The 57,671-nt window shown below is 63.6% G+C and carries 45 protein-coding genes (2 of these 45 cut by a window edge); 26 read left to right on the forward strand and 19 right to left on the reverse strand.

Annotation, left to right across the window (positions count from 1 at the left end; translation table 11 throughout):
• From QQL28_RS17485 to QQL28_RS17500, 4 genes are all read left to right on the forward strand, one after another.
• On the forward strand, window positions 1–1,308 hold the 3' portion of the coding sequence (locus tag QQL28_RS17485; protein WP_284267298.1) for a B12-binding domain-containing radical SAM protein. It extends 279 nt beyond the left edge of the window; only the last 1,308 of its 1,587 coding nucleotides appear in the window; its start codon lies off the left edge, out of view; the stop codon is at window positions 1,306–1,308.
• Window positions 1,309–1,314: 6 nt separating this feature from the next.
• Entirely contained in the window at window positions 1,315–2,097 is a 783-nt protein-coding gene (eutC, locus tag QQL28_RS17490; protein WP_284267299.1) for an ethanolamine ammonia-lyase subunit EutC, read from the forward strand.
• A gap of 205 nt (window positions 2,098–2,302) precedes the next feature.
• Complete coding sequence (locus QQL28_RS17495) at window positions 2,303–4,669, forward strand: efflux RND transporter permease subunit (protein ID WP_284267300.1); 2,367 nt, start codon at window positions 2,303–2,305, stop codon at window positions 4,667–4,669.
• Between the two features lie 73 nt (window positions 4,670–4,742).
• Window positions 4,743–5,534, forward strand: coding sequence for a class I SAM-dependent methyltransferase (locus QQL28_RS17500; protein WP_284267301.1), 792 nt, complete (start codon window positions 4,743–4,745; stop codon window positions 5,532–5,534).
• 16 nt (window positions 5,535–5,550) lie between these two features.
• On the opposite strand, the gene QQL28_RS17505 is transcribed toward QQL28_RS17500, so the two are convergent.
• Together QQL28_RS17505 and QQL28_RS17510 are read right to left on the reverse strand one after the other, a co-directional pair.
• Entirely contained in the window at window positions 5,551–6,297 is a 747-nt protein-coding gene (locus tag QQL28_RS17505; RefSeq protein WP_348522503.1) for a hypothetical protein, read from the reverse strand.
• Between the two features lie 157 nt (window positions 6,298–6,454).
• Window positions 6,455–6,952, reverse strand: coding sequence for a hypothetical protein (locus QQL28_RS17510; protein WP_284267303.1), 498 nt, complete (start codon window positions 6,950–6,952; stop codon window positions 6,455–6,457).
• Window positions 6,953–7,411: 459 nt separating this feature from the next.
• Between QQL28_RS17510 and QQL28_RS17515 the strand changes: the two genes are divergently transcribed.
• The 6 genes from QQL28_RS17515 to QQL28_RS17540 all read left to right on the forward strand — a co-directional run bounded on the left by QQL28_RS17515 (window position 7,412) and on the right by QQL28_RS17540 (window position 13,562).
• Window positions 7,412–7,654, forward strand: coding sequence for a hypothetical protein (locus QQL28_RS17515; protein ID WP_284267304.1), 243 nt, complete (start codon window positions 7,412–7,414; stop codon window positions 7,652–7,654).
• A gap of 183 nt (window positions 7,655–7,837) precedes the next feature.
• Window positions 7,838–8,722: a squalene synthase HpnC gene (gene hpnC, locus QQL28_RS17520; RefSeq protein ID WP_284267305.1), complete on the forward strand. Its 885-nt coding sequence runs from the start codon at window positions 7,838–7,840 to the stop codon at window positions 8,720–8,722.
• A complete protein-coding gene (gene hpnD / locus QQL28_RS17525; RefSeq protein ID WP_284267306.1) occupies window positions 8,712–9,551 on the forward strand; it encodes a presqualene diphosphate synthase HpnD in 840 nt (279 codons plus the stop codon). The genes hpnC and hpnD overlap by 11 nt, the downstream gene beginning before the upstream one ends.
• Complete coding sequence (gene hpnE / locus QQL28_RS17530) at window positions 9,551–10,819, forward strand: hydroxysqualene dehydroxylase HpnE (protein WP_284267307.1); 1,269 nt, start codon at window positions 9,551–9,553, stop codon at window positions 10,817–10,819. The genes hpnD and hpnE overlap by 1 nt, the downstream gene beginning before the upstream one ends.
• A gap of 53 nt (window positions 10,820–10,872) precedes the next feature.
• Window positions 10,873–12,831: a squalene--hopene cyclase gene (gene shc, locus QQL28_RS17535; protein ID WP_284267308.1), complete on the forward strand. Its 1,959-nt coding sequence runs from the start codon at window positions 10,873–10,875 to the stop codon at window positions 12,829–12,831.
• The gene (locus tag QQL28_RS17540; RefSeq protein WP_284267309.1) at window positions 12,828–13,562 is read left to right on the forward strand and encodes a phosphorylase; all 735 of its coding nucleotides are present in this window, start codon (window positions 12,828–12,830) and stop codon (window positions 13,560–13,562) included. The genes shc and QQL28_RS17540 overlap by 4 nt, the downstream gene beginning before the upstream one ends.
• Before the next feature lie 660 nt (window positions 13,563–14,222).
• On the opposite strand, the gene hpnH is transcribed toward QQL28_RS17540, so the two are convergent.
• The gene (hpnH, locus tag QQL28_RS17545) at window positions 14,223–15,371 is read right to left on the reverse strand and encodes an adenosyl-hopene transferase HpnH (protein ID WP_284267310.1); all 1,149 of its coding nucleotides are present in this window, start codon (window positions 15,369–15,371) and stop codon (window positions 14,223–14,225) included.
• Between the two features lie 36 nt (window positions 15,372–15,407).
• Window positions 15,408–16,334 (reverse strand): 4-hydroxy-3-methylbut-2-enyl diphosphate reductase, encoded by a 927-nt coding sequence (gene ispH, locus QQL28_RS17550; protein ID WP_284267370.1) that lies wholly within the window; start codon window positions 16,332–16,334, stop codon window positions 15,408–15,410.
• Between the two features lie 439 nt (window positions 16,335–16,773).
• On the opposite strand from ispH, the gene hpnN reads away from it, so the two are divergent.
• Window positions 16,774–19,362, forward strand: coding sequence for a hopanoid transporter HpnN (gene hpnN / locus QQL28_RS17555; protein WP_284267311.1), 2,589 nt, complete (start codon window positions 16,774–16,776; stop codon window positions 19,360–19,362).
• Here hpnN and QQL28_RS17560 read toward each other — a convergent pair.
• Complete coding sequence (locus tag QQL28_RS17560; protein ID WP_284267312.1) at window positions 19,330–19,944, reverse strand: DUF2147 domain-containing protein; 615 nt, start codon at window positions 19,942–19,944, stop codon at window positions 19,330–19,332. The two genes, hpnN and QQL28_RS17560, sit on opposite strands and share 33 nt — an antisense overlap.
• 124 nt (window positions 19,945–20,068) lie before the next feature.
• Here QQL28_RS17560 and hpnO point away from each other — a divergent pair, with 124 nt between their 5' ends.
• The gene (hpnO, locus tag QQL28_RS17565) at window positions 20,069–21,460 is read left to right on the forward strand and encodes an aminobacteriohopanetriol synthase HpnO (protein ID WP_284267313.1); all 1,392 of its coding nucleotides are present in this window, start codon (window positions 20,069–20,071) and stop codon (window positions 21,458–21,460) included.
• A 234-nt stretch (window positions 21,461–21,694) separates the two neighbouring features.
• On the opposite strand, the gene QQL28_RS17570 is transcribed toward hpnO, so the two are convergent.
• The 6 genes from QQL28_RS17570 to QQL28_RS17595 form a co-directional block, all read right to left on the reverse strand.
• A complete protein-coding gene (locus QQL28_RS17570) occupies window positions 21,695–22,456 on the reverse strand; it encodes an anti-sigma factor family protein (RefSeq protein WP_284267314.1) in 762 nt (253 codons plus the stop codon).
• Window positions 22,453–23,004, reverse strand: coding sequence for a sigma-70 family RNA polymerase sigma factor (locus tag QQL28_RS17575; RefSeq protein ID WP_284267315.1), 552 nt, complete (start codon window positions 23,002–23,004; stop codon window positions 22,453–22,455). The genes QQL28_RS17570 and QQL28_RS17575 overlap by 4 nt, the downstream gene beginning before the upstream one ends.
• 103 nt (window positions 23,005–23,107) lie before the next feature.
• Window positions 23,108–23,431 carry a cupredoxin domain-containing protein gene (locus tag QQL28_RS17580; protein ID WP_284267316.1) on the reverse strand — a complete coding sequence of 108 codons (324 nt, stop codon included), beginning with the start codon at window positions 23,429–23,431 and terminating at the stop codon, window positions 23,108–23,110.
• A gap of 13 nt (window positions 23,432–23,444) precedes the next feature.
• Window positions 23,445–24,383 (reverse strand): metallophosphoesterase family protein, encoded by a 939-nt coding sequence (locus tag QQL28_RS17585; RefSeq protein WP_284267317.1) that lies wholly within the window; start codon window positions 24,381–24,383, stop codon window positions 23,445–23,447.
• Window positions 24,384–24,495: 112 nt separating this feature from the next.
• The gene (locus tag QQL28_RS17590; protein WP_284267318.1) at window positions 24,496–25,182 is read right to left on the reverse strand and encodes a DUF4336 domain-containing protein; all 687 of its coding nucleotides are present in this window, start codon (window positions 25,180–25,182) and stop codon (window positions 24,496–24,498) included.
• A 2-nt stretch (window positions 25,183–25,184) separates the two neighbouring features.
• Window positions 25,185–26,804, reverse strand: coding sequence for a GMC family oxidoreductase (locus QQL28_RS17595; protein ID WP_284267319.1), 1,620 nt, complete (start codon window positions 26,802–26,804; stop codon window positions 25,185–25,187).
• A 175-nt stretch (window positions 26,805–26,979) separates the two neighbouring features.
• Here QQL28_RS17595 and QQL28_RS17600 point away from each other — a divergent pair, with 175 nt between their 5' ends.
• Window positions 26,980–28,152, forward strand: coding sequence for a M20 aminoacylase family protein (locus QQL28_RS17600; RefSeq protein ID WP_284267320.1), 1,173 nt, complete (start codon window positions 26,980–26,982; stop codon window positions 28,150–28,152).
• Between the two features lie 73 nt (window positions 28,153–28,225).
• Here the strand turns inward: QQL28_RS17600 and QQL28_RS17605 are convergent, their stop codons facing one another.
• Both QQL28_RS17605 and QQL28_RS17610 read right to left on the reverse strand, forming a co-directional pair.
• Window positions 28,226–29,848, reverse strand: coding sequence for an inorganic phosphate transporter (locus QQL28_RS17605; protein ID WP_284267321.1), 1,623 nt, complete (start codon window positions 29,846–29,848; stop codon window positions 28,226–28,228).
• Window positions 29,849–29,956: 108 nt separating this feature from the next.
• Window positions 29,957–31,354, reverse strand: a complete 1,398-nt coding sequence (locus tag QQL28_RS17610) for a UdgX family uracil-DNA binding protein (protein WP_284267322.1) — start codon at window positions 31,352–31,354, stop codon at window positions 29,957–29,959.
• 167 nt (window positions 31,355–31,521) lie between these two features.
• On the opposite strand from QQL28_RS17610, the gene QQL28_RS17615 reads away from it, so the two are divergent.
• From QQL28_RS17615 to QQL28_RS17625, 3 genes are read left to right on the forward strand one after another with little or no spacing between them, the layout of a single operon-like run.
• Window positions 31,522–32,334 (forward strand): ImuA family protein, encoded by an 813-nt coding sequence (locus QQL28_RS17615; protein ID WP_284267323.1) that lies wholly within the window; start codon window positions 31,522–31,524, stop codon window positions 32,332–32,334.
• Window positions 32,225–33,820: a Y-family DNA polymerase gene (locus QQL28_RS17620; RefSeq protein WP_284267324.1), complete on the forward strand. Its 1,596-nt coding sequence runs from the start codon at window positions 32,225–32,227 to the stop codon at window positions 33,818–33,820. The genes QQL28_RS17615 and QQL28_RS17620 overlap by 110 nt, the downstream gene beginning before the upstream one ends.
• Window positions 33,817–37,191: an error-prone DNA polymerase gene (locus tag QQL28_RS17625; protein ID WP_284267325.1), complete on the forward strand. Its 3,375-nt coding sequence runs from the start codon at window positions 33,817–33,819 to the stop codon at window positions 37,189–37,191. The genes QQL28_RS17620 and QQL28_RS17625 overlap by 4 nt, the downstream gene beginning before the upstream one ends.
• 190 nt (window positions 37,192–37,381) lie before the next feature.
• Here the strand turns inward: QQL28_RS17625 and QQL28_RS17630 are convergent, their stop codons facing one another.
• Window positions 37,382–37,669 (reverse strand): hypothetical protein, encoded by a 288-nt coding sequence (locus QQL28_RS17630; RefSeq protein ID WP_284267326.1) that lies wholly within the window; start codon window positions 37,667–37,669, stop codon window positions 37,382–37,384.
• A gap of 161 nt (window positions 37,670–37,830) precedes the next feature.
• Here QQL28_RS17630 and QQL28_RS17635 point away from each other — a divergent pair, with 161 nt between their 5' ends.
• The 5 genes from QQL28_RS17635 to QQL28_RS17655 all read left to right on the forward strand — a co-directional run bounded on the left by QQL28_RS17635 (window position 37,831) and on the right by QQL28_RS17655 (window position 46,201).
• Complete coding sequence (locus tag QQL28_RS17635) at window positions 37,831–39,231, forward strand: CoA transferase (protein WP_284267327.1); 1,401 nt, start codon at window positions 37,831–37,833, stop codon at window positions 39,229–39,231.
• A gap of 155 nt (window positions 39,232–39,386) precedes the next feature.
• Window positions 39,387–40,631, forward strand: a complete 1,245-nt coding sequence (locus QQL28_RS17640; RefSeq protein WP_284267328.1) for an efflux RND transporter periplasmic adaptor subunit — start codon at window positions 39,387–39,389, stop codon at window positions 40,629–40,631.
• 32 nt (window positions 40,632–40,663) lie between these two features.
• On the forward strand, window positions 40,664–43,780 hold the full coding sequence (locus tag QQL28_RS17645; RefSeq protein ID WP_284267329.1) for an efflux RND transporter permease subunit: 3,117 nt from the start codon (window positions 40,664–40,666) through the stop codon (window positions 43,778–43,780).
• Between the two features lie 107 nt (window positions 43,781–43,887).
• Window positions 43,888–45,300 (forward strand): hypothetical protein, encoded by a 1,413-nt coding sequence (locus tag QQL28_RS17650; RefSeq protein ID WP_284267330.1) that lies wholly within the window; start codon window positions 43,888–43,890, stop codon window positions 45,298–45,300.
• 16 nt (window positions 45,301–45,316) lie between these two features.
• Entirely contained in the window at window positions 45,317–46,201 is an 885-nt protein-coding gene (locus tag QQL28_RS17655; protein ID WP_284267331.1) for a methylenetetrahydrofolate reductase, read from the forward strand.
• Here QQL28_RS17655 and QQL28_RS17660 read toward each other — a convergent pair.
• Complete coding sequence (locus QQL28_RS17660; RefSeq protein WP_284267332.1) at window positions 46,189–47,100, reverse strand: amidohydrolase family protein; 912 nt, start codon at window positions 47,098–47,100, stop codon at window positions 46,189–46,191. The two genes, QQL28_RS17655 and QQL28_RS17660, sit on opposite strands and share 13 nt — an antisense overlap.
• 179 nt (window positions 47,101–47,279) lie before the next feature.
• On the opposite strand from QQL28_RS17660, the gene QQL28_RS17665 reads away from it, so the two are divergent.
• Window positions 47,280–48,890, forward strand: coding sequence for an FAD-binding oxidoreductase (locus QQL28_RS17665; protein WP_284267333.1), 1,611 nt, complete (start codon window positions 47,280–47,282; stop codon window positions 48,888–48,890).
• Between the two features lie 63 nt (window positions 48,891–48,953).
• On the opposite strand, the gene QQL28_RS17670 is transcribed toward QQL28_RS17665, so the two are convergent.
• Window positions 48,954–49,439: a cache domain-containing protein gene (locus QQL28_RS17670; protein WP_284267334.1), complete on the reverse strand. Its 486-nt coding sequence runs from the start codon at window positions 49,437–49,439 to the stop codon at window positions 48,954–48,956.
• Between the two features lie 778 nt (window positions 49,440–50,217).
• Between QQL28_RS17670 and QQL28_RS17675 the strand changes: the two genes are divergently transcribed.
• From QQL28_RS17675 to QQL28_RS17685, 3 genes are all read left to right on the forward strand, one after another.
• Window positions 50,218–50,670: an ester cyclase gene (locus tag QQL28_RS17675; RefSeq protein WP_284267335.1), complete on the forward strand. Its 453-nt coding sequence runs from the start codon at window positions 50,218–50,220 to the stop codon at window positions 50,668–50,670.
• Window positions 50,671–50,893: 223 nt separating this feature from the next.
• Window positions 50,894–51,979 carry a bifunctional DNA-binding transcriptional regulator/O6-methylguanine-DNA methyltransferase Ada gene (gene ada / locus QQL28_RS17680; RefSeq protein ID WP_284267336.1) on the forward strand — a complete coding sequence of 362 codons (1,086 nt, stop codon included), beginning with the start codon at window positions 50,894–50,896 and terminating at the stop codon, window positions 51,977–51,979.
• Window positions 51,976–52,458, forward strand: a complete 483-nt coding sequence (locus QQL28_RS17685) for a hypothetical protein (RefSeq protein ID WP_284267337.1) — start codon at window positions 51,976–51,978, stop codon at window positions 52,456–52,458. The genes ada and QQL28_RS17685 overlap by 4 nt, the downstream gene beginning before the upstream one ends.
• Window positions 52,459–52,688: 230 nt before the next feature.
• On the opposite strand, the gene pstS is transcribed toward QQL28_RS17685, so the two are convergent.
• Complete coding sequence (pstS, locus tag QQL28_RS17690; RefSeq protein ID WP_284267338.1) at window positions 52,689–53,741, reverse strand: phosphate ABC transporter substrate-binding protein PstS; 1,053 nt, start codon at window positions 53,739–53,741, stop codon at window positions 52,689–52,691.
• Between the two features lie 751 nt (window positions 53,742–54,492).
• Between pstS and QQL28_RS17695 the strand changes: the two genes are divergently transcribed.
• Window positions 54,493–56,421 (forward strand): AI-2E family transporter, encoded by a 1,929-nt coding sequence (locus QQL28_RS17695; protein ID WP_284267339.1) that lies wholly within the window; start codon window positions 54,493–54,495, stop codon window positions 56,419–56,421.
• Window positions 56,422–56,544: 123 nt separating this feature from the next.
• Here the strand turns inward: QQL28_RS17695 and QQL28_RS17700 are convergent, their stop codons facing one another.
• On the reverse strand, window positions 56,545–56,853 hold the full coding sequence (locus tag QQL28_RS17700) for a hypothetical protein (protein ID WP_284267340.1): 309 nt from the start codon (window positions 56,851–56,853) through the stop codon (window positions 56,545–56,547).
• Window positions 56,854–56,860: 7 nt separating this feature from the next.
• Window positions 56,861–57,671, reverse strand: partial view of a hypothetical protein gene (locus tag QQL28_RS17705; protein WP_284267341.1) — the 3' portion only. The gene runs 290 nt beyond the window's last position; only the last 811 of its 1,101 coding nucleotides appear in the window; its start codon lies off the right edge, out of view; its stop codon occupies window positions 56,861–56,863.

Genomic DNA, 57,671 nt, shown 5'->3' on the forward strand with positions numbered 1-57,671 from the left:
ATCTGCCGCCGCGCCCATGAGTACGATCTGCCGGTCGCGCTCGGCGGCCCCTCTGTCAGCGCCTGCCCGGATTACTATCCGTCCTTCGACTATCTCCATGTCGGCGAGCTCGGCGATGCCACCAATGAGCTGATCGCGATCCTGTCGCGCGACACCGCGCGCCCGGCGCAGCAGGTGGTGCTGACGACCAACGACCGCGTCCCGATGACGGAGTTTCCGATTCCCGCCTACGAGCTTGCGGAGGTGAAGAAATATTTCCTCGGCAGCATCCAGTATTCCAGCGGCTGTCCCTATCAGTGCGAGTTCTGCGACATCCCCGGTCTCTACGGCCGCAATCCGCGCATCAAGACGCCGCAGCAGATCATCGCCGAGCTCGACCGCCTGCGCGAATGCGGCATGACCGACACGGTGTATTTCGTCGACGACAATTTCATCGGCAACCGCAAGGCGGCGATGGACTTGTTGCCGCACCTGATCGAGTGGCAGAAGAAGACCGGCTATGTGGTGCGCCTCGCCTGCGAGGCGACGCTCAACATCGCCAAGCGCCCAGAGATCCTCGAGAAGATGCGCGAGGCCTATTTCATCACCATCTTCTGCGGCATCGAGACGCCGGATCCCGACGCGCTGCACGCGATGCAGAAGGACCACAACATGATGGTCCCGATCCTGGAGGGCGTGCGCACCATCAACTCCTACGGCATGGAGGTGGTGTCCGGCATCATCATGGGGCTCGACACCGACAAGCCGAACACGTCGGATGCGCTGCTTTCCTTCGTCGAGGAATCCCGCATCCCGCTGCTGACCATCAACCTGCTTCAGGCGCTGCCCAAGACGCCGCTGTGGGACCGGCTCGAACGCGAGGGCCGGTTGATCAACGACGAGGGCCGCGATTCCAACGTCAACTTCCTCTTGCCTTATGACGATGTGGTGGCGTCCTGGAAGTTCTGCATGGAGCGGGCCTATGCGCCCGAGAAGGTCTATGCGCGCTATCAGCACCAGTGCGACTACACCTATGCCAACCGCCTCAAGGTGCCGGTGCCTGCGGAGATGAAGACCTGGCCCAACATCCGGCGCGGTCTCGTCATGCTGCGCAACATCTTCTGGAAGGTCGGTGTGCTCGGCGACTACAGACGCGTGTTCTGGAAGTTCGCGCTGGGCCGGATCAGGCGCGGCGATCTCGAAGGCCTGATCGGCTGCACCATGATCGCGCATCATCTCATCACCTTCGCGCGCGCGGCATCCAGCGGTCAGCAGAACGCATCGAATTACTCGCTGCGGCTGCGCGAGGCATCCGTTCCCGCCGAATGATGCGACATGTCTAGCCCATCCGTTCCGAACCGCCCGACGCTGGACCTGCGGGCGCTAACGCCCGCGCGCGTCGCGCTCGGGCGCAGCGGGGCGAGCCTGCCGACCAGGCCGCTGCTCGACTTCACGCTCGACCACGCGCGCGCCCGCGACGCGGTGCATGCCGCCTTCGATGCCGAGCGCATGATCGCCGAGCTCGCCGGGTTCGGCGTTCCCATCCTTGCGACGAGGAGCCGCGCCGCCGATCGTGGCGACTATCTGCGGCGGCCGGACCTCGGGCGGCAGCTCGAGCCGACCTGCGCCGAGCATCTCGCGGCGTGCGCCGCGGATGCCGGTCGGCTTGCGATCGTGATCGGCGACGGATTGTCGCCGACGGCGGTGCATGCGCATGCGGTCGGACTGTTGCGTGCGCTGCTGCCGATGCTCGCTGAAGCTGCGCCTGTCGCAATTGGCCACATCATTGTCGCCTCAGGCTCCCGCGTCGCGCTGGGCGACGAGATCGGCGCCATTCTGGGATCGTGCATGGTCGTGATGCTGATCGGCGAGCGGCCGGGATTGTCGGCCCCCGACAGCCTTGGGGCCTATTTGACCTTTGCGCCCAGGCCCGGCCGCACCGATGCCGAGCGCAATTGCGTCTCCAACATCCATCGGGCCGGGCTCAGCTATGGAGAGGCGGCCTTCAAGATCGCCTGGCTGGTCCGCGCGGGCCTATCGCGGGGCGTGACCGGCGTGGCGCTGAAGGACGAGAGCGGCGATCTCCCGGCGCGAATCGGCACAGCGCTGCCGGAATGAGCCATCAAGGGCCGAAATTGCCGCATGTTCGTCCAATTTGTTCCCTTGCGCGCGCTTGCGAGGGGGCGTTTGGACCTGCTAAACCCCTCGCGGCAATTTCCCGCGCATTTTCAAAGGGCAAGCCTCCCATCTGTATGGCGTTTTCAAGCCGATATGCGGGGCGCATAAGCTCACCAACCGAGCCGATTTAGGAACTGGACAAGGCATGCTCGAAAAGCACAGCGAGAGTGAGGTTCATGTCGACAAGGTCGAGCAGGGACCTTCGTCCTCCATCGCTTTTGGACTCGAACGCATCGGACTGATCGCCGTCCGTGCGCCGGTCCTGTCCTGCCTGATCCTGATCGCGCTGATCGTCGGCGCCGTCTTCGGCATCGAGCGGATCAAGATCGACGATTCGCTGTCGCAGCTGTTCCGCTCCAACACGCGCGAATTCCGCCAGTACGAGGAAGTTACCAAGAAGTTCCCGGCCGAGGAATTCGACGTCCTCGTCGTGGTCGAGGGCAAGACCCTGCTGGCGCGCGACAATCTGATGAAGCTGCGCGACTTCATCACCGACATGCAGCTCGTCGAAGGCACGCGCGGCCTCGTCTCACTGTTCTCCGCCCGCCAGGCGCCGGCGCCGGGCAAGCTGCCGGCCGCGCTGTTCCCGGCCGAGCTGCCCGAGGGCGCCGCCTACGACAAGTTCATCGAGACCGTCAAAAGCAACGAGATCATCCGCGGCAAGCTGTTGTCGGAAGACGGCACGCTCGCGCTGGTCGTGCTCTCGCTCGATCCGGAAGTCGTCGCCTCGAGCAGGCTCGGCAAGACCGTCGGCGACATCAGGGCGCTGATGAAGGAGGATCTCGGCGACACCGGGCTCAGCGTCCAGCTCTCCGGCGTGCCGGTGATGCAGCTCGAGATCCGCAACGCGGTCGAGCGCGACGGCTTGACCTACAACATTCTCGGCATCCTCGCCGGCTGCGTCATCGCCATCGTCTTCTTCCGAAAAATCTCCTTCATGGTGGTGGCAGCGTTCCCGCCGATGATCGCGATCCTCCTGGCGCTCGGCGCGCTCGGCTGGGCCAACTTCAATCTCAACATGTTCCTGAACGTGATGACCCCGCTCATCATGGTCATCAGCTTCTCGGACTCGATGCAGCTCACCTTCGCCGCGCGCGACCGGCTGATCGCAGGCCAGGACAAGTTCACCGCGTTCAAGAACGCGGTGCTGGTGGTGGGTCCCGCTTGCGTGCTGACGCACGGCACCGCCGGCATTTCCTTCATCGCGCTGCAATTCTCCAACTCCGACCTGATCCGCAAATTCGGCGAGGCGGGCCTCGCCGCCACCATCATCGCGCTGGTCGCGGTGCTGTCGCTGGTGCCGGTGTTCGGCGTGCTGTTCGTGCGCAACGAGAAGGTATTTGCGGTGAAGTTCCAGAGCGCGGATGCCGGCGTCCAGGCGCTGCGCAATTTCTGCTACTGGATCGCGGTGCGCATGGTGGGGCGGCCCGGCCTGTTCAGCCTGATCGCGGTGCTGTTCGTGGCGAGCCTCGGTGTCATCTACGCCAACCTCGAGCCGCGCTACCGCCTTGCCGACCAGGTGCCGGACAAGCGCCAGGCGGTCGCCGCCAGCAACCGGCTTGATGCCAAGCTGACCGGCGCCAATCCGGTCAACGTCCTGATCCAGTTCCCCAAGGGGGAGACGCTCTATTCGCCGGAGACCTTGCAGACGATCGCCGACGTGCACGCGACGGTGGAGAAGGCCGCCGGTGTCGGCAACGTCTGGTCGGTCGAAACGCTGCGTCGCTGGCTGGCCGAAAAAGCGGGTAGCTCGGATGTCGCAACGCTGAAGGAATATGTGAACGTCATCCCCGAGCATCTGGTGCGACGCTTCATCGACGCCGAGCAGGACGCGGTCGTGGTCGCGGGCCGCGTGCCGGACAAGGATTCCAGTCAGCTCCTTCCGATCGTCGACAAGCTCGACCAGGAGCTCGACGCCGTTCGCCAGAAACATCCCGGCTACGAGGTCGCGGTGACAGGTCTTGCCGCCATTGCCGCGCGCAACTCGGCCGGCATGATCGAGAAGCTCAACCGCGGGCTCACCGTCGAATTCGCGCTGGTCGCCATCTTCATCGGCCTTGCCTTCCGTTCCTGGGTCGTGATGTTCGCCTGCATCCTGCCGGGCATCTTCCCGGTGGTGATGTCGGGAACGGTGCTATGGGCGATGGGCGAGGGGTTGCAATTCGCCAGCGTCGTGGCGCTCACCGTCTCGTTCGGCCTGGGCCTCTCCGCGACCATCCACTTCCTCAACCGCCTCAGGCTGGAGAGCAAGCCGGGTGTCGGTTCGGCGCTTGCCGTCGAGCGCGCCACCGTGCTGGTCGGCCCCGCGCTGATCCTGACCACGGTTGTGCTCGCCAGCGGCCTCGTCGTGACCGTGTTCTCCGACCTGCCGTCGCTCAGGCTGTTCGGCTGGCTCAGCGCCTTCTCGATGGTCGCGGCGCTGGTCGCCGACCTCTTCATCCTGCGCCCGACGGCGATGTGGCTGATCAACCTGCACGAGAAGCTGCAAGGGCCAGACAAGCGCGCGATCTGACTGTCGTCATCGCCCGGACATGGAATCGGCTCAGCCTGGATGACCGGGCCGGACTGCCGGCCGGGAGTGGGCCATGCGGCAGCGGCGGCACGACGGCTCCGTCGTGGAGTTCCAAAAGAAACGAGGCGGCGAGGCCGCCGCCTTCTTCCTCCCGTTTCTCGCGCCGGACATGGCCCTTCTTGACGTGGGCTGCGGGCCGGGCACCATCACGTCAGCCATTGCCGGAAGTGTCGGCAAGGCCATCGGCGTCGACATCGAGCCGCATGCGACCGCGGCCGCCAATCAACTCGCGGGGATTTTGGGTCTGACCAATGTCGCCTTTGTCGAGGCGGATATGATCGCCCTTCCCTTCGGGGACGCCACCTTCGATGCGGTCTTCTTCCACGCAGTCCTCTATCACCAGAGCCGAACGACGCTGACGAGGACGCTCGCGGAAGCGCGACGGGTGCTGAAGCCGGGTGGCCTGCTCGGAACGCGCGATGCGGATGTTGGCGGCAACATTCTCTATCCCGAGTTCGAGGGGGTGCATCTCGCGCTCGACCTCTGGCAGCGATGGTACGAGCACGGCGATCCCGCGGCGCTTCGTTTTGGCCGCCGGCAGGGCTGTATTCTTCGCGCGCACGGGTTCACGCCGATCTGGGTCGGCGCCAGCTACGTCAACCACAGCGCCGACGCCGAGGCGCGTCAAGAAGCCGTCGCGGATGCCAGGCGGAGTCTTCTCGGTCTCGGACCGCAACTGGTGAACCAGGCGCTCGCTACGGAGGCAGAAATTCAGGCGGCGCTCGCTGGTTGGGAAGCCTGGGGACGCGATCCGGACGCGGTATATTTCAGATGCCGCTGCGAATGCGTCGCTCGCAAGGATTGATCGCGCCGCCTCTTGATCAGACGTCGATCCGGACGATCCCGTACGGGTTGAACTTGAAGTCGCCCTCGGCGTAGCTCGACTCGTGTGACACCGTGAGCTTGCGGTCCCGCAACGTCGCGTCGATCCCGCTGTTCGCCATTTCGTCGCCGAGCTCGTCCATGCGGCGGACGGCGTCGTGGTCGTTGCCGAACGATTTTGCGATGTATATCTCCGGCAGGCCGACGAGGTGAAGGCCGACCGTCTCGTTATAGCGTTCGCCGGCGAGCGGGCGCTTGGCGAAGGCGAGGCGGCAAATCCGGCTCATGGCCGCCGTCACGGCGAGGCCCTGGTTCGTCTGCGCCGCCGCCTTACAGTCCGCGGCGAGCCGTCGCCACCGCGCAAGGCCATGGGCGACGCCCGCGCTTTCGCCTTTCACGGCGGTCGCGCCGGCCTTGATCATCTCCTCGACGATCCGCAAAGCCGCGGCCGAGCAGGCGACGGCTTTCTGCTGATCCATCGGCGGACTGAGCACGTAGAGTACCGACTTGTGGTTGACCACGGCCGCCTCATCCGCGGCGGACCAGGCATTGGGAAGCACGCGATCCCAGCAGACCCCAAACGACCGCGCCATATGCGGATCGGGCTTTCCTTGCGAATAGGTGCGGTCGACCTCGAAGCCGAAATCCGCGATCGTCTTGACGACGTCCTTCGGCGGCTGCAGCAGACTTTCGTCCTTGCCGAGAAAGCAGAGCACGTGACGCGGCTTGACGGCGGGCTTTTGCATCTCTGTCACCGGTGCGTCACCCGCCCATGCCACGTGCGGGGCGAGGAGGCCAACCGCCTTGAGCAGGGTTCTGCGAACAGGGTTCATCTTATGAAAAACCCCCGGCTCGCGAGAACCAGGGGTCATGTCGTCCGCTCATAAGGTGAGGTGAAGCGCTTCAGCTCTTCACCATGGTGATGTTGACGCCGCGGATCTCGCCCTTGGAGCTGATCTGCACCGTCTGCTTGTTGCCGTTGGTGCGCAGCGTCAGGTTGGCGGCAAAACCGTTGGCCTCGACGAACACGTCGATCTGGCCGCCGCCGGCGGTGCCCTGCAGATTGCCGAAGATGTTGCGGCTCGCCTCGCTCCAGTTGCCGGAGATGCGGTCACCCTGGCTGGTCACGTCGCTGGTGAGGTCGAACTTGTAGCTGTCGCTGGCACAGTGCAGCGCCTGCTTCAGGCCGAGACCGCTGGCCGCGACCTTGTAGTCCGCCTTGCAGCGGATGCGTTCGGTGGACCCGTCGGACAGCGAGACCGTGCCGGTGCCCGCCCACGCGCCGTCGAAGCCGGCAAAGGGTCCGGACGACTGAGCGTGGCTCGCCGAAACCGAGAACAGCAGCGCGGCGCCAATGCCAGCCGCCTTGATCGCCAGTCCAGACCGTCCAAAGAATTTCATGATCGAATATCCCGTTTTCTGAATGACGTTCGCCGTTAACAGAACGTCTCGCCGCATCGAAAGTTTAGTGTCCCCATCCGCTGGCAGGTTCAAACCATAACCTTGCGAGGTGTCAGAACGGCGAACCGTTGCGGCCTTTTTCGCCGTTCCGCACGCGGTTTCAGCTGTGCCTTCTCGATGACGCCTGCAAGGGTTTGCGATGCATGTCTGCAACAGGTCCATGGCAAAACGTCGACTGCCTAAATAATCTCATAGTATCAATCCCTTACATCTGCCAATGAAGGCCATGTAAAGGCGCGATCTGGTGGGTTTGGTGCCAATTTGGCCGCATTTACCAGTGCTTGTGCTGTCTCCACTGCTGCGTGCTCCGCGGCAACGCCATCAGAACAATCCGTTCCGGTCGTCCGCCCTGTGCTGTCCGGGAACGGAGAGATTCTGCCGTCAGAATGAAGGACTACAATGCGTAAATTTCTCCTCGCTCTCACCCTGCTGTCGGCATCCCTTTCGACCGCGGCGTTCGCCCAGCAGCCCCAGCAGGGGCGCGGCACGGCCGAAGAGCAGAAGGCCTGCACGCGCGACGTGCAGAAATTCTGCCGTCCGGTCATCGATCAGGGCGATTTCACGATTCTGGCCTGCCTGAAGGAGAACCGGGCCAAGATCTCGCAGGCCTGCGATCAGGTCCTGAAGACCCACAACCAGTAAGCTTTTGCGCGGCCCGTGGAGCGTTCACGGGCCCGCTTTTGCGGCGGCCTCGATTCATGAGGGCAGGGGACCCGCGAGACAGGTTGGTTTTGCGGGCATATTCCCCTATATGGGGGCCGCGACGGCTCGGCCGGGCGCCTGCAAAAAAGCCTTCCTGTTCAGACGATTGTTAACCAGTCCTCGATGACCTCTGCGAGCGAATTGCGATCCGGCAAGGGTGACCGCGACGAGAATTTTCCCGTCGCGTCGTGGATCATTCATCCGCGTCACCGCGCGCTGATCCTCGCCTTCTACAATTTCGTCCGCACCGCCGACGATATCGCCGACCATGCGACGTTGCCGCCTGAGGAGAAGCTCGCCTATCTCGACCTGCTCGAGGCCGAGCTCAACGGCAAGGGCGACACGCAGGCCGAGGCCGTCATTCTCCGCCGTGCGCTGGCCGAACGTGGCATGCCGCCGCGCCATGCGCTCGACGTGCTGATCGCGTTCCGCATGGACGTGACGAAGCTGCGCTACGAGACCTGGGACGAGGTCATCCACTATTGCCGCTACTCGGCGATGCCGGTCGGCCGCTTCATGCTCGACGTGCACGGCGAGGCGACCTCGACCTGGGTCGCGTCGGATGCGCTCTGCGCCGCCTTGCAGATCAACAATCACCTGCAGGATTGCGGCAAGGATTTTCGCGCGCTCAACCGCGTCTACCTGCCGCGCGATGCACTGGCCGCAAGCGGCGCCTCGGTCGAGCAGCTCGGCGGCGACCATTCACCGCCGCAGATGCTGGCCTGTCTCCAGTCGCTCGCCGCGCGCAACGAGGAGCTCCTGAACGAAAGCAAGTCGCTCTCCGCCGAGGTGCGGGATTTTCGCCTGGGCGTCGATATCTCGGTGATCCAGGCCTATGCCGACCGCATCGTGCGCCTCTTGAAGGTGCGCGATCCCCTGCGCGAGCGCGTGCATCTGAACAAGCTCGAGCTCCTCACCTTCAGCCTCGCCGGCATCGCCGGTGAAATCGGCCGTCGCGCCTTCCACCGCAGGCCAATCTCCAATCCGGGGCCGGCCCATGACGCTTGAGGCGACCTCGCCCGGCGCCAATTATGGCTCGACCGCATCCGGCAGCTCGTTCTACGCCGCGATGCGCATCCTGCCGCGCGACCAGCGCGAGGCGATGTTCCAGATCTACAGCTTCTGCCGCCAGGTCGACGACATCGCCGATTCCCACGGCCCGCGCGATGAACGTCTCGCCGCGCTTCAGGAATGGCGCAATGACATCGACGCGCTCTATCGGGGCCATCCGCCGGCGCGGCTCGCCGACTACGTCGCTTCCGTCAAGACCTTCGGGCTGAAGCGGGAGGATTTCCTCGCCATCGTCGACGGCATGGAGATGGACGTGCCGCAGGACATCCGCGCGCCCGACATGGCGACCCTCGATCTCTACTGCGATCGCGTCGCGAGCGCGGTGGGGCGGCTGTCGGTGCGGGTGTTCGGCATGCCGGAAGAGGATGGCGTGCTGCTCGCCCATCATCTCGGCCGCGCGCTCCAGCTCACCAATATCTTGCGCGACCTCGACGAGGACGCTGGCCTCGGCCGGCTTTATCTTCCGCGCGAGGCGTTGCTGCATGCCGGCATTACCTCCAACGATCCGAGCCGCGTGATTGCCGAGCGCGCGCTGCCGAAGGTCTGCCTGCCGCTCGCCCAGCGCGCGAAAGCGCACTTCGAGAAGTCGGACGAGATCATGGCGCGCAACAAGCGCCGCGCGGTGCGCGCGCCGCGGATCATGTCGAAATATTATCACGCCATTCTGGACCTCTTGCTCGAACGCGGCTTCGCCGCGCCGCGCACGCCGGTGCGTGTGTCCAAGGCCTCACGTATCGCCATCCTTCTCCGCTACGCTTTTTTCTGATGCAAAAGACAGCTCACATCATCGGCGCCGGAATTTCCGGCCTCTCTGCCGCCGTGCGGCTCGCCAATGCCGGCTTCAAGGTTGCCGTGCACGAGGCGACGCAGCAGGCCGGCGGCCGCTGCCGCTCCTATTTCGACGGCGCGACCAATCTCGTCATCGACAACGGCAACCATCTCCTGTTGTCGGGTAACCGCCACGCGCTCGCCTATGCGCGCTCGATCGGCACCGAGGCGGGGCTGGTGGGCCCGGCGCGCGCGCAGTTTCCCTTCGTTGATCTGAAGACCGGGCAGCGCTGGCAGCTCGATCTCGGCGACAGCCGCCTGCCGGGCTGGGTGTTCGACGAGAGCCGTCGTGTCCCCGACACCGGGCTGACCGACTATCTCAAGCTCGCGCCGCTGATCTGGGCGTCGGAGGAGACGCTGGTCGGCAAGTCGATCCCCTGCGAGGGCGTGCTCTATCAGCGCCTGGTGCAGCCGTTGTTGCTCGCAGCGCTCAACGTCGATCCGCCCGAGGGCTCGGCCGGCCTTGCCGGCGCGATCGTGCGCGAGACGCTGCTTGCAGGCGGACAGGCTTGCCGCCCGCTGATCGCGCGCGATGGCCTCAGCGCCGTGCTGATCGAGCCCGCGGTGAAGTTCCTGGCCGAGCGCGGCCACTCCGTGCAGCTCGGCCATGAGCTGCGCTCGTACGCGACCACCGACGGCAAGGTCAGCGCGCTCAATTTCGGCGGCGAGGACGTCGTCGCGATCGGGCCCGACGATGTGATCGTGATGGCTGTGCCGCCGCGTGCCGCCGCTTCGCTGCTGCCCGGCCTGAAAACGCCGACGCAATTCCGCGCCATCGTGAATGCGCATTTCCGCTTTGAGCCACCGCCGGGCTCGGCCCCCATCCTGGGCGTGATCGGTGGTGTCGTGGAGTGGCTGTTCGCGTTCCCGAACCGGCTGTCCGTCACCATCAGCAATGGCGACCGGCTGGTCGAGATGCCGCGCGAAGAACTCGCGCAGACGATCTGGAACGACGTCTGCGAGGCGGGCGGCGTTGCCGGCGAGCTGCCAGTCGAATTGCCCCCTTGGCAGATCGTGCGCGAGCGCCGCGCCACCTTTGCCGCCACGCCCGAGCAGAATGCCCTGCGCCCCGGGCCGGTCACCGCGCTGAAAAACCTGTTTCTCGCCGGCGACTGGACTGCTACGGGATTGCCGGCAACCATTGAGGGATCGGTCCGGTCCGGCGATCGCGCCGCCGATTTGGTCCTGGCCGCACAGCGGACCTGACGGGCTTTGGTCCCGGTCAATTATCCAGGCAACTATCGGAGATATCGAGCGAGATGCATTCCGTGAACAAGAGCGCGACCAACCGCGAAGTCTTGGAATCGAGCATTGCGTCGGCCACGCAAGGGTTGCTCGGCTTCCAGCAATCCGACGGCCATTGGGTGTTCGAGCTCGAGGCCGACTGCACCATTCCGGCCGAATACGTCCTGTTGCGCCACCACCTTGCCGAGCCGGTCGATGCCGTGCTCGAGGCCAAGATCGGCAACTATCTGCGCCGCGTGCAGGGCGCCCATGGCGGCTGGCCGCTGGTGCATGACGGCGCGTTCGACATGAGCGCGAGCGTGAAGGCTTACTTCGCGCTCAAGATGATCGGCGATTCCATCGACGCGCCGCATATGGTGCGGGCGCGCGAGGCGATCCGGTCGCGCGGTGGCGCTATTCATAGCAACGTCTTCACCCGCTTCACGCTCGCGATGTTCGGCGTCGTGACCTGGCGCGCGGTGCCGGTGCTGCCGGTCGAGATCGTGCTGTTGCCGTTCTGGTCGCCATTCCACCTCAACAAGATCTCCTACTGGGCGCGCACCACCATGGTGCCGCTGATGGTGCTCGCCGCCCTGAAGCCGCGCGCGCGAAATCCCAAAGGCGTCGGCATCGACGAACTGTTCCTTGGGGATCCGCGTTCGATCGGCATGACCGCCAAGGCACCGCACCAGAGCATGGCCTGGTTCGTGCTGTTCCGCGCACTCGACAAGATCCTGCGCGTCGTCGAGCCGATGTTTCCCAAGAGCCTGCGCAAGCGCGCGATCGACGCGGCGCTCGCCTTCACCGAGGAGCGGCTCAACGGCGAGGACGGCATGGGCGCGATCTATCCGCCGATGGCCAACATCGTCATGATGTACGATGCGCTCGGCAAGGACGAGAATTTCCTGCCGCGCGCGATCACGCGCCGGGGCATCGACAAGCTGCTCGTGATCCGAGACGACGAGGCCTATTGCCAACCCTGCGTCTCGCCGATCTGGGACACGACGCTGACCGCCCACGCGCTGCTCGAGGCCGGAGGCACGCAAGCCGTGCCCGCCGCCAAGCAGGGCCTCGACTGGCTGATCCCGAGGCAGGAGCTCGAGGTGAAGGGCGACTGGGCGGTGAAGCGGCCCGAGACGCGCCCCGGCGGCTGGGCCTTCCAGTACAACAACGCCCACTATCCCGATCTCGACGACACCGCCGTGGTGGTGATGTCGATGGACCGCATGCGCAGGGAGCACGGCACGGCCGGCTACGACGCCGCGATCGACCGTGGCCGGGAGTGGATCGAAGGCATGCAGAGCGACGACGGTGGCTGGGCTGCCTTCGACGTGAACAACCTTGAATATTATTTAAACAACATCCCGTTCTCCGACCACGGCGCGCTGCTCGATCCGCCGACCGAGGACGTCACCGCGCGCTGCATCTCGATGCTGGCCCAGCTCGGCGAGACCGAGAAGACCAGCAAGCACGTGGCCGACGGGGTCGCCTATCTCCGGCGGACCCAGCACCCGGAGGGTTCCTGGTACGGCCGCTGGGGCATGAATTTCATCTACGGAACCTGGTCCGTGCTGTGCGCGCTGAATGCGGTCGGTGTCACCCATACCGACCCGATGATTCGCAAGGCCGTCGACTGGCTGGTCTCGATCCAGAACAAGGACGGCGGCTGGGGTGAGGACGCCGTCAGCTACCGGCTCGACTACAAGGGCTGGGAGGCCGCCCCCTCGACCGCCTCACAAACGGCATGGGCCTTGCTTGCCCTGATAGCGGCCGGTGAGGTCGATCATCCGGCCGTCGCCCGCGGGGTGGAGTACCTGATTGCAACACAGAACGAAAAAGGACTGTGGGACGAGCAGCGGTATACCGCCACAGGCTTCCCCCGCGTGTTTTATCTACGGTATCATGGTTACCCGAAGTTCTTCCCGCTGTGGGCGCTGGCGCGGTATCGGAACTTGCGGAACACCAACAGCAGGGTGGTAGGGGTCGGAATGTGACTTTGGGGACGGGGGACGGGGGCACCGCGGGTAGTGCAATAGATCTGCGGCCGATACTTATTGTGACCGGTCTGGTTCAGGAGGCCCGCATCGCGGCCGGCCCCGGAATGGCCGTTATCTGCTCTTCAAGCAGCCCGACGCAGTTACGGGCGCTTTTGACGGTCGTCGACCCCGAAAGCATCCGGGGCGTGATCTCGTTCGGCGTGGCCGGAGGGCTCGATCCCACGCTCCGCTCGGGCGACGTCGTGGTCGCGACCGAGGTGCTGGCGGGCGACGCCCGCTGGGCCGCCGGCCTGTCGCTCAGCGACGACCTCATCGACCGCCTGACCTCCGGTCGCCGCCGCGTCGTGCGCGGCAGCCTCGCCGGCGCCGAGGAGGTGGTCACCGGGCGGTCATGCAAGGCGGCGCTCCACTCGGAGACCGGTGCGGCCGCCGTCGACATGGAGAGCCATATCGCGGCCGCCTACGCCGCCGAGGCGGGCCTTCCCTTCGCCGCACTCCGGGTCATCAGCGATCCCGCCCACCGCGCCTTGCCGGCGGTCGCCCGTGCGGCGATCAAGCCGAATGGCCAGATCGACGTGGCAGCCGTTCTGCGCGGGATTGTGCGCAATCCGGGAACGTTGCATGCCCTGGTCTCGACCGGCCTCGACTTCAACCGCGCGCTGCGCTCCCTTCGCGTCAGCCGCGACTTCCTGATCGGCAGCGAGGGGCTCGTCCCCGAGGCGATCTGAGCGGTTTCGAACCGAACAACGAAAAGGCCCGATCGCTATGCGCGTCGGCCCCGTCGATCATGTTCCAATTGTGGACCTACCGTGAGTCAGCTAGCGGCTAGGGTTTGGCGAGCATGCTCTGCGCTCGGCTTGCGGGCCGAGCTAGGGTTTCGGCTCGTGCTGCCGAGCGGTCACGCCGTCGTTACGGTTGCGCGAATTGCAGATCTTGGATCTCCTAACGGAATGCTCTTGTTTCGCGCTTACGACGAAATTCGCGGCCATGTTAAGGAATTGCAGGATGCCGGCTACGGTTTCTCGGTAGTCGACGAGCCCCGGCCGGACGCAGAGTTTGACTTGATAGCATTTCAAGAAATGTTTCGCGATTGGGGGTGGAGCGGCCGGTTGGGAGCCAAGCCTGCTTGGATGCGATAGTCTGAGTCGCGAAGCGACAACAGGAGCTACGGTGACAGGTGCGCCGGGAGACTGGCGAGGAGTAGGTGGTGCAAGTCGCACTACGATGCGGGAGTAGCGATCCGCATCGGCCCCGAGCCGTGCGCTGTCGGCCTGATCGGCAGCGAGGGCCTCGTCCCCGAGGCGATCTGAGCGGTTTCGAATCGGACAAACGAAAAGGCCCGATCGCCATGCGATCGGGCCTTTTTGCTTTCATTGGTGTCCCGCCATTTACGCGGCGGTCGATGCCTTCTGCTCGGCGGCGGCCGCTTCGTCGCGGCGGATCTCCGAGAGCTTCTTCTGGACCTGCTCCGAGAAGATGTACTGCGCCGGACGCTGCTTGGAGAGGTCGATCTCGGGCGCCATCGGACCCGACGTCTTGACGCCACGCATCGCGACCCAGGCCGCCTTGATCGGGTTGGTCAGTGCTGCCGTCGCCGCCGTCGGCTCATAGCCGCAATGGGCCATGCAGTCGGCGCACTTCTCATACTTGCCGGTGCCGTAGGAATCCCAGTCGGTGGTCTCCATCAGCTCCTTGAAGGTCTTGGCATAGCCTTCGCCGAGCAGATAGCAGGGCTTCTGCCAGCCGAAGATGTTGCGCGCGGGCATGCCCCAGGGCGTGCACTCATATTCCTGGTTGCCGGCGAGGAAGTCCAGGAACAGGCCGGAATGCATGAAGTTCCACTTCTTGCCCTTGCCCATCGCGAAGACGTCGCGGAACAGCTTCTTGGTCTTGGTGCGGTTCAGGAAGTGCTCCTGGTCCGGCGCACGCTCATAGGCGTAGCCCGGCGACATCGAAACGCCGACGCCGAGCTCGGTGGTGAAGTCCAGGAACTTTGCGATTTCTTCGGCCGGATGGCCGTCGAAGATGGTGGCGTTGACGTTGACCGTGAAGCCGCGCGCCTTCGCCGCCTTGATCGCGGACACCGCGCGGTCGAACACGCCCTTCTGCGACACTGCCTTGTCGTGGTGATCCTTCAACCCGTCGAGATGCACCGAGAAGAAAAGGTACGGGGAGGGCTCGAACAGGTCGAGCTTCTTCTCGAGCAGAAGCGCGTTGGTGCAGAGCGAGACGAACTTCTTGCGCGCCACGAGGCCGCGCACGATCTCGCCGATCTCCTTGTGGATCAGCGGCTCGCCGCCGGGGATTGCCACCATCGGCGCGCCGCACTCATCGGCGGCGTCCCAGCACTCCTGCGCCGTCATGCGGCGGTTGAGGATCGCATCCGGATAGTCGATCTTGCCGCAGCCGACGCAGGCGAGGTTGCAGCGAAACAACGGCTCCAGCATCAACACGAGCGGGTAGCGTTTGCGGCCAAGCAGTTTCTGTTTGAGCAAATAGCCGCCGATACGCATTTCCTTGAAGAAGGGTATTGCCATCACACGTTTCTTTCTGGGCTTTGAAATTCAGGTAGGTCAGCTTGCGGCGAGTTCCGCCGGAAGCCGGAATTCAATGTTTTCCTCGCGCCCTGGCAGCACCGAGACCGAGACCGGTCCGATCCGTCGCAGGGCTTCGATCACGTCATCCACGAGAACCTCAGGTGCCGAGGCGCCGGCCGTGATGCCGACGGTCTTGGCGTCTTTCAACCATTCCGGATTGAGCACGCTGCCATCGGCGACCAGATAACTCGCCACGCCGGCCTCAGTGCCGATTTCGCGGAGCCGGTTCGAGTTGGAACTGTTGGCGGCGCCCACCACCAAGATCACGTCGACCAGCTTGCTCAAGTCCCTTACCGCAGATTGGCGGTTCTGTGTCGCATAGCAGATATCCCGGATGTCAGGGCCTTGAATATCTGTAAATCGGGCCTGGAGGGCCGCGATAATGTCCCTGGTGTCGTCCACCGACAGCGTGGTCTGGGTGATATAGGCCACTGGCCTGTCCGCCGGCAGGCTCAGGGCTTTGACGTCTTCGACGCTCTGGACCAGCAGCACGGGGCCTGGAACCTGTCCCATGGTTCCCTCGACCTCGGGATGGCCGGCATGGCCGATCAGGATCAGGGTACGGCCCTTTGAGATGTAGCGCTTCCCCTGATTGTGAACTTTCGTGACCAGGGGGCAGGTCGCATTCAGCACGGGAAGGTCGCGGGCGGCAGCCTCTTCCTCCACGCTGCGCGCCACGCCGTGGGCGCTGAAAACAGTCATCGCCTTCGGCGGAACCTCGGACAGCTCCTCGACGAAGATTGCGCCTTTCTTCTTCAGGCTCTCGACGACGTATTTGTTGTGCACGATCTCGTGGCGCACGTAGACGGGCGGGCCGTACTTCTCCAGCGCCCGCTCCACGATCTCGATGGCACGCACCACGCCGGCACAAAAGCCGCGCGGCTGTGCTAAATAAACTTCCATAGGACGCCCATCACGCAAGTTGCACCAAATCCGTTCAGTTGTCCCCGGCGGCACCCAGATACTCGATAGTGCAATATCCGCACCATTGGTTCCGAATCAACGGTAGCCGCCCACCCGTCCGTTTGGCCCCAAGCGCATGGAGGCACACGGCCTTGTGTCAAAAAATCGGCCGCGAGGAAAGGTGGATCGCGCTTTGGGTTCCGTTAACGGTACCATAATACGTAAAAGTTAAGGCGGTCGACCTCACTCCTTCGTCACTTTCCCGCCTCAACTGGCCGGCTATACCGGCCCGCGCCGCGGTCCCGGTCCGGGTTCTTCCGTGATTTGCTCGAACCTTCAGACGGGTCAAACCGCCCAAAACAGCAATAGGTTTCGCCGGGGAACTCCGTTAAACAGCGGGCGTTTCCGGCAAGCTGTTTGAAAGCCAGAAAGAAAAGATGTGCTGCAAAGTATAGTCGTTGCGATCGTTCGAGCCTGCACCCGATTTGCCCCCCTCGTCGTCGTCGCCGGGCTCCTGCTGGCGGTCGGCGCGGGCTACTACACGGCGCGCCATTTCGCCATCAACACCGATATCAACTCGCTGATTGCGCAAAATCTCGACTGGCGGCAGCGCGACCAGGCTTTTGACCGCGCCTTCGATCGTGACGCCACCATTCTGGCCGTCGTTGAGGCGGCGACGCCCGAGATGACGACGGCTGCGGCCGACGCCCTCTACGCCAAGCTGAGGGACGACAAGACCAATTTCGTGTCGATGCAACAGCTCGGCACCGGCGAATTCTTCGAGAAGAACGGGCTGCTGTTCCTGCCGACCGAAGAGGTCGGCAAAATCACCGGCCAGTTCGAATCCGCAGCCCCCCTGATCGAGATCATGGCGGGCGATCCCTCGATCCGCGGCCTGACCGGCGCGCTGGAGACGGGGCTTGCCGGCGTCAAGCGGGGCCAGGTGAAGCTCGACAACACCGAGCGCCCTTTCAATCTGATCGCGCAGACGGTCGAGACAGTCCTGGGCAAGGGCAACGCGATCTTCTCGTGGCGTGAGCTCGTCAGCGACAAGCCGCTGACCGACTCGGACAAGCGCGCCTTCATCGAGTTCAAGCCGGTCCTCGACTACAACGCGCTCGAGCCCGGCAAGGGCGCGACCGACGCGATCCGGAAAGCCGCGGCCGATTTGGATTTCCCGACCAAATTCCAGGCGCGGGTGCGCCTGACCGGTCCGGTCCCGATCGCCAACGAGGAATACGCCACGGTGCAGGAAGGCGCCGTCGTCAACGGTGTCGGCACCGTCATCGTGGTTCTGGTCATCCTGTGGCTCGCGCTGCATTCGGCGAAGATCATCTTCGCCGTCTTCGTGAACCTCTTCATCGGGCTTGCGCTCACGACGGCCGCGGGCCTGATGATGGTCGGCTCGCTCAACCTGCTGTCGATCGCCTTCGCCGTGCTGTTCGTCGGTCTCGGCGTCGATTTCGGCATCCAGTACAGCGTGCGCTACCGCTCGGAGCGCTACAAGGTCGATGATCTCACTGCTGCGCTGGTGCTGGCGGCGAAGCGCTCGGCGATCCCGCTGTCACTCGCGGCGATGGCGACCGCGGCGGGCTTCCTCTGCTTCATGCCGACCGACTACAAAGGCATTTCCGAGCTCGGCCAGATCGCCGGCGTCGGCATGCTGGTGGCGTTCCTCTCCTCGATCACCGTGCTGCCTGCGCTCTTGAAGCTGCTCAACCCGCCCGGCGAGAAGGAGCCGGTCGGCTACGCCTTCCTGGCGCCGCTCGATCACTTCCTGGAGAAGCATCGCGTGCTGATCGTGGGCGGCACGCTGTTGCTCGCCGTCGGCGGCATGCCGCTGCTCTATTACATGAAGTTCGACTTCAACCCGATGAACCTGCGCAACCCCAGGGCGGAGTCGATCGCGACCTTCCTTGACTTGCGCAAGGATCCGAACACCGGCGCGAACGCCATCAACGTGCTGACCAATTCGGAAGAGCAGGCGAGGCAGATCGAGGCAAGGCTCGAGAAGCTCCCGGAGGTGCTGCGGGTGATGTCGCTCGACAGCTTCGTGCCTGAGGATCAGGCGCCGAAGCTGAAGCTGATCGCGCAGGGCGCCAAGGTGATCAATCCCGCGCTCAATCCGGACCAGGTCGACGCTGCGCCGTCGGACCAGGAAAATGTCGACGCGCTCAAATCCTCGGTCGAGGCCTTGCGCAGGACCGCAGGCAACGAGAAGGGACCTGGCTCGGTCGCCTCGCGGCGGCTTGCGGACGCGCTCGAGAAGCTCGCCAACGCGGACGAGGCGACCCGCAACAAGGCACAGGACGTCTTCATTACGCCGATGAAGATCGTGTTCGATCAGCTCAGGAGCGCGATGCAGGCCGAGCCGGTCACGCTGAAGTCGCTGCCCCCTGATCTGGTCAATGCCTGGAAGAGCAAGGACGGCGTGATCCGTGTCGAGGCGCTGCCGCGCGGCGATCCCAACGACAACGACACCTTGCGCAGGTTCGCCGCGGCCGTGCTCGCGGCGGAGCCGATGGCGATCGGTGGTCCGGTATCGATCTTGAAATCGGGTGATACTGTCGTGCGCGCCTTCATCTTGGCCGGCGTCTATGCGCTGGTCGTCATCAGCCTGCTGTTGTGGATCACCTTGCGGCGATTCACCGACGTGCTGATGACGCTGGTGCCGCTCCTGGTTGCGGGCGCGGTGACGCTCGAGATCTGCGTGTTGATCGGATTGCCGCTCAACTTCGCCAATATCGTCGCCTTTCCGTTGCTGCTCGGCGTCGGCGTCGCCTTCAAGATCTACTATGTCGTGGCCTGGCGCTCCGGCAGGACAAATCTGCTGCAGACCAGCCTGACGCGTGCGATCTTTTTCAGCGCGCTGACGACGGCCACCGCGTTCGGCAGCCTGTGGCTGTCGAGCCATCCCGGCACGTCCAGCATGGGCAAGCTGCTCGCGCTGTCGCTGGTGACGACGCTCGCCGCCGTGCTGCTGTTTCAGCCGGCCCTAATGGGCAAACCCCGCAATCTCAGGGAGTAAGCAGATGTCGCCGACGGGATCGGCGGCACCCTTCTGACCGGGTTTTGCGCTCGCACCTGTGCTCTTGGGAGCGGCAGGTACTGGCGTTGCGGCCGTCTTGGGCGCCGCGCCGGTGGTTTTCGGCGCGCCCTTGGCCATGCTGTTGGCGGGGCTCGACGGGATCGGCGGCCCGACCCGGGTCCAGGTCTCGCCGCCGCAGAGGAAGCCGAGCACGCAGCCCTTGATCTCGAGCTCGTCGGCGCCAGTGGGTGTGATGGTCGAGGCGTAAAGCTGGCCGTCCTTGGCGTTGTAGACTTGGCCCTCCCACTGGTCGGCGCCGGCCTTCTTCTTCATGTCGATCAGGATCGCCATGCCGAGGGTTGGCCTGCTCTTTTTTGAGACATCCGGGTTGTTCTCGTCGCGACCGCCGGGGGTCTTCTCCCAGGATACCGCGCCCCACATGCTGCCATTGCATTGTGCCACGCGGATATTGGCGACGCCGTCGGCAACCCGCCAGTCGCCAGTGGGGTCGGCGGCGAGCGCCGGCGTCAGGCAGGTGTAACCGCCAGCCAGTATTATTCCGGAGTAAAGGGCCAAACGCATGATAGTTCCTCGGCAGTGCAACATGATCTAAAGCTGTGCTTGCGAAGATGGTCCGAAAAAGGGCAAAAGGCCGCAACGACCGTTTTCTGTTGACGACACGACCATCAACCGAAGTATGTAGCGGATGCACACTCCAAATCCAGACATGGCTCGGCTCTTTGCTGACCGCGAGGCGCAACGCAGCTCCCTGCATACGCGTCACCTGAACGAGCAGTTCGTTCGGGTGCTCAAGACCATCGGTTATGATGTCGGCTTCCAGAAGGGGCAGGGGCAGTACCTCTACGACCGCGAGGGCGCGCGCTATCTCGACCTCTTGTCCGGCTTTGGTGTGTTCGCGATCGGCCGCAACCATCCGGTGATGCGCGAGGCGCTGAAGAGCGTGCTCGACGCCGATCTGCCCAATCTCGTTCAGTTCGACGTCTCGACGCTGGCCGGCGTGCTCGCCGAGCGGCTGCTCAAATACGTGCCCTATCTCGACAAGGCGTTCTTCGCCAATTCGGGTGCCGAGAGCGTCGAAGCGGCGATCAAGTTCGCGCGCGGTGCCACGGGGCGTCCAGGCATCGTCTATTGCGCCCACGCCTATCACGGCCTGACCTACGGCGCGTTGTCGCTGACGGGGGACTCGAACTTCCGCAGCGGCTTCGAGCCGCTGTTGCCCGGCTGCACCTCGATCCCGTTCAACGATCTCGCAGCGCTGGAAAAGGCGCTGTCCTCGCGCGAGGTCGCGGGCTTCATCGTCGAGCCGATCCAGGGCAAGGGCGTCAACATGCCCACCGACGAGTTCCTGCCGGGCGCGGCCGCGCTCTGCAAGAAATACGGCACGCTGTTCATCGCCGACGAGATTCAGACCGGCCTGGGTCGCACCGGCCGCTTCCTCGCGGTCGAGCACTGGAATGTCGAGCCCGACATGGTGCTGCTGTCGAAGTCGCTCTCGGGCGGCCACGTGCCGGTCGGCGCGGTGCTGACGCGGAAAAGCATCTTCGACAAGATCTTCAACCAGATGGACCGTGCGGTAGTGCACGGCTCGACCTTCTCCAAGAACGACCTCGCGATGGCCGCCGGCATCGCCACGCTCGATGTCATGGAGTCGGAAAAGCTGATCGAGGCTGCCGCCAAGCGCGGCGCCGAGCTCCGCCTTGCGCTGACGCGCATGGTGCCGGGCTACGAGCTGATGAAGGAAGTGCGCGGCAAGGGCCTCATGATCGGCGTCGAGTTCGGCCCGCCGAAATCGCTGCGGCTCCGCGCCTCCTGGAACGTGCTGGAGACGGCCAACAAGGGGCTGTTCTGCCAGCTCATCACCGTGCCGCTGTTCAAGGATCACAAGATCCTGACGCAAGTCGCCGGCCACGGCAGCCACACCATCAAGCTGCTGCCGCCGCTCACCATCACCGAGGAAGACTGCAACTGGATCGAGAAGGCTTTCGACGAGGTCATCGCCGGCAGCCACAAGGTCCCCGGTGCGATCTGGTCGCTGGGCAAGACGCTGGTGGACAACGCGGTGAGAAGGTCGGCGTAGGCTGACGGGGCAATCTCGTCTTACCTCACGGATCTATCGCCCTTGCGCGAGCAGCACCCACGAGGTCGTCCTGGCGAAGGCCACACCATCAACCGCGTGATTTCTCGATAGAACTTCGCTGCCGGTACCGCCCAGAGAACCAAATCCTGTGGTTGGGTCCTGGCTTTCGCCAGGACGACTTTGGGAACGCGTTGTGCCTTCTTCGCCGCGCTCGCAATGACGGTGTTGAGGTAGCTACCCCTCCACATTCGCCTTCATCGCCGTCTCGAACTTGTCGACGAACTCGGCGAGTTCGTCGGCGCCGATATCGCTGACCGCCCAGAAGTTCAGGCCGCGATCGCCCCAGCGGCGGCAGTTGAAGCCTTGCATGGTCTGGGTCTTCGGCGGGCGGTGCTCGGCGCTTGCGGTCTGCGACACGAACAGGTTGATGATGTGCTGCCGGCGCCGGTAGACCACCGCGCCGATCGCGCGGGCGTCGATATAGTCGAGCCGGCCGCCGACCAGCGTGAAGCCTTGCGCGGTCAGGTCGATCACGGGCGGGGCGACGTCGAGTTTGCCGTTGAACCACGGCTTGACCGTGTGCTGGTCGGTGGAGACGACGTCGGTCAGATGGCCGGCCTGAAGCGAGCGCAGATGGGCCGAGACGACCTCGGACAGGATGCGCTGCTGGTCGTCCTGGCGCAGCACGATGGCGACGAGCCCGGTGGCGGCGAGCGCGGAGACCGCAGAGCCCATCGCAAAGCCGCGCAGCACCGCGCGGCGGCTCTGCAGGCGCGGCTGTGGCAGCGAGGCCTCGATGCGGGCACGCAAGGTGCTGGGTGCGGTGTAACGCAGGCTCGCGTCAGCGAGCACGCGCTTCATCTCGCGCTGCGCGGCGAGCTCGGCCGCGCAAGCCGGGCAGGTGGCGATGTGCGCCTCGACCTCGCGCACGTGGCCGGCATCGAGCTCGCCGTCGATCAGTGCGTGAAGCAGAAGCCTTGCCTCGTCGCAGGTCATTTCGGTTGCTCCTCTTCCGCCATCCAGGCTGCGCGCAGCATGGCGCGGGCCCGGGCAAGGCGGGACATCACGGTGCCGATCGGCGCGCCGACCGCATCGGAGATTTCGCGATAGGACAGGTTGTTGATCTCCCGCAGCACAAAGGTTTCCTTGAATGGCTCGGCCAAGGCCTCGATGAGTTTTCGGATCGCCGTCGCGTCGCGCTTGCGCAGCACGTCGGTTTCGGGGGTTGCTTCGGCCTCGCGCCAGATCGGCGGCTGCTCGGCCGCTTCCGGCGTGTCTTCGATCGGGACGTGCGAATGCGCGCGCCGCGCATATTCGGCATTGCAGACGTTGCGCAGGATGGCGAACAGCCACGGCTTCATCGCCGGGCCGCGATAGCTGTCGAAATGCTTGAGGGCGCGCAAATAACACTCCTGCACGGCGTCCTCAGCATCCGAGGCGTCGCGCAGCAGGTAGCGCGCGAGCGTGTAGACGTCGTCCAGATATGGCAGCGCCGCTTCGCGAAAGCGCCGCGCCTTGTCGGGATCGTCGCTGCTGGAGGACATCGCCGCTCGCTTTGCCTTGTCGCCAGTGTCGGCTTTCGACGCGCGTGCCCGGCCAGCGTCAACCCACTGGCCGGGCAGGATGGTGATGCCTTGGTTTGAGCCGTTACTCAACCTTGATCAACCCGGTCATGTGCGGGTGCAGCGAACAAAAATATTTGTAATCGCCGGCCGCTGTAAAGGTGAACGAGAATTGGTTGTCTGTGTCGAGCGTCTTGGAGCGGAATTTGCCGGCCGATACGATGGTGTGGGGGATGTCGTCGCGGTTGGTCCAGGTGACGGTCGTTCCGACCTTTACGGTGAGCTCGGCCGGCTGGAAGGTGAAATTGTCGATATGCACCTCCATGTCGTCGGCACGGGCATGGGTGACGGGCAGCAGCATGGCCGCGGCCACGGCGACACCGAAGTCGCGGCGATTGAGAGTCTTCATGGTCAGCTTCCGTTCAACCCTGGAGCGGCGTGTCGATGATCGCGAGCGGCTGGTTGCCCTGCTTGAAGTTGATGCTGGCGACCCCGAGCATCGAGCGGAGCTTGGCGTCCTCGACCTTCATCGGCCCCGGTGAAGGGGCAGCTCCGGGCGCAGGCTGCGGGAAGGCGGTGGAGCGCGCGGTGTGGAAGGTGACGTTGCCCTCGACCTTCTGCATCACCTGGTGGATGTGGCCGTTCAGCACGGTGACCGAGCCGAAGCCCTTGACGTATTCGAGCGCGCGGGCGCCGTCCTCGGTGCCCCAGCCCCATTGCGGATAGACGGTCCAGAGCGGGATGTGGGCAAACAGCACGACCGGCGTGGACTTCGACTTGCCGCGCAGATCGTCCTCCAGCCATGCGAGCTGCTCGGCGCCGAGGTTGCCGAGCCCGCCGGCCTTGAGGTCGACGACGTTGACGAGGCCGATGAAGTGGACGCCGCCCGCGTCGAACGAATACCAGCCCTGGCCCTTTGTACCGCGGCCGTAGCGATCGCGATAGAACTTCACTTCCTCGTCGAGGAAATCATGCTCGCCCGGCACGTAGTGCACGTCGAGCTTGGTCTGCGAGATGATGCGCTCGGCATTGTCGAACTCGGCGGCCTTCGAGAGGTGCGTGATGTCGCCGGTGTGGATCATGAAGGATGGTTTGGCCGGCATGGCGTTGATCTTGTTGACCGCCTCCTCCAGCGTGCCCAGCGCGTTTGGGTTGGCCGGCTTGTCGAAGCCGACATGGCTGTCGCTGATCTGAAGGAAAGTCATGCCGGGCGCTTCGGCGGCCTGCACGGAATCGACGATCCCGAGCGAGCGCGGCACGCCGCCCGTGATGGTCCAGAGCACCCCGGTTCCGGCCCAGGTCATGCATTCGAGCACCTTGCGGCGGTTGACGCCGTCGTCCCCGTGGTCGTGTCCGCTCATCGCGCCTCTCCTTGCGCCCGGAATTGGGCTTCGGGGGAGGTGATCGGAGGAGGGGCGGGTTTATTCCTGGATGGGATGACGATTTCGTGAGTTGGCCCCGGCTAAGTAGCCTTTAGGTCAGCCACCCAAATGCACGGCGCAAGAATGCGGACGCGTCGGTCTCGACCGGCGTTCCGTGCGCCATGAGCACCCTTTCGACGGGCCACGCGAGAACGCGTTCGAGAGCGGCTCGGGCCCGGCGACGGTCAATAAAGGCAATCCGAAACTTGCGTGGCACCGACGGCTCAGGCCCGATCATGAGATCCAGCTTTGCAACGGCGGATCGCCATCCGGAGAGCAAGTGGGGCGGAATTTGCTGCAGCAGATCGGTGAAGAGTACGGTCCCGCTACTGGCGTGGAAGAACACCACTTCCGTCGTGATCAGGTTGCCGCGTACCAGGACTTGATCGATTTCGCCGGTCCAATCGCTGTTCGGTATATCGCCGAGATCGGCATCGAAGCTGATATGGGGGCGCCTCTTTCGCAGGCCCGGAGGCGCGTAGAGCTTGGCACCGGCATAGACGCGCTTCCACTCGGGAAGAAAGAGATGGTGAAGTGAATTGGGTGCAACGATGTGGCGGACTTCGCCAAAGGCCTCGATTGTTTCCCGCAGAGTTTCGGTGAGCTTCGTTGGCGACCAGATAAGGAGATTTCGTCCCGACAGCCTGATGACCGCCATTCGCGTGGGATAATCAAATCCGGCGACCGCGACGTTTGGGCCGTCTGCGATCCAAATATCTCGACCGAATTCTCTCAGCATTCCTATTTCGCGGCCTCCAAAATCATCGCCGCGCCCTTCTCGGCGATCATCGCGGTTGGGGTATTGGTGTTGCCTGATGTGATCGTCGGCATGATCGAGGCGTCGACGATGCGAAGGCCAGCGAGGCCAAAGAAGCGCAGGCGTTCGTCGACGACCGCCATCGGATCGCTCGCCGTGCCCATCTTCGCGGTGCCGACGGGATGGAAGATGGTGGTGCCGATATCGCCGGCGGCTTTGGCGAGCGAGGCATCGTCGTCGCCGACGGTGGGGCCGGGCAGATATTCGCTCGGATGATATTCTGCCAGCGCCTTCTGCTGCATCAGGCGGCGCGTGGTGCGGATGGCGTCGGCGGCGACCTGGCGGTCGTCGTCGGTCGACAGGTAATTCGGCGCGATGATCGGCTTCTCGTCCGGCGTCGCTGCGCGCAGCCGCACGGTGCCGCGCGAGGTCGGCTGGAGATTGCAGGCGCTGACCGTGATGGCGGGGAAGCGGTGCAGCGGATCGCCGAACTTGTCGAGCGAGAGCGGCTGCACGTGGAATTGGATGTTGGCGCGCGCGCGCGTCGCGTCGGAACGGGTAAAGATGCCGAGTTGCGACGGCGCCATGGTCAACGGACCGCGGCGGCGGAACGCATAGTCGAGCCCCATCAGACCGCGGCGGAACAGATTGTAGTAGGTTTCGTTCAGCGTGCGGACACCCTCGACCTTGTAGATCGCGCGCTGTTGCAGATGGTCCTGCAAATTGCGTCCCACGCCGGGCCGGTCTATCACGATGTCGATGCCGAGCGGCGACAGCCAGTCGGCAGGCCCGATGCCGGTGCGATGCAGGATCTGGATCGAGCCGATCGCGCCAGCCGATAGGATCACCTCGCGCCTCGCGCGCGCCTCGATAGTCTCGCCGTTCTGGATGAAGCGTACGCCGACGGCGCGGCCCTGCTCGATGATGAGGCGGTCGACCAGCACGTGCTTCTCGAGCCGCAGATTGGGTCGCTTCAGCGCGGGTTTGAGGAAGCCGCGCGCCGACGACCAGCGCCGGCCGCGCTTCTGGTTGACGTGGAAATAGCTCGTGCCTTCATTGTCGCCGGTGTTGAAATCCGGGATGCGCTTGATGCCCATCTCTTCCGCAGCGTCGCCGACCGCATCGAGAATGGTCCAGGACAGTCGCGGCGCCTCGATGCGCCAGCCGCCACCGACACCGTGATGCTCGCTCGGCCCAAGAAAGTGATCCTCCAGTCGTTTGAATAGCGGCCGCACGTCGTCATAGTCCCAACCGGTGAGCCCGAGTTGGCGCCAATGGTCGTAATCCGCGGCTTGTCCCCGCATCGAGATCATGGCGTTGATCGCCGAGCAGCCGCCGATCACTTTGCCGCGGGGATAGGCGAGCGCGCGGCCGTTCAGCCCGGGCTCGGCCTCGGTCTTGAACATCCAGTCCGAGCGCGGATTGCCAATGGCGAAGAGATAGCCGACCGGAATGTGGAACCAGATCCAGTTGTCGTCGCCGCCTGCCTCCAGTACGAGGACGCGGTTCTTCGGATCGGCCGAGAGCCGGTTGGCGACGATGCAGCCCGCAGTGCCGGCTCCGACGACGATATAATCAAAGTCACCCTCAAGCCGCCTTGGCATTCTGCTTCCGCCCGATCGTCCTATTGCGCTTCCGGTCCTATTAGTCGGACGTGGATGGCCAAGACAAGCCGGCGACGAGTCCGCCATGACGACTGGTAGGGCCACCTCGATTAGGTGGACCGCCGCTTGCATGGTAGACAGTCCTGTATTCCCAACTGAAAGCTTGAGATCCTCCATGCCCATCGTGAACCGTGTCGCCGACCTTCAACCTGACATCCAGGCCTGGCGGCGGGACATCCATCAGCACCCGGAACTGCTGTATGACGTCCACCGCACCGCAGCATTCGTCGCGGATCGCCTGCGCGAGTTCGGCTGCGATGAGGTGGTGACCGGCCTCGGACAGACCGGCGTGGTCGGGCTGATCAAGGGCAAGAACCCGGCGGGCGAGGGCATCAAGACCATTGGGCTGCGCGCCGACATGGACGCGCTGCCGATCGAGGAGCAGACCAACCTGCCTTACGCCTCGAAGAATCCGGGCAAGATGCACGCCTGCGGCCATGACGGCCACACCGCGATGCTGCTAGGGGCGGCCCGCTATCTCGCCGAGACCCGCAATTTCGCCGGCGATGCCGTCGTGATCTTCCAGCCGGCCGAGGAGGGTGGCGCCGGCGGCGCGGCCATGGTCAAGGACGGGCTGATGGAGCGTTTTGCCATCGACCAGGTCTACGGCATGCACAACGGTCCCGGCATTCCGATCGGCTCGTTCGCGATCCGGCAGGGGCCGATCATGGCGGCGACCGACGAGGTCGACATCAAGATCGAGGGCCTCGGCGGCCACGCCGCGCGCCCTCATAAGTGCATCGATTCCGTTCTGGTCGGCGCGCAGGTGATCACGGCGCTGCAGTCGATCGTCGCGCGCAGCATCGATCCACTTGAGTCGGCCGTGATCTCGATCTGCGAATTCCACGCCGGCAACGCCCGCAACGTCATTCCGCAGACGGCGGAGTTGAAGGGCACGATCCGCACTCTGACGCCGGAGGTGCGGGCCCTCGTCGAGAAGCGCGTGCGCGAAGTGGTGGCGGGCGTGGCGCAGATCACCGGCGCCAAGATTGACCTGCACTACAAGCGCAATTATCCGGTGGTCAACAATCACGCCGCGCAGACCGAGGTTGCGAGGAAGGTGGCGAAACAAGTCGCGGGCGATGCCAATGTGCACGAGATGCCGCCGCTGATGGGCGGCGAGGATTTTGCCTACATGCTGGAAGCGCGCCCCGGCGCCTTCATCTTCTGCGGCAACGGCGACAGCGCGGGGCTGCATCATCCCGCATATAATTTCAACGACGAGGCGATCGTCTACGGCACGTCCTACTGGATCAAGCTCGTGGAGAGCTCTTTGGCGGCGTCGTAAGTACGCAAAGCCCGGTCTAAATGAAAAAGGGCCCACGCGATGCGCGGGCCCTTTGTCGTTGAGTGCCGCTCGCTCAGAAGATCCGCGAGAAGAAGTAGTACAGCGCGCCGGAGATGATCATCGCGGCCGGCAGCGTCAGCACCCAGGCCATCGCGATGTTGCGGATCGTCGCCCATTGCAGACCGGAGCCGTTGGCGGCCATGGTGCCGGCAATGCCTGATGACAGCACGTGCGTGGTCGAGACCGGTAGGCCGTAGACGTCGGCGGCCGCGATGGTGGCAGCCGCGGTGACCTCGGCGCAGGCACCCTGCGCATAGGTGAGGTGCGTCTTGCCGATCTTCTCGCCAACCGTGACGACGATGCGCTTCCAGCCGACCATGGTGCCCAGCCCAAGCGCGATGGCGACCGCGATCTTCACCCAGCCCGGGATGAACTTCGTGGCGCTGTCGAGCGAGCCCTTGTAGGCGTTGAGCACTGCGACGTCGCTGGCGCTGAGTTCGACTTCCTTGTCCTTCATCAGGAAGCGGAGCGCTTCCGAGACGAGGTACATGTCGTTGCGGGTGTTGCCGACGGCTTCCGCCGGTACCTTCGCGAGCGAGCCGTAGGTGGTGACCTGCTTGGCGATCTCGCGCACGAGCACGGCGAGCGACGGGAACGTGCCGCCGTTGACCTCGCGTTGCGCGACATAGTTGGTCACCGCGGGACGCGGATTGCCGATCACGTTGTAGCCGGCAGCCTTGGCCTCGATCACCCTGCTCGCGGCCTCCGAGTTGGCGCTGAAAGCCTCGATCTGGCTCGCAGGCAGCGCGCGGTTGAGCGCATAGGCCGTCGGCACGGTGCCGATCAGGATCAGCATGATCAGGCCCATGCCCTTCTGGCCGTCATTGGAGCCATGGAAGAAGCTCACCAGCGTGCAGGTGAGGATCAGGATGCCGCGGATCCACCACGGCGGCGGCTGGTCGCCCTTCGGCTCGCCGAACAGAGCGGGCGTGGCGCGCAGCAACACGGCGCGCAGGCCCAGGAGCAGGATCGCGGCGAGCGCGAAGCCGAACAACGGCGACAGCAGCAGCGCCTTGCCGATATTGGTCGCCTGCGTCCAGTCGACGCCCGAGGTGCCGCTGCGGCCATGCAGGACCGCGTTCATGATGCCGACGCCCATGATCGAGCCGATCAGCGTGTGCGAGCTCGACGCCGGCAGGCCGAAATACCAGGTGCCGACGTTCCAGATGATCGCCGCGATCAACAGTGCGAACACCATGGCGAAGCCGGCGCTGGAGCCGACCTGGAGGATCAACTCCACCGGCAGCAGCGAGACGATGCCGAACGCGACCGCGCCCGAGGAGAGCAGCACGCCGAACAGGTTGAACATGCCGGACCACACCACGGCGACGTGGGCTGGCAGCGAGCGCGTGTAGATCACGGTTGCGACCGCATTGGCGGTATCGTGGAAACCGTTCACGAACTCGAAGCCGAGCGCGATCAAGAGCGCGACGAACAGCAGGAGAAAGGGTGCGAAAGTCTTGACCTGCGTGCCGGTCGCATCGACATCGACCCAGATGCTGTAGGCGACGAAGAGCAGCGCCGCGGCGATGATCCCCATGTAGATAATGCCGGTCAGCGGATGAAAACCGCGGTCGAGGTCGGGGCCTCTCCGCAAGGCCGGCTCGATGGAGCCGGGCAAAGCAAGGTCACTCATTGAAAATACTCCTGTCCCTGTGCCCCGATTTTGCGCGCGGCATGTGACAGGCAGTTGAAATGACGGCGCTTCTCCGCGGGTATCTGCTGCGGCGCAGTGTGTGCTACATCACGCGGCCCGTGCCGATTTTTCCCGGAATCCAGCCGCGATTTTCAGGTCGTCGACAAAACGCTGGTATTCCAACTCCTTGGCCTTGGGATCCGGCAGCCGCAGCAGATAGGACGGGTGCACCGTCACCAGCGCCTTGCGGCCGTCAGGCAGATCGATCAGCCGGCCACGGTTCTTGCCGATCGGGGTGATCTTGCCGAATACGCTTTGCGCGGCGGTCGCGCCCATCGCGACGACGAGGCTGGGTTGGAGGGCCGCCAGTTCCCGTTCATACCATTGCCGGCACGCGCGGATCTCCGGCGTGTTCGGCTTCTGGTGCAGGCGGATTTTTCCGCGCGGTACAAACTTGAAATGCTTCACCGCATTGGTGACGTAGACCTTCTTGCGATCGACGCCGGCCTCTTGCAGCGCTCGATCGAGCATCTGCCCGGCCGGTCCCACGAAGGGGTGGCCAGCAAGGTCTTCCTTGTCGCCGGGCTGTTCGCCGACCAGCATGATGGTGGCGGACTTCGGGCCCTCGCCGAACACGGTCTGCGTCGCATCCTTGTAGAGAGGGCAGGCGCGGCAATGGGCGGCTTCCTCGCGCAGCGTCTCGAGATCATCGGCGGCGGATTTGCGTGGCATGGGTGCCTCCGGATGCGGGGTGATCCGTCCGCCGGTCCAGCGTTCGGCGTCAGTGAGCAGAGGTTCAAGTATCGAGGCTTCCGGGAGGTTCCTCCCGCGCTTTTGGGGCGCTTCCGGTGCGATCGGCCGATCCGCCTGAAAGTGGCGGCGCCAGGTTTCCTCCAATCGGTTCGGTGCGGGCATCTCCGTCTGGCTGATCCCCGCCGTGAACGAGATCACGTGGCCGTCCCAATGGGCGCAGATGTCGGGCGTGAGGATCGACCATGGCATGTCGGCATAGCGGCGCGCGAAGAAAGATGCGGCGAATTCGACGATGTGATGCTCCGGCACGAACCAGGCGGCGTAATGAGCCTTCTGCTCGCGTCCGATCTCGCGGAAACGGACGACATCGCGCATCCGCTGTACGTCACGATGCACGCTGCTTGCCATCGCGGTGGCCAGCGTCACATCGGGATCGGTCATCTCTGCCAATAGGTCGTGATCGGCCTTCAGCCGCCACAACAGGCGATAGAGCAGCGCAAAGCGTTTGCCGTCGCGATGGAGGATCGCGACGCGCGCAAGCTCGATGAAATTGGCCGGCACGTTGAAGGTGCTTTCGATCTCGAGTGGCGGCAGGCTCGGCGCTTCGGAGAGGCCGGGCGGCATTTGATCCTTGGTCTGGCCTTGCACGCCCCACGTCACGTCCACGGGGGCAATGTGATGCAGTGCCAGCGCGCGTGCGGCTTTGCGCCAGCCGTCGAAATCAGTCTCGCTGTCGAGGGTGATGAGGTACATGACACTTGAATCCTCTTGATTCCGCTCATGAATCCGCGGGCGCGCCAATTCGATTGACTCCGGCGGGGCTGTTAGCTTTATATTAGAACATATCATGAACAAATGAGCCAGCTGGTGGTTTTCTTTTTGAGAGCCTCGGCGATCATCCCGAGAAGGAGCGGCGAGCAATGAGCGGCGCACGCGGAAGCGCGCTTGCGATTTTGCGCGGCCAGATCGAGCGCATCGAGACGTCGGAGGCCGCGCATCGTCGCGATCGCGTGGCGCTCGGCCACCCGGAAGCCGACCTTGCACTCCAAGGTGGCCTCGCGCGCGCGGCGATCCACGAAGTGTTTTGTGCTGGGCCTCAGGGCACGGCCGCGACGGGCTTTGTCACGGGTCTCGCCGGCCGCGTGACCGCGCGCCGGCCGCTGCTGTGGGTGCGGCAGGATTTTTCGGATGTCGAGGCGGGTGCGCTGTCGATGAGCGGGCTTGCCGAGCTCGGTCTCGATCCGCGCCGCGTGGTGATGGTGCGTGCTGCCGATGTCGAGAGCGCGCTGCGGACGTCAGCCGATGCGCTTGCCTGCGATGCGCTGGGCGCCGTCGTGCTCGAGCTCTGGGGCGAGACGAAACAGTTCGATCTCGTGGCGAGCCGCAAGCTGACGCTTGCAGCCCAGGCTTCCGGTGTGACCGGGCTGCTGCTGCGGATGGCGGCAAACCCTCTGCCGTCGACCGCGGAAACCAGATGGATGTTGCGGGCGGCGCATTCGCCGCCGGGACCCGCTTCAATGCCTGCGGCGCTTTGGAGCGCCTGGGGCGCGCCTTGCTTCGATGCCGAGCTCGTTCGCAATCGCCATGGCCCGGTCGGCCGATGGATCATGGAATGGAAATGTGATGAGTGCCTGTTCAGCGAACCGTCGCCGTATCCTCAGCCTGTGGCTGCCGCGCCTGCCCATCGATCGCATCAAGCGGGTGTTCTCGGCGATCGGCGGAGAGCTAGCTAAAGATGAGCCGAGCATCGTCGTTGTGAAGGAAAGCAACGCGCTCGCGATCTACGCGCTCGATGAGGCGGCCGGCCGTTTCGGTCTGCATATCGGCCAGCCGCTCGCCAATGCCCGTGCGATTTGTCCGCAGCTAAAGGTGTTCGACGCCGATATCGCGGCGGATGCCAGGACGCTCGATGATATCGCCGACTGGTGCGACCGCTTCACGCCGCTGGTGGCGCTCGATCCGCCGCATGGCCTCTTCCTCGACATCACCGGCTGCGCGCATCTGTTCGGCGGCGAGGCAAACCTGTTGCAGGCGCTCGTCCGTACGCTGGCGCGGCAGGGTTTTGCGGTCAGCGCGGCGATCGCCTCGACCTCGATCTGCGCGCGCACGCTGACGCGGCAGGCCTCCGGCAGCATCGTTGCCGATGGCGCGGAGGCGGAAGCGATCAACCGCTTCCCGGTCTCCGCGCTCGGTGCCGATGACGCCATCACCACGGGCCTGCGCCGCGCCGGCCTGAAGACCATCGGCGATGTCGCTTTGCGCAGCCCCCATGAGATCACGGCGCGCTTCGGTGCGCGCTTCTCGACGCTGCTCGCGCATGCGCTGGGGCAGGGCGATGCGCCGATCAGCCCGCGAAAACCGCTGCCTGACTACATCGTGGAAAAACGCTTCGCCGAGCCGATCGCGACCGACACCATGATCGCGATGACGCTGTCGCGGCTCGCGGATACGCTTGTCACCTCCATGGAGAAGCAGGGCAAGGGCGCGCGGCGGCTGGAGGCTTCCTTCTTCCGCACCGACGGGGTGGTTCGCGCGATCATGGTCGAAACGGGACGCCCGGTGACGCGAAGCGCAGTCGTCGATCGTCTCTTTCGCGAGCGGCTGGATGCGCTCGCCGATCCCCTCGATCCCGGTTTCGGCTTCGACATGGTCCGTCTCTCGGCGAGCCGTACCGAGATCGTGGTGCAGGAGCAGCGCGATCTCGATGCGCACGTCCATGACAATGACGAACTCGCCGCGCTGATCGACCGCATCGCCGCGAGGATCGGAGGAAAACGCGTCGTCGTGCACCTGCCGCAGGATACGCATATCCCGGAGTGCGCCGTACTGGCTGCGTCCGCGCAGCATCATCTCGCCGCCGCCGTGCAGGCTGAATGGCCATCGCGCGTTGCGAGCGAGCCGCCGCTGCGCCCGTTGCGGCTGTTCGACAGACCGGAACCGATCAAGGTGCCGTTCGCGACCGTGCCTGACGGCGCGCCGCACCAATTCACCTGGCGCCGCGCGCTGCATGCGGTGGTGCGGGTGGAAGGGCCCGAGCGCATCGCGATGGAATGGTGGCGGCAGGACGGCAAGCAGCTCACGCGGGATTACTTTCGCGTCGAGGATGCCGAAGGCCTGCGGTTCTGGATCTTTCGCGATGGTCTCTACGACAGCGAGCTCGTCGACGAGGAGGGCAGGCCCGTTCCCGCCAACTGGTATGTGCATGGTCTCTTCGCATGAATACGCCAGCCTATGCCGAGATCGGCATCACCACCAACTTTTCCTTCCTGCGCGGCGGCTCGGATCCGCGCGCCTATGTGCATCAGGCCGGCATTTTGGGCATTCCCGCGATCGGGATTGCCGATCACAACACGCTTGCCGGCGTGGTGCGTGCCTACAAAGAACTCGACAATGCGGAGGTGCTGCACAAGCCAAAGCTCCTGATCGGCGCGCGCATCGTCTTCATCGACGGCACGCCCGACATCCTGGTCTATCCGCGCGACCGCGCCGCTTACGGCCGGCTGTGCCAGCTTCTCACCAGGGGCAAGCGCGGCGACGACATCACGCGGATCGAGAAGGGCGAGTGCCATCTCACCTTCAATGACCTCCTGGAATTCTCCGAAGGCCAGCTCCTGGTCCTGACGCTGCCGCATCGCTTTGACGCGGCGAAAGTGCTGGACGTTCTCGCACAACTGAAAGCGAGCTCTGCCTATGGCGTGTGGCTGGCGGCGAGCCTGCTCTATCGCGGCGACGACCGGCGCCGCCTCGCGCGGCTCGATGATCTCGCGGTGAAGGCAAAGGTGCCGCTGCTCGCGACCAACGAGGTGCTCTATCACCATCCTGCGCGCCGCCCCTTGCAGGACGTGCTGACCTGCATCCGGGAAAAAACCACGATCGAGGCGATCGGAAAGAAGCTGGAGGCCAATGCCGAACGCTTCCTGAAAACACCCCGGGAAATGGCGCGGCTGTTTCGCGATTTTCCGGCGGCGATCGCGGAGACCATGCGCTTTGCAGACGCAATCGACTTCTCGCTCGACCAGCTCAAATACCAATATCCGGACGAGCCGGTGCCGCCGGGCAAGACCGCGCAAGGGCATTTGGAAGACCTGACCTGGGCGGGCGTGCAGACTTATTTCGGCGGCAAGATCGACGACAAGCTCCGCGCCACCCTGCACAAGGAGCTCGCGCTGATCGCCGAGTTGAAATACGCGCATTATTTTCTCACCGTGCACGACATCGTCCACTATGCGCGCAGCCAGGACATTCTGTGCCAGGGTCGGGGCTCGGCGGCGAATTCGGCCGTGTGCTACGTGCTCGGCATCACCTCGGTCGATCCGACCAAGGTCGATCTGCTGTTCGAGCGCTTCATCTCCAAGGAGCGGCTGGAGCCGCCTGATATCGACGTCGATTTCGAACATTCGCGGCGTGAGGAGGTGATGCAATATGTCTATCGCCGCTACGGCCGCCATCGCGCCGCGATCATCGCCACCATCATCCACTACCGTCCACGCAGCGCCATCCGCGATGTCGGCAAGGCGCTCGGCCTGACGGAGGACGTCACCGCGGCGCTCGCCGATACCGTCTGGGGAAGCTGGGGCAAGGGCCTCAATGACATGCAGGTCAAGCAGGCCGGGCTTGATCCCGACAATCCCATGATCAGCCTCGCGGTCGAGCTTGCGACCGAGCTGATCGAATTCCCGCGTCATCTCTCGCAGCATGTCGGCGGCTATGTGCTGACCCAGGACCGGCTCGACACCTATGTGCCGATCGGCAATGCCGCGATGGACGACCGCACCTTCATCGAATGGGACAAGGACGACGTCGATGCACTCAACATGATGAAGGTCGACGTGCTGGCGCTGGGCATGCTGACCTGCATCCGCAAATGCTTTGACCTGATCGACAAGCACAAAGCTGAGCGGTGGGTTCTGGCGAGCGTCCCGCAGGACGATCCCAGGGTTTACGACATGCTGTGCCTCGGGGAATCGCTCGGCGTGTTCCAGGTCGAGAGCCGCGCGCAGATGAACATGCTGCCGCGCCTGAAGCCGCGGACCTTCTACGATCTCGTCATCGAGGTCGCGATCGTACGCCCGGGGCCGATCCAGGGCGACATGGTGCATCCCTACTTGCGGCGGCGAAACGGCCAGGAAAAAGTGAGCTATCCATCGCCGTCACCGGAGCACGGCGACAAGGACGAGCTCTATAAGGTGCTGCACAAGACGATGGGCGTGCCCCTGTTCCAGGAGCAGGCGATGCGGATCGCGATCGAGGCGGCAAAATTCACCTCCGAGGAGGCCAACGGCCTGCGCCGCTCGATGGCGACCTTCCGTAATGTCGGCACCATCGGCAAATACGAGGACAAACTGATCGGTAACATGGTCGCGCGCGGCTACGCCCTCGACTTCGCCCGAAGCTGTTTCGACCAGATCAAGGGGTTTGGCAGTTACGGCTTTCCGGAGAGCCATGCCGCGAGCTTCGCGCAGCTCGTCTACATCTCCTCCTGGCTGAAATATTATCATCCCGACGCATTTTGCTGCGGGCTTCTCAACTCCCAGCCGATGGGCTTTTACGCGCCGGCGCAAATCGTCGGCGATGCCCGCAAGAACGGCATCGAGGTACGCGAGATCGACGTGTCCTACAGCTTTGCGCAGAACACGCTGGAGAACACCGACGGAAAGTACTGCGCCGTGCGCTTGGGCTTCCGCCAGATCGACGGGTTTCATTGGCTTGACGAGGATGAGGAGGGGCTGAAGAAAGATCAGGCGAAGCGGTGCAACATTCAATACGTCAGTCAGGAAGACTGGGCCGACCGCATCGTCGCCGCGCGCAACCGCCGGCCCTTCACCTTGCTCGAAGACTTCGCCCGCGATACCGGTCTGCCCAAGCGTGCGCTGATCCTGCTGGCGGATGCCGATGCGTTCCGCTCGCTCGGGCTCGATCGCCGCGAGGCGCTGTGGCAGGTGCGGCGACTGCCCGACGACGTGCCGCTGCCGTTGTTCGAGGCGGCGACCGCGCGCGAGCAGCCGGACGAGCACGCCAAGCCGCTGCCGGTGATGCCGCGCCCGGAGCAGGTCGTCGCCGACTACCAGACCATCCGCCTGTCGCTGAAGGGCCATCCGATGGAGTTCTTGCGCGAGATGTTTACGCGCGAGCGCGTCGTCGCCTGCAAGGACGTCAGTCATGAGAACGAGCGGCGCCGCGTCCGCTGCGCCGGCGTGGTGCTGGTCCGGCAGCGGCCGGGCAGTGCCAGCGGCGTCGTGTTCATGACGCTGGAGGACGAAACCGGCATCGCCAATGTCGTGGTGTGGCCGAAGGTGATGGAGCAATACCGCAAGGAGGTGATGGGCGCGCGCCTCATCCTGGTCGAGGGCTACATCCAGAGCAGCCCCGAAAAGGTAACGCATCTCATCGCGCAGCGGATGGTCGACCGCTCATACGATCTGGTCGGACTTGCCAACGACGCGCTGAGCCGCAAGCACCCGGTGCCGAATGGATTTGCGCTCGTCGAACCACTCAACGACGACCGCCGCGACCACCTCGATGCGCCCGCGCAAAAAATCCGCCACCCCCGCGACGTCCGCATCCTGCCGCCGTCGCGGGATTTTCATTGAGCTGGTTCGCTGCGCTCGCAATGACGAGGCAGGCAATCGTGCGCCACATCTTCAGCCGTCATACCCCGCGAAGGCGGGGTATCCAGTACGCCGCGGCGTCTCCGTATCCCACGACCGCCTTTGGAATACTGGATCATCCGCTTTCGCGGATGATGACAGCGTGCAAAGGGCCCAAGCAAGGCTTCAACCTTCACTCCGGCGCCGCACCGACCGGCGGGCCGCCGGGCGGGCGGTGCAGGAAGGTGAGCGACGCGTAGGCGCCGACCCAGGAGCCGATCGCGGCGAAGGCGACATAAGTCGCGTTCTCGGTGTAGCTGATGACGGCGTAGGAGGAGAGCAGGTACCAGATCGCGCTCCAGGTCGCCGCCGGCACGCGCTTGCGCGCCACCACTGCGGAGGTGAACATGACGTAGACCGCGTCGGTGGCGGCGGTCGCGAGCAACACGGCACCCGCGGTGAGGGGATCGATGGCAGCCATTGCAGTCCTTTCCGTGCTAGAGAGCATGATCCGGAAAGTGTGAAGCGGTTTTCCGAAAAGACCATGCTCAAACAAATAACCCATGGCGCGATGAGGTTTCATCCCAATCTCACCGCGCCTTGATGAAAAGCGTCAAGCCAAGCTAACGGGAGCAGGTGGCCATGCAAAGTCCAGCCGATATCCTCCGGAACATCTGGACCTCCGCCGGCGGCGATGCCGCCGCGCTCGCGCGCGTGCGGCTGGGCGGCGAGGAGCCGCAAATCCCGTCCTCATTCCGCGTCGCGGCGGCAGGTCAGGTCAGCATTGCCGCGGCGGGCTTAGCTGCCGCCGAAATCTGGAGGCAGCGCACGGGCGAGGCGCAGGATGTTGCCGTGGACATGCGCCATGCCGTCGTCGAATGCCGCTCCGAACGTTACCTGCGTGTCGACGACAAGCCGCCGCCGCCGGCCTGGGACGCGATCGCCGGCGTCTACAAGACCGGCGACGGCCGCTTCGTTCGCTGCCACACCAACTTTCCCCACCATCGCGACGCCGTCTGCAAGGTGCTCGGTTGCGAGGCTGAGCGCGAAAAGGTGCAGGCCGCACTGATGCAATGGAAGGGCGAGGATTTCGAGACCGCGGCCTATGCTGCGGGCGGCGTCGTTGCGCTGATGCGTTCCCACAGCGAATGGTCCGCACTGCCGCAGGCGCGTGCGCTGGCCGAGTTGCCGCTCGTCTCGATCGAGAAGATCGGCGAGGCGCTGCCAAAGCCTTGGCCGAAAGGCGATCGCCCGCTCGCGGGCCTGCGTGTGCTCGATCTGTCGCGCGTCATCGCAGGGCCTGTTGCTGGCCGCACGCTCGCCGTTCACGGCGCCGATGTGCTGCTGGTGTCCGGCCCCGATCTGCCCGCCATCCCCTGGCTCACCATCGACACCGGGCGCGGCAAGCTCACGACCTTCATCGAGCTGAAGAGCGATGCGGGCCGCAAGCAGCTCCGTGCGCTGCTCGCGGAAGCCGACATCTTCTCGCAGGGCTATCGCCCGCGCTCTCTCGCCGCGCTCGGCTTTGCGCCGGAAGATGCGGCGCGCATCAATCCCGGCATCGTCTATGTCACGCTTTCGGCCTACGGCCATTCCGGCCCCTGGGCGGAGCGGCGCGGCTTCGACTCGCTGGTGCAGACCACGACCGGTTTCAACCATGCGGAGGGGCAGGCCGCGGGCCTCGACGGGCCCAAGGAATTGCCCGCGCAGATGCTCGACCACGCCACCGGCTACCTCATGGCGTTCGGCGCGATGATGGCCAAGGCGCGCCAGGCCCGCGAGGGCGGTAGCTGGCACGTGCGCGTGTCGCTCGCGCAAACCGGGCGCTGGTTGTGGAATCTCGGCCGGCTCGCAGACGGTCTGAAAACCCCGGATCTTACGGGGGCGGCTGTACATCCTGCGTTCATCCAGACCATGCCATCGGGTTTCGGAATGTTGAAAGCGGTGAGCCATTCGGCGATGCTGTCGAAAACCCCGGCCGTGTGGCAACGACCGGCAATGCCGCTCGGCAGCCACCCGCCGGAATGGCCGAGCCGTAGCTGACACGAAGCTGACATAGAACTGACGTCGCAAAATTTTAACGCAAACCCAAAGGCGACCTGCGTTTTTTAGGTTGTCTGAAATCTCAATTCGGCACTATTAGCGCGACCGATGAGGCAGTCATTTTGCTGAATTCATCGCGAGAATGACCGGGCCCCATGTTAGTCAAAAATACCAAGCAATTGCAGGTATTTACGAAGAAGCGGCTGATCGCGTCCGTAGTTTTACTGACGCTCGCCGGCGGCGCTGCCTATGCCTACCTCTATGCGGGGGGCAAGGAAAAGAACCACTCGGAAGTCTCCAGCCAGTCGCGCAAGAACGCGCAGAACTTCATGCCGACGCCGTCCGAATGGGCGACACTGTCGATCGAGCCCGTGAAGCAAAAGACCTTCCGCGCCGAATATGTCACCGAAGGCAAGGTCGCGGTCGACGAGGACCGCTCGACGCCAGTCTTCTCGCCCTATGCGGGCAGGGTCACCAAGCTGCTCGTGAAGCCCGGCGAGAGCGTCAAGCAGGGTCAACCCCTGTTCTTGATCGAGGCTGCCGATACCGTGCAGGCCCAGAACGATTTCATCGCGGCGATGACGTCGCAGAACAAGGCTAAATCGTCGCTCGAGCTCGCCGACATCCAGTTCAAGCGCGCCAAGGATCTCTATGAAGGCCACGCCGTTCCGCTGAAGGATTATCAGCAGGCGGAGGCGACCCAGGTCCAGGCGCAGAACGACATGCGCTCCTCGGTGACGGCGCTGGAGGCCGCGCGCAACAAGCTGCGCATCCTCGGCTTCACCGACGAGTCGATCAAGGCATTCGGGGACAAGGGCAGCATCAATCCGGAGATCACGATTTACGCGCCGATCTCGGGCACGGTCGTGCAGCGCAAGATCGGCCCTGGCCAATATGTCAGCGCGGGCGCCAGCGATCCGGTGTTCGTGATCGGCGATCTCTCGACCGTGTGGCTCACGGCCTTTGTGCGCGAGAGCGATGCCGCCTCAGTCTGCGTCGATCAGGACATTACCGTGAATGTGATGGCGCTGCCGGGCCGCCCCTTCACCGCCAAGATCAATTACGTCGCCGCCGCGATCGACCCCAACACCCGCCGCCTTCTGGTCCGCGCCACCATCGACAACAAGGAAGGCCTGCTCAAGCCCGAGATGTTCGCCAACGTGACGATCTATTCGGCCGGCGGTCGTGGGGCGCCGGCAGTGCCGAAGCAGGCTTTGATCTATGAAGGTGACCAGGTCCGCATCTGGGTCGCGCGCGAGGACAAGTCGGTCGAGCTGCGCCAGATCAAGATCGGGCTCGTCAACGGCGATCTCGTCGAAGTCACAAGCAATCTGAAACCGGGCGAACAGATTGTCACCAAGGGCAGCCTGTTCATCGATCGCGCGGCCTCCGGCAGCTAATCCGCGGCCGGCGCAAAGAAAAACCAATCTGAATGGATCGCCTCGTCGCCCTTGCCGTCAATCGCCGCTACCTGATGGTCGGCATGTTCGTCGCCGTGCTGATCGGCGGCCTGATTGCGTTCAACCAGCTCAACATCGAGGCCTATCCCGATCCGACGCCGCCGATGGTCGACGTGGTGACGCAGAGCCCGGGCTTGTCGGCCGAGGAGATCGAGCGCTACATCACGATCCCGATCGAGACCCAGGTCGCGGGCCTGAAGAACCTCACGACCATCCGCACCATCTCGCTGTACGGCCTCTCCGACGTCAAACTGCAATTCTCCTTCGCCTACACCTATGACGAGGCGTTGCAGCAGGTCTTGAACCGGCTGGCGCAGCTCGCGCCGCTCCCCGGCAACGTGCAGCCGCAGATTTCGCCCTTGAGCCCGATCGGCGAAATCTTCCGCTACCGCCTGGTCGGCCCGCCGAACTACAGCGTGCTCGATCTCAAGACGATCCAGGACTGGATCCTCCAGCGCCGCTTCCGCGCCGTGCCCGGCGTGATCGACGTCACCGGGTGGGGCGGCAAGACCAAGACCTACGAGCTCCAGGTCGACTTCAACAAGCTGATGGCCAACGGCCTTACCTTGCCGCAAGTCCTGCAGGCTGTGAGCAATTCCAACGTCAATGTGGGCGGCAACACCGTCAATATCGGCTCGCAATCGGCCGTGGTGCGCGGCGTCGGCCTGATCCGCTCGATCGACGACCTCGCCAATACCATGATCGCGCAGACCAACGGCAATCCGGTGCTGGTGAAGGATGTCGCCACAGTCACCGTCGGCGAGAAGCCACGGCTCGGCATCGCCGGCCTCGACGATGACGACGACATCGTGCAAGGCATCGTGCTGATGCGCCGCGGCGAGCAGAGCACGCCGACCATCAAGCGCGTCGAGCAGCTCGTCGCGCAGATCAACAACTCGACCATCCTGCCGCCCGGCGTGCGCATCGAGCGCATCTACGATCGCAAGGACCTGATCGACCTCACCACCCACACCGTGCTGCACAACATGGTGGTCGGCATTTTGCTAATTGTGCTGTTGCAGTGGATATTCTTAGGCGATCTGCGCAGCGCGCTGATCGTCGGCGCCACGATTCCATTCGCGCTGTTCTTTGCCGTGATCATCCTGGTGCTGCGCGGCGAGTCGGCAAACCTGCTGTCGGTCGGTGCGATCGATTTCGGCCTGATCGTGGACGCCACCGTCATCATGGTGGAGGCGATCTTCCGTCGCCTGACGCAGACGACGCCGCTTTCCGAGCTCGAGCATGCCTCGCCCGAGACGTTGTTTGGCATGAAGAGCCATGCCATCCTGTCGGCCGCGGCCGACGTGTCGCGCTCGATCTTCTTTGCCGCTGCCATCATCATTGCGGCCTTCATCCCGCTGTTCACGCTGTCCGGTGTCGAGGGCAACATTTTCGGACCGATGGCGCGTACTTACGCCTATGCCCTTGCCGGCGGCCTGCTTGCAACCTTCACGGTGACGCCGGCGCTGTCTGCGATCATCTTGCCCGCGCATGTCGAGGAGACCGAGACCAGGATCATGCTGCTCCTGCACCGGATCTATATGCCGGTGCTGCATTGGGCGGTCAGCAACCGCAACATCGTGCTGGGCGGCGCCATCGGCCTCGTCGTCATGACGCTCGCGATCGGCCGGTTGCTCGGCCTCGAATTCCTGCCGAAGCTCGAGGAAGGCAACCTCTGGATCCGCGCCACGCTGCCGCCGACCATCTCGCTCCAGGAAGGCAACACTTACGTCAACGAGATGCGCAAGGTCATCCGCGCGCGGCCCGAGGTCGAATCCGTTGTGTCGCAGCACGGCCGTCCCGATGACGGCACTGATGCGGCCGGTTTCTTCAACGCCGAGTTCTTCGCGCCGCTGAAGCCCGCGAGCGAGTGGCCTGGCACCCACGACAAGGAAGAGCTGACCGCGCAGCTGCTCAAGCAGCTCGACGACCGCTTCCCGGGCGTCGAGTTCAACTTCTCGCAATATCTCCAGGACAACGTCTCCGAAGCCGTCTCCGGCGTGAAGGGCGAGAACTCGATCAAGCTGTTCGGTAGTGACTTGAAGGCGCTGACCGATACCGCCAACAAGATCAAGTCGGTGCTCTCGACGGTGCAGGGCGTTACCGATCTTGCGGTGTTCACCTCGCTCGGACAGCCGACTATTCAAATCGACATCGACCGCGCCAAGGCCGCGCGCTATGGGCTCGCGCCCGGCGATATCAACGCCACTATCAAGGTCGCGATCGGCGGTGACACAGCGGGCGACCTCTATGAACCCGGAAGCGATCGCCATTTCCCGATCATCGTTCGCCTAGCGCCGGAATATCGCAAGAGCGCCGAGGCGATCCAGAATCTGCGCATCGGCGCGCCCGGGCCGAACGGCACCGTCACCCAGATTCCCTTGAGCGAGGTCGCCTCGATCAACCTCGTTTCGGGTGCGGCCTATATCTATCGCGAGCAGCAGGAGCGCTATCTGCCGATCAAGTTCTCGGTGCGCGAGCGCGACCTCGGCAGCGCGATCCGCGAAGCGCAGCAGAAGATCGCCGAACAGGTGCAACTGCCGCCCGGCTCGCACATGGAATGGGTCGGCGAGTACGGCAATCTCCAGGATGCGATCCGGCGGCTGTCGATCGTGGTGCCGATCTCGCTCGCCCTGATCGGTATCCTGCTCTGGTTCAATTTCGGCTCGATGACCGACACGCTGCTTGCCATGAGCGTGATCCCGATGGCGATCTTCGGCGGCGTGCTCGGGCTCGTCATCACCGGCACTGCCTTCAGCGTCTCGGCGGCGATCGGCTTCATCGCGCTGTTCGGCATCGCCGTGATGGACGGCATCATCATCATCTCGCAGTTCAACCAGCTGATCGACGAAGGCCTCGACCGCATGACCGCGGTGGTGCGTACCGGCGAGTTGCAGCTCCGCCCGGTGCTGATGACCTGCGTGGTCGCCGGTGTCGGCCTGCTGCCGGCCGCGCTGTCCGAAGGCATCGGCTCGCAGGTGCAAAAGCCGCTCGCGGTCGTCGTCGTCACCGGTATGATGCTGGCGCCGGTGGTCATCCTGGTGACGCTGCCGGTCCTGATCTCCTTCTTCTCGCGCCGCGCCCGCTGATCCCTTGTGGGCATATGCCCACAAATCCTGCCCACTCGGTTTGTGGTTGACGAACTGCTCCGGCGTTCCTTGATTAAAGGCAAGGACAACCGCGGGAGAGACGAGCCATGCGGATCGAGGATCACGCGGGCAGGGGAGCTGCCACGGCGGAGCAGATCCTGGGCGAGATCCGGGATTACTGCCGTGCGACCCGGACGGCGGAATCGACCTTTGGCCGGCTCGTCGTCAATGACGGCAAGCTGGTATCCCGCCTGCGCGACGGCGCCAAGATCACGACCGGCACGCTCGACAAGGTGCGCGCCTATCTCAGCGAGCACCGGCCGGAGCCATCGGGTAGCTCAGCGACCGTCGCGGTGAAGGCGGCCAATGGCGTGGCTCCCGCGGTCGAGGCCGCGCCGCCCGGCTTCCGCTTCTTCGACAACCGGCAGAAATATCTCCTGTTCGTCTCGACCTGTAGCGAGAAGACCGAGGTCGCCAATCGCATCTCGCTGGAGATCTCCAATCTCCAGCCGGCCCCGCCGGCGCTCAGGCTGTTCGACGCCGGTTCCGGCGACGGAACCGTGCTGTCACGCGTGATGCGGGCGCTGCATGCGCGTTTCCCCGCGATGCCGCTCTATGTCGTTGCCAAGGAGATCTCCTACGAAGACGTCCGCATGATGCTGGAGAAGATGGCGGACCGCCTGTTCGAGCATCCCGCAACCGTGCTGGTGGTGACCAATCTCTATTACGGCGAAGCGCCCTGGCTGACGCCGCGCTCGGCAACCGCGGCGCAAGGCCTCCTGTGGAAGGACGTCGCACTCTCGGGCAACACCGCGCACGGCTTTGCCGAGCAGATCGGCGAGCTCGAGCCGTTCCTCGCCGAGAACTGGCGCGCCGGCATCAGCCAGAAGACCGGCAATCCCGTCTATATGCGGCCGGTGATCCTGACGCTGAGGCGCGAGGACCATTCCTTCCTGCTCGATCCGATCATGCCGCGGCCCGGCCGCGTGATGGCTGACTACGATCTCGTCATCGCCTCGCAGCCCTATCGGGCGCGTGCCTCCATCGAATTCAAGGCCTCTAAGGTGGTGACGCCGCTGGTGCGCGCTTTGCGTCCCGGCGGGCGGCTGATCGGCATCCATTCCCATGGCCGCGATCCCGGCATGGAGATCATCGACCAGGTCTGGCCTGGCGACGATCCCTTTGACACCGACCGTTACGCCATCCTGCGCCAGGTCAAGCACGAGCTCGGCTCGGCGGCGCGGCACTACAATTTCAACGCCTCGTCGGATGCGCGCGCGATCTTCCGCTATCGCATGCACACGCTGCCCGATGAAGTCTCGGGCCCGATCGGCACCTCGACGCTGTTCGCGGCCTGGAACGCGGCGATCTATGTCGCGCAGATCGAGGACGACAGGCTGTCCGAGGTCGTGCGCGACGGCCGCTATCTCGAGGCGACCGATCGCGTGGTGCGCAAGCACGGCGGGCTCTGGTTCAACGACGAGACCTATGTGATCTCGCGCCGCCGGGCGCCGGCGTGAACGATCGGAGCGCGCGATGACGATAACGCTCCAACAGTCCCTCTCCGGCGATCTCGCCGCACGGCTGCCGCAGGCGTCGGTGGAAATCTCCTCGCGCGGGCATCAGCTCGACGAGCTGCGCGAGCATTTTGCGCCTGACATCGATGTCAGCATCACCTTCCTGCCCGGCGACCACTACCAGCACAATGTCGAGACTGCGGCTGCTCTGCGCCGCGCCGGCTTCAACCCCGTGCCGCACATCGCGGCGCGCGAGATCGCCTCGCGCCAGGCGCTGGACGATTTCTTCCGCAGGCTGCGCGGCGAGGCGGACGTCGACCGCATCCTCCTGATTGCCGGCGACCTCGCCATCGCCAAGGGGCCGTTCAAGTCGAGCCGCGACGTCGCCGCAAGCGGCCTGATCGAGACGCACGGCTTCACGCGCGTCAGCGTCGCCGGCCATCCGGAAGGGCACCCTTACCTCGACGCAGCCCAGACGATGAAGTCGCTTGCGGCCTGGCGCGACTGGGGCAGGGAGCGGCAGGTCGCTGTCGATGTGGTCACGCAGTTTTGCTTTGAAGCCACGCCGATCCTGAACTGGCTGGGCGAGCTTCGCATCGCCGCCATCGATCTTCCCGTGGTGATCGGGCTCGCCGGTCCTGCGAGTCCCGCGACGCTGATGAAGTTTGCACTCCGTTGCGGCGTCGGCAATTCGATCCGCGCCGTGCGCAATCAGATCGGCCGCTACGGCCGGCTGCTCACCGAGACCGGGCCGGACGAGGTCGTGCGCGGGCTCGAGGCTGCACCGAGGGCTGCAACGTCGCCGGTCAGCGGCTTCCATCTGTTCCCGTTCGGCGGTCTCCGCAAATCCGCGCGCTGGCTGAACGAGCACGCCAGCGTGCCCGATGCCCATCAAAACCCGTAAAGCCGCGCTGGATTGTCGACCAGGATCTTCTTGCGAATGTCTGCATCCGGCGCCCAGACCGGGAGCTGGTTGAGCAGCCGGCCGTCGTCGATCTGATAGAGCGGAGCGATGTCGGTGGCCTTTCGTCCCTCCACATGGCCCGAATCCGGATGCGGCCAGTCGGTGCCCCAGACGATACGATCGGCATTGGCCGCGATCAGCGCGCGGGCGAACGGCACCATGTCCTGGTAATCGGGCGCGAGTTTCGACGAGCGATAGGCGCCCGAGATTTTCACATAGGCCTTGCCCGATTTCACGAGCTCGAGGAGGTCGGAGAATCCCGCCTGCTCAAGCCCGAGTGATGCCTCCAGGCCGCCGAAATGATCGAACACCATCGGCACCGGCGCGGCCGCTACGAGATCCTTGATCGCGGAGATCATCGGCAGCGTGGTGTAGAGCTGCACATGCCAGCCGCGCGACTTCATGCGTTCGACGGCGGCCGTGAAGCGCGCGCGTCCCACATTGGGATCGCTGATGCCTCCGGTTGCCAGATTAATGCGGATGCCGCGGAAGCCGTCCGCTTGCATCGCATCGAGCTGGGCTTCCGTCGTCCTGTCGTCGATCACGGCCACGCCGCGTGCGGTGGCGCCGCGGGCCTTCATGCCGAACAGGCTGGACGAATTGTCGGTGCCGTAGACGCTTGGCGTCACAATCACCACGCGCGCGATATGCAGCGCCTTGTGCAGCGCCGCCATCTCCCCCGGCGACGCCGGCTCCGGCGTATAGACGCGACCCGCGAAGAAGGGGAATTTCTCGGGATCGCCGTGGATGTGGGTGTGGCAGTCGCAGGCATCGGCCGGGACATCGAAATTGACTGATGTCGACGGCTGCGACGCCCCACCGTGGGCTTTGCTGGTCATGGTTACTCCTAGTGTTGTGACTCCAAGGTTCATTCCGTCACGCCGGCGCCCGATGCGCCCGTCAGATGATTGCGGCAGCTTTTCATGGTCATGTCCCGAGAATGGCTTGAACCGGGCGGCTGGCGGTTTGACTAATGATCCGCGCTCCCGGATCATCTCTCTCCCACCGGAATCACTTTATGCAAAAATCCTTTGGCAAATTCAAAGCAGGCGTCTCGGCCGCCGCAATCCTCGTCGCGCTGTTCGGCGTTTATGGCTTCCGCAAGCTTCAGGCGCTGGCGGCCGATCCGACCGGTCCGAAGGACTGCCGGGCTGCGGATGACATCGGCGAGCAGGGCAAGATCGACGTCAAGATCGACCTGGAGAAGGTGAGGGCGATCGCGCCGCTTCAGGGCGTGAAGTGGTCGCAGCTCGGCGGCAATATCAATGATGCAAGCTGCCTCAACCGCACCGAGATCTACGGCGTGGTCGAGGTGCACAGCGTCGACGATATCGCAAAAACGCTGGCCTTTGCGCGCGCCAACAAGCTGCCGGTGACGACGGCCGGCGTGCGTCATTCCATGGGTGGCCAGGCGTTCCGCAAGGGCGGCATCGTGCTGGACATGCGGGCGTTCAACCGCATCACGCTCAACGAGGCGGCGCGCAGCGTCACGGTGCAGCCGGGCGCGACCTGGCACGACATCCAGATCGCGCTGCATCCGCGCTTTGCGGTGCGCGCGATGCAGTCGACCGACATCTTCAGCGTCGGCGGTTCGATCTCGGTCAATGCCCACGGCATGGACCACCAGGCCGGCGCGCTGGCCCGATCGATCAAGTCGATGAAGGTGATGCTGGCGGACGGATCGATCCAAAACGTCTCGCCAACGGAGAATGCGGAGCTGTTCAACCTCGTGGTCGGCGGCTACGGCCTGTTCGGCGTCATCGTCGAGGCCGAGCTCGATATCGCCGACAACACGGTCTACCAGACCGGACGGCGCGTGCTCGACTACAAGGCGTTCCCGGCGCTGTTCGCGGACGACATCGAGAAGGACGGCAATATCGGACTGATGTACGGCCATCTGTCGACCGCGCCGAGCAGCTTCCTCCAGGAGATGCTGCTCTACACCTACACCAAGGCCGATGGGACGGACTTCAAGCGGCAGCCGCTCGGCGAGGTCAGCAGCACGAAACTCCGGCGCCTCACCATCAACCTGTCGAAGCAGGGGCCGTTCTTCCAGGAGCTGAAGTGGCTCTCGGAAAAACACATCGAGCACCGCATGGAGAACTGCACGGTGACGCGGGCGCAGGCGATCGCCTCGGGCGAGGCCTGCCTCGTCAGCCGCAACGATCCGATGCACGACTCCGTGCCCTATTTGCGCAACGCGCTGCAGGAGGAGACCGACATCCTCCACGAATACTTCATCCCGCGCAAAAACTTCGTCGCCTTCGTCGACGGCATGCGCAGGATCATGCTCGACAACAAGACCAATCTCCTGAACGCGTCGGTTCGCGTCGTGCACAAGGAAGACAATTTCCTCACCTATTCGCCGGAGCCGGCGTTTTCGCTGGTGCTCTACATCAACCAGCCGACGGACGATGAGGGTAACCGCCGCATGAAGAAGGTAACGGAAGAGCTGATCGACCTCACCATCGCCAATCAGGGGCGCTTCTTCCTGCCGTACCAGCTCTATTACTCGCGCGACCAGCTCAAGAAGTCCTATCCAGAGATCGACGACTTCTTCGCGGCCAAGCGCAAATACGACCCGGTCGGTCTCTTCACCAACACGATGTATCAGAAATACGCATCGTAGAGCCGCAAGAGATTACGCCGCCCATCGAGGCGGCAGCGGACCCATGCTTGGATCATCCCAGTCTCATTGCGGATAGAAGCCTGAAGCTACTAAGCCCGGAACTCCATCTATGGTCACTTTGCTCACATAAGCCCATTTCTGCGACGGCTCGGTTTGCCCGGGCTTGGGAAACATATAGTCGACCCATCCCGACCCCTTCGTTTCAGCCGTCTTGATAATTTCGTTATGGAACAGCTTGCCCTTAGCGTCCTTCTGACCGCTCACGTTGGTCCCTTCGCGCATCGGAAAAGCGGGATTGAGCAACACGTTGCCCTTCAAATCGTAGGCGAACAAATATGTCGTGCCGTGAAACCACTCGCTATCTTTTTTTCTGAACTCGATAAAAGCTGCCTTGCCATCCTTATCGATCAGCGCCGCAGCTTTATCGACCAACGCTTTGGTTTGTTTTGCTTGCTCTGAAAGCGGTGGAGCATCTTGGGAAATTGCCGGCGAAGCAGACGCAAGCAATATGGCAACTATGAAGCCGGTGACTGGAGCCTTCGTGTTCATCGCGATCTCCCGATCATGCTTGGAAAAAAGTTGCCAATTAGAGTTGGACCATCGCCCCTTTCATGACGAATAAAACGATACTACCGAGGAGGCATCTTGAGAAGCCGCTCCAACGCAGCACGGTGCGAGGCAAGCGTTATGTCCGGCCCCTTCGATGAAAACCCCTCTGGCGTGACTTGGGTATCAAGCGTAGCATCCCGCAAACTGTTCGGGCGGGGAGAAGCGAATGATCTCTGCTTGTTGGCTCGCCGTTTGGATTGCTTGCTTCGGCTTCGGAATGGCCGTGGTCTACCGGACAGGGCTCCGCATTGAACGTTGGTCTCGCACTCTTGGCTTGGTCTACCTCGTGCTCATTGGCCCTTCAGTTCCGATCTTGGCTTGGCTCGCGGCCGATCGGATCGTAACTGTAGAGCAGGCCAGTTGCGAGGAGTTGGACCCGGCTGCGGACCGACTGAGCGGCATGTCGCCATCCGAATTTCGCGTGCGCTGTATCGCAACCCAAGACAACTCGGATTGGCTTGCTCGGCGCAAAATATGAAAGCAGGCAGCACGTCGCCATGGGCAACGAGCATTGAGCAAGTCACGGCTAACGTCGTCGATCTGTGCGGCCGGCCGCTTCCGCCCCTAAGGGCCGTTTGCCCGTAATCCGGAAGTTCATGATCGGGGCGATTTTCCAATTCCAAGGCAAGAATCGGAGTTCGATACACGGGGACGACGCCTAGACATTGCAGCGATCGCCAGTCGATCCATGATTCCTGCAAATGAAGGGTGTTTTTCGATGAGCAAGCTGGATGATAACAAGGCCGTCGTTGGTCGTTGGTTCACCGAATTCTGGGGCAAGACCGTCAATCTTGGTGTCATTGATGAGATCGCCGCCCCCGACATGCTGCTCAAATATTCGCTGCATGAGCCCCGGCGCGGCCGGGCCGACATCAAGGCGTTCATGACCGATTTCCGCGCCGCGTTCCCCGATCTCAACTTCTGGGGCACCGCGGACCTGATCGCCGAGGGCGACTATGTCGTCGGTCAATGGGAGGGCGGTGGTACCCACACCGGCCCGGCGTTCAGCGATTTCCTGATCGGCGCACTTCCGGCTGCGACGGGCCGCAAGATGCGCTTCACGGGCACCACGGTGCTCAAGGTCGTGGACGGCAAGATTGTCGAGGAGGTCGGTCTCGATGACGGCGTCACCGCACTGACCCAGCTCGGGTTGCTCAAGGCGGCGGCCTGATCGGAACGCTTCCGCACCATCGGCACATTCGATGTCGTTGAAGAGGCTCGCACGTTGTGCGGGCCTCGTCTGCTTCTACGCGCCGCGCGCATATCATCTCTTTCACGTCGCCAATGTGCATCGCTCGGCCCGCGTCCCGATGCGCCTTCGATCGAACACAAGGACTGGAGGCGCCGTCGGAAATCGGGTGGCGACGTCTCCGGTATCGTGGAGACTGGAGCCTATGACCGCAGCGACCCTTCAGTTCCGAAAGCAGATGCCCTTCCCGGTCGCGGATGACCCGCGATGGGCCCGCGTCCTGGCGCGCGACAAGGCTGCAGATGGCCACTTCTGGTATTCGGTTTCGACGACGGGGGTCTATTGCCGGCCGTCCTGTCCATCGCGTCCGGCAAACCCGAAGAACGTCCAGCTTCACGACAGCCTGGCGAGTGCGAAGGCAACTGGATTTCGGCCCTGCAGGCGTTGCAAGCCGGACGGGCCCTCGGTCGAGGCCGAGAATTCCACGCTGGTCGCCAAGGTTTGTCGCATCATCGAGACCAGCGAGGAGGAGCCGTCGCTGGAGGAGCTGGCCGGGGCGGCCGGCTTGAGCCCCGGCTATTTTCATCGCGTCTTCAAGACCGCCACCGGGCTGACGCCGAAGAGCTATGCCGCCGAGTTCCGTGCCAGGAAGGTTCGTGAAGGTCTGGTTTCCGGCAATTCCGTAACCGAGGCGATGTACGAGGCCGGCTTCAATTCGAGCGGGAGGTTCTACGAAAAGTCGATGGGAATGCTCGGCATGACGCCATCGCGGTATCGCGCCGGAGGAGCGAACGAGGAGATCAGGTTCGCGGTCGGTCAGAGTTCTCTCGGCCCCATTCTGGTCGCATCGAGCAACAAGGGCGTCGTCGCGATTTGTCTTGGGGATGACGCGGAGGGGCTCGTCCACGATCTTCAGGATCGCTTCCCCAAAGCGCATCTGATCGGCGCTGACCGGGACTATGAGGCGATGGTCGCACGAGTGGTCGGCTTCGTGGAAGCGCCGGAGATCGGTCTCGATCTGCCGCTCGACATTCGCGGCACTGCGTTCCAGCAGCGGGTCTGGCAGGCGCTTCGGGAGATTCCCGCAGGTAGGACGGTCTGCTACGCCGAGCTCGCGCAGCGGATCGGGGCTCCGAACGCGGTGCGCGCGGTCGCCGGCGCTTGTGCGGCGAACAAGCTCGCGGTCGCCATTCCGTGCCACCGCGTCATCCGCGCGGATGGCGAGCCCGCGGGCTATCGCTGGGGCATCGAGCGCAAGCGCGACCTGCTTCAGAAGGAGACCGAGGCATGAAGCTCGTTAGAATGGATGGCGACAGAATAGGTCTCTTCGTGTTGCTGCAGAAGGGGCCCTATGCGATCGACATTGCGAACAGTCTCGGCGTCTTTCCTCACGATCCGCTGTCGAACGGCCTGCTCAACGGCGCGCTGAAAGACGGTCACGATTGGTCGATGATCGTCAGGCATTGGGTCCATCTCCGCTGGCCGTTGAAGAAGCTGCTAAGCATCGCCCTGGCAAACCCCGACACGCCTCGTCTCGTCTTGCAGCCCCTGGTCGACGCCACGGGCACAGCGAGCGTGGTCAATCCGATCATCGCCATCGAGGTAACGGATATCGAGAGCGTCGAAGAACATGATCCGACCGGCTGGCGCGCCATGCACGGGCAGTTCGCGCTGCCACCAAGGAATGAAGCTGCGCGGCAGTCTGCGGCGGATGAAACCGTTCAGGTGATCGATTTCACATCTATCGAACAGCGGCGGCGTCCTTCGTAGACGGGCGCGCTTTCCGACGCCGAGGTCGAAGACGAGTGACGACGGCGGGGACAATCGGTGAAAACAATCGCAATCACAATTCTACAGGGAGGCGGAGCTTGCGCTCGACCAGTTTCTGAATCTCGATTTCGATTGTCATGTCGCTTTTCCTCACGCGGCGCGTAGCGCGCCGACGCTTCGTCGGCGCTCCGCGTCTTTGCTTCAAATTCCAGACGGTCATTGTTCGAGCATCACCGTTTGTTGGTGGCTGACGCCGTCATGTTGGCCGCTTCAAGGGCTTGCTGCCAATACAGCTCGATCTGCTGGATCAAGGCAGGCGGCAAGGGAACGTAGTTGAGCATCTCGGCCTGCGACTTTCCGCTTTCCAATGACCAGCGAACGAAGTCGATGGCAGCCGTCGACCTGTCTTGAGACTTCGGCTGCTTGTGCATCAGAACGAATGTCGTGGCCGTGATGGGGTACGCATCCTCACCGGGAGCATTGGTGAGAACGAGATAGAAATCCTTCGTCGTCGTCCAATCCGCACTTGACGCTGCGGCCTGGAAGGACGCGGCATCGGGGACGACGAAATTGCCCGCGCTGTTCTGCACCACTCCGAAAGAAATCCTGTCTAGTCGTTGCAACGCGTAGGTATATTCGAGGTAGCCGATCGAGCCGGAAACGAGACTGACGAGGGAGGCAACGCCATCATTGCCCTTTCCGCCGAGCCCAAGCGGCCATTCGACCGAAGTGCCTTCTCCAATGGTCGCCTTCCATTGGGGGCTGACTTTCGACAGATAGTTCGACCAGTTGAATGTCGTCCCGGACCCGTCAATGCGATGAACGACGGTGATCGGCGTGTTCGGTAGCTTCAGGTCGGGATTTATCGCTTGAATAGCCGGATCGCTCCAGGACCGGAGCTTGCCAAGGTAGATGTCTGCGAGCATTTGCCCCGTGAAGTGGATCTGGCCCGGCTTGACGCCCTCGATATTGACGACCGGAACGACGCCCCCGATCACGATCGGGAATTGCATCAGGCCGAGCTTCTCCAATTCTCGCGGGTCAAGTGGCATATCAGTTGCTCCGAAATCGACGGCGGCCTTCTTGATCAGGCCGACGCCGATGCTCGAGCCCACCGGCTGATAGCTGACGGTATTCCCGGTCTTCGCCTTGTAGGCGTCGACCCATTTCGCCATCACGGGCGATACGAAGGTTGAACCCGCGCCCGTGGTATCGGCAGCCCAGCTTTGCGTTGCGACGACCAGAGCGATGAAGATGATCGATAGCCTGAGATGCTTCATCATGCCTTGACCTATCAGGTTGAGCGAGAAGTCCGTGTGGGCTATTTCACAAAAGTGTAATGGAAGAGTCAGGAAGCGGCTACAGCGATGTTCGGGCGCTTGCACGCTCCGTCGGCAATGGACCGAAGTGAATTGGTAGCGGTTGGCGAGCAGTTGTTCTTCTGAAGCTCTGATGCTCGCTTTGGGTGAAGAAGCCGGTGCGACGGACTACGCGAACTATGTCTGGGTAATCCGAAAGGTGCGGAAGTCACCCACGTTCTGCGGTCCCATTTTCCTGGGAACACACACACTCACCGGTCATTCGGGCAAACCGCCTCTCGAAAGGCGATTGGCATCAGTATTGAAATATGAACTTCTCGGCTCGTGACGCTTCACTGAAGAGCCATCACGCCTTGATCTCATTGCGCACGCCGGAAGACCCTCATGGAGAGGAGCGCGAAGCGCGTCTCTGGATGATGCTTCGCATCGCCAGGCGAGCCATGAAGGCCCGCATCTCACCCGCGGGATGAGGGGCAGAGGACTCGGACACAGTAGAATTAAGCGCGCTCAGCTCCGCTTCGGCGCGAGCCCGTTGCAGCCGCCGGCCTGCTCGGCATCGAGCATCAGCAGGGCACCGGCGGCGTAGAGCCGGCGGCAGCGTTGGAATGTGGAACCCTCCCTTTTTTGCAACCGGCGCTGTCGGAACCAGCTAGTTCGGTGTACGATGGTGTCGCGAAGGAGAATTCACCCACGTATGGGATGAATGAGCCGCGCCATGGAAGAGAAATCTCCTCAAATAAGATTGGCACAGCCACGGGGGACCGTGCTGACGAATATGGCCGTCGCAGCGCTGATAATTGCTGCGCTCTATTTCGGTCGTGAAATTTTTGTTCCCTTCGCGTTGGCAGTTCTGCTGAGTTTCGTTATGGCGCCCTTCGTGATGCGCTTACGTTCCTGGCGAATTCCGCGCACGATTTCTGTGCTGGTGGTCGTCTTCATCGGATTCTCGATCATATTCAGTCTGGGCGGTCTCATGGTTTCGCAGGCGACCCGGCTTGCCGCCAAGCTGCCTGGCTATCAACAAACATTGAGCGACAAGATCGAAAGCCTGCGCGGCTTAATGGGCGGCGGCTCTGGAACATTGGAGCAGGCGTCGACAGTTCTGAAGGAATTGAAGACAGAGTTGCAGCAACGAGATGGGACCGGTCAACCTGCTGACGGCAAACTCACCATACAGCCCTCAGACAAGCCGATACCCATACCCGTTGAGGTTAGGCAGCCCGATCCTGGTGCTCTGTCGACGTTTGGCGCAATCATCCAGCCACTGATTTCACCTTTAACGACGACGGGGATCGTCGTGATCTTTGTTGTCTTTGTCCTGCTGCAACGGGAAGATCTGAGGAATCGGCTTGTCCGACTGGCCGGATCCGCGGATATTCAACGCACGACTGCGGCCCTGGACGACGCCGGCAAGCGTCTGAGCAAACTCTTTCTTACCCAGATCGCGTTCAATGGCGCCTTCGGCCTTGCGATCGGCATAGGTCTTGAATTCATCGGTGTCCCCTCGGCTCCGCTATGGGGTCTGATCGCAATGATCATGCGATTTGTACCGTATATCGGTGCATTGATATCTGCGGTATTCCCTCTCATTCTCGCGGCGGCGGTCGGCTCGGGCTGGCAGATGCTGATACTTACGGCGGCATTGTTCCTCGTGCTTGAGCTGCTCGCAGGACAAGTCCTCGAACCCTTGATTTTTGGGCATAGCTCGGGTCTTTCCCCGATTGCAATTATCCTGTCAGCGTCATTCTGGACGTGGCTTTGGGGGCCGGTCGGATTGGTGTTGGCCACGCCCCTTACAGTTTGTCTCGTCGTCCTTGGGCGGCATGTCGATCGCCTCAGATTCCTTGACGTCATGCTTGGCGACCGACCACCGCTGACGCCGCCGCAACTGGCATATCAACGAATGTTGGCGGGAGATCCCATTGAAGCGGTGGAACAGGCGCATGAATACCTGAACGATTCGTCGCTTGAGAATTATTATGACGACATCCTGTTGAAAGGCCTAAGGCTCGCGGAGGCCGACCGTCAATTGGGGCACCTCGATGAAGGTCGACTAAATCGGGTAGTCTCAACGGTGGAAGAATTGGTCGTTGAGCTGGAGGCACATCATGACGTGGCAGCAACGGGACCCGACTCCCCGGATCTAAGCTCAAGCCCGGGAGCTGCCATCACATTCGAGCGAGCAAGCTCCGAGCACGCTTTGATTCCGGAGCCGTCGACCTCGTCGATTTCGGTCGTTTGCATTCCGGGTGCTGGGCGACTCGACGAGGCGACGGCGCTCGTGCTGGCGCAGCTGCTGCGGTACCGCGGGATTCAGGCGATAGCGGAAAAGGCTGATGCCTCGTCAATGTCGAAATTGCTTTCGCTCGAATTGGCGAACACTGCGCTTGTATGCGTCTGCTACCTAAGTCAGCCGTCCACCACCAAGATTCAGCACGTCGTTCGAGGGCTCAGCAGAAGGATTGAGGCAACCCGTATCCTGTTCGCTTTGCTGGGAACGGGAGCCGCAGAGACGGTGGAAAAGGCTTCCAATGCGCTGGTCGCGAGCGGGTCATTCAGTGCAACCCTGGAAGCAGTCGTTCACGTGACCTCCGCGCAATCGATTGATGCGTCGGGTCGGGCTAAGGCCGCAGCTCCAGTGTAAAAACGACTCAGCTAGGCAATGTCCGCTCTTCCTCGATATCGGCGCCAATGCCAAGGCTCGAGGCAAATCGAACGTCTCGGCTCGCACCGATTCAACCAGAATTCGACCCGCTTCCAAGCGTGCTCAGCTCCGCTTCGGCGCGAGCCCGTTGCAGCCGCCGGCCTGCTCGGCATCGAGCACCAGCAGGGCGCCGGCGGCGTAGAGCCGGCCGACGAAGCCGGCAGCGTTGGAGCGGGCGATGGTGACATAGGCGTTCGAGGCCAGCACGCGGCCGTCGGCCTTGGCGATTGCCGCGATCGCCTGTGCCTGCGGCCCGATCACGGCGAGCGAGCGGCCGGGCGCGGTGCCGAAGGTCAGGGCAACGACGAGCGCAAGCCAGCCCGTGACGACGAGCGTGACCGCAAGCGCGATCCTGCGGAGCGGCCGCGGCATTGTCCGGCTAGTAGTCGTAGAAATGCTCAAGGCTCGCACCTTTCGCCGTCAGCTCGCGCTTGATCTCGACGAGCCGGTCGATCCTAGCCTTAAGGCCGGCCCTGCGGAAGCCGGGTTTGGCGTCCAGATCCAGTGAAAACAGTTCCGTGGTGTCGGGACTATCGAGAGCCGTCCCTTTCGGCGCGATCACCGTGATGAGGATCTCGTGATTGCCGGCGATCTCCGCGAGGCGGTGACCGCCGTCGAGCAGCTTGTTCAGGATCTCGCTCAGCGCCTTGTAGCGCGGAGCCTGCACGAGCTGCCAGTCCGGCGACAGCGTCCGGACCGGGGTGATGCGCGGCTCGGCGCTCAGCACGTCCTGCGGCAGCGTCGCGACCACGAACATGATGTCCCGCGGCTCGTCGTCATCGCTGGCATCGAGCGCCTTCTGGATCGCCGCGGCGTAGCCGATCTTGATGAAGTATTCGGTGCCGAGCGCGAAGTCGCGCTCCCAGGTGCGCAAGGTGCTCGGCGTCGGCGCCGAGATCGCCGTCAGTCCGTTCAGCGTGTCGCCGAACGGATATTTGTACCAGGGGATCGTGTAGAGGAATGCCGCATAGTCCTGCAGCACCGCACGGGCGTATTCATCCTGCGGCGTGAGCTTCTCACCCCTGATCCATTCGAACGCACGCCCGATCGTGTTCTCGTAGAGGCCCTTGATCGCGTATTCGGCGGAGTAGCTGATGCCGATGACGTAGATCATCATCTTCACGTCGAAGCGGGATTCCGCAGCTGCCGGCACCGCGCGGTTGATGGTGCAGAAGCTCTGCCAGAAGCCG

It is taken from the genome of Bradyrhizobium iriomotense, from assembly GCF_030160715.1.
Taxonomy (GTDB): domain Bacteria; phylum Pseudomonadota; class Alphaproteobacteria; order Rhizobiales; family Xanthobacteraceae; genus Bradyrhizobium; species Bradyrhizobium iriomotense.

Excerpts from the sequence above, each read along its gene's own strand:
- eutC (WP_284267299.1), top strand. The coding sequence starts at position 1,315 with ATGTCTAGCCCATCCGTTCCGAACCGCCCGACGCTGGACCTGCGGGCG.
- QQL28_RS17495 (WP_284267300.1), top strand. The coding sequence starts at position 2,303 with ATGCTCGAAAAGCACAGCGAGAGTGAGGTTCATGTCGACAAGGTCGAG.
- QQL28_RS17500 (WP_284267301.1), top strand. The coding sequence starts at position 4,743 with ATGCGGCAGCGGCGGCACGACGGCTCCGTCGTGGAGTTCCAAAAGAAA.
- QQL28_RS17505 (WP_348522503.1), bottom strand. The coding sequence starts at position 6,297 with ATGCAAAAGCCCGCCGTCAAGCCGCGTCACGTGCTCTGCTTTCTCGGC.
- QQL28_RS17510 (WP_284267303.1), bottom strand. The coding sequence starts at position 6,952 with ATGAAATTCTTTGGACGGTCTGGACTGGCGATCAAGGCGGCTGGCATT.
- QQL28_RS17515 (WP_284267304.1), top strand. The coding sequence starts at position 7,412 with ATGCGTAAATTTCTCCTCGCTCTCACCCTGCTGTCGGCATCCCTTTCG.
- hpnC (WP_284267305.1), top strand. The coding sequence starts at position 7,838 with ATGACCTCTGCGAGCGAATTGCGATCCGGCAAGGGTGACCGCGACGAG.
- hpnD (WP_284267306.1), top strand. The coding sequence starts at position 8,712 with ATGACGCTTGAGGCGACCTCGCCCGGCGCCAATTATGGCTCGACCGCA.
- hpnE (WP_284267307.1), top strand. The coding sequence starts at position 9,551 with ATGCAAAAGACAGCTCACATCATCGGCGCCGGAATTTCCGGCCTCTCT.
- shc (WP_284267308.1), top strand. The coding sequence starts at position 10,873 with ATGCATTCCGTGAACAAGAGCGCGACCAACCGCGAAGTCTTGGAATCG.
- hpnH (WP_284267310.1), bottom strand. The coding sequence starts at position 15,371 with ATGGCAATACCCTTCTTCAAGGAAATGCGTATCGGCGGCTATTTGCTC.
- ispH (WP_284267370.1), bottom strand. The coding sequence starts at position 16,334 with ATGGAAGTTTATTTAGCACAGCCGCGCGGCTTTTGTGCCGGCGTGGTG.
- QQL28_RS17560 (WP_284267312.1), bottom strand. The coding sequence starts at position 19,944 with ATGCGTTTGGCCCTTTACTCCGGAATAATACTGGCTGGCGGTTACACC.
- hpnO (WP_284267313.1), top strand. The coding sequence starts at position 20,069 with ATGCACACTCCAAATCCAGACATGGCTCGGCTCTTTGCTGACCGCGAG.
- QQL28_RS17570 (WP_284267314.1), bottom strand. The coding sequence starts at position 22,456 with ATGACCTGCGACGAGGCAAGGCTTCTGCTTCACGCACTGATCGACGGC.
- QQL28_RS17575 (WP_284267315.1), bottom strand. The coding sequence starts at position 23,004 with ATGTCCTCCAGCAGCGACGATCCCGACAAGGCGCGGCGCTTTCGCGAA.
- QQL28_RS17580 (WP_284267316.1), bottom strand. The coding sequence starts at position 23,431 with ATGAAGACTCTCAATCGCCGCGACTTCGGTGTCGCCGTGGCCGCGGCC.
- QQL28_RS17585 (WP_284267317.1), bottom strand. The coding sequence starts at position 24,383 with ATGAGCGGACACGACCACGGGGACGACGGCGTCAACCGCCGCAAGGTG.
- QQL28_RS17590 (WP_284267318.1), bottom strand. The coding sequence starts at position 25,182 with ATGCTGAGAGAATTCGGTCGAGATATTTGGATCGCAGACGGCCCAAAC.
- QQL28_RS17595 (WP_284267319.1), bottom strand. The coding sequence starts at position 26,804 with ATGCCAAGGCGGCTTGAGGGTGACTTTGATTATATCGTCGTCGGAGCC.
- QQL28_RS17600 (WP_284267320.1), top strand. The coding sequence starts at position 26,980 with ATGCCCATCGTGAACCGTGTCGCCGACCTTCAACCTGACATCCAGGCC.
- QQL28_RS17605 (WP_284267321.1), bottom strand. The coding sequence starts at position 29,848 with ATGAGTGACCTTGCTTTGCCCGGCTCCATCGAGCCGGCCTTGCGGAGA.
- QQL28_RS17610 (WP_284267322.1), bottom strand. The coding sequence starts at position 31,354 with ATGTACCTCATCACCCTCGACAGCGAGACTGATTTCGACGGCTGGCGC.
- QQL28_RS17615 (WP_284267323.1), top strand. The coding sequence starts at position 31,522 with ATGAGCGGCGCACGCGGAAGCGCGCTTGCGATTTTGCGCGGCCAGATC.
- QQL28_RS17620 (WP_284267324.1), top strand. The coding sequence starts at position 32,225 with ATGAGTGCCTGTTCAGCGAACCGTCGCCGTATCCTCAGCCTGTGGCTG.
- QQL28_RS17625 (WP_284267325.1), top strand. The coding sequence starts at position 33,817 with ATGAATACGCCAGCCTATGCCGAGATCGGCATCACCACCAACTTTTCC.
- QQL28_RS17630 (WP_284267326.1), bottom strand. The coding sequence starts at position 37,669 with ATGGCTGCCATCGATCCCCTCACCGCGGGTGCCGTGTTGCTCGCGACC.
- QQL28_RS17635 (WP_284267327.1), top strand. The coding sequence starts at position 37,831 with ATGCAAAGTCCAGCCGATATCCTCCGGAACATCTGGACCTCCGCCGGC.
- QQL28_RS17640 (WP_284267328.1), top strand. The coding sequence starts at position 39,387 with ATGTTAGTCAAAAATACCAAGCAATTGCAGGTATTTACGAAGAAGCGG.
- QQL28_RS17645 (WP_284267329.1), top strand. The coding sequence starts at position 40,664 with ATGGATCGCCTCGTCGCCCTTGCCGTCAATCGCCGCTACCTGATGGTC.
- QQL28_RS17650 (WP_284267330.1), top strand. The coding sequence starts at position 43,888 with ATGCGGATCGAGGATCACGCGGGCAGGGGAGCTGCCACGGCGGAGCAG.
- QQL28_RS17655 (WP_284267331.1), top strand. The coding sequence starts at position 45,317 with ATGACGATAACGCTCCAACAGTCCCTCTCCGGCGATCTCGCCGCACGG.
- QQL28_RS17660 (WP_284267332.1), bottom strand. The coding sequence starts at position 47,100 with ATGACCAGCAAAGCCCACGGTGGGGCGTCGCAGCCGTCGACATCAGTC.
- QQL28_RS17665 (WP_284267333.1), top strand. The coding sequence starts at position 47,280 with ATGCAAAAATCCTTTGGCAAATTCAAAGCAGGCGTCTCGGCCGCCGCA.
- QQL28_RS17670 (WP_284267334.1), bottom strand. The coding sequence starts at position 49,439 with ATGAACACGAAGGCTCCAGTCACCGGCTTCATAGTTGCCATATTGCTT.
- QQL28_RS17675 (WP_284267335.1), top strand. The coding sequence starts at position 50,218 with ATGAGCAAGCTGGATGATAACAAGGCCGTCGTTGGTCGTTGGTTCACC.
- ada (WP_284267336.1), top strand. The coding sequence starts at position 50,894 with ATGACCGCAGCGACCCTTCAGTTCCGAAAGCAGATGCCCTTCCCGGTC.
- QQL28_RS17685 (WP_284267337.1), top strand. The coding sequence starts at position 51,976 with ATGAAGCTCGTTAGAATGGATGGCGACAGAATAGGTCTCTTCGTGTTG.
- pstS (WP_284267338.1), bottom strand. The coding sequence starts at position 53,741 with ATGATGAAGCATCTCAGGCTATCGATCATCTTCATCGCTCTGGTCGTC.
- QQL28_RS17695 (WP_284267339.1), top strand. The coding sequence starts at position 54,493 with ATGGAAGAGAAATCTCCTCAAATAAGATTGGCACAGCCACGGGGGACC.
- QQL28_RS17700 (WP_284267340.1), bottom strand. The coding sequence starts at position 56,853 with ATGCCGCGGCCGCTCCGCAGGATCGCGCTTGCGGTCACGCTCGTCGTC.